Origin of the sequence: Streptomyces agglomeratus (genome assembly GCF_001746415.1) — a bacterium.
GTDB classification, from domain to species: domain Bacteria; phylum Actinomycetota; class Actinomycetes; order Streptomycetales; family Streptomycetaceae; genus Streptomyces; species Streptomyces agglomeratus.
In genome coordinates this window covers 2,315,001-2,372,671 of the sequence record NZ_MEHJ01000001.1, presented here as the reverse complement: position 1 = coordinate 2,372,671, position 57,671 = coordinate 2,315,001, and the positions used below count along the sequence as shown (strand labels likewise).

At 70.4% G+C, this 57,671-nt stretch carries 47 protein-coding genes and 2 pseudogenes (2 of these 49 cut by a window edge); 29 read left to right on the top strand and 20 right to left on the bottom strand.

The features are described from left to right. Together AS594_RS09855 and AS594_RS09850 are read right to left on the bottom strand one after the other, a co-directional pair. Positions 1 to 132, bottom strand: the 5' end (the start) of a protein-coding gene (locus AS594_RS09855) for a ferritin-like domain-containing protein (protein WP_069926615.1). The gene continues 330 nt to the left of window position 1, outside the view; 132 of the gene's 462 nt are visible here — the first part of the coding sequence; it begins with the start codon at positions 130 to 132; its stop codon lies off the left edge, out of view. Further along, complete coding sequence (locus tag AS594_RS09850; RefSeq protein ID WP_069926614.1) at positions 129 to 638, bottom strand: hypothetical protein; 510 nt, start codon at positions 636 to 638, stop codon at positions 129 to 131. Before AS594_RS09850 ends, AS594_RS09855 begins: the two co-directional genes overlap by 4 nt. Positions 639 to 792: 154 nt before the next feature. Here AS594_RS09850 and rimP point away from each other — a divergent pair, with 154 nt between their 5' ends. From rimP to AS594_RS09805, 9 genes and pseudogenes are all read left to right on the top strand, one after another. After that, positions 793 to 1,290, top strand: coding sequence for a ribosome maturation factor RimP (gene rimP, locus AS594_RS09845; protein WP_069926613.1), 498 nt, complete (start codon positions 793 to 795; stop codon positions 1,288 to 1,290). 2 nt (positions 1,291 to 1,292) lie between these two features. Beyond that, positions 1,293 to 2,285, top strand: a complete 993-nt coding sequence (gene nusA, locus AS594_RS09840) for a transcription termination factor NusA (RefSeq protein ID WP_069926612.1) — start codon at positions 1,293 to 1,295, stop codon at positions 2,283 to 2,285. A gap of 75 nt (positions 2,286 to 2,360) precedes the next feature. After that, positions 2,361 to 2,645: a YlxR family protein gene (locus AS594_RS40970; RefSeq protein ID WP_079148240.1), complete on the top strand. Its 285-nt coding sequence runs from the start codon at positions 2,361 to 2,363 to the stop codon at positions 2,643 to 2,645. 147 nt (positions 2,646 to 2,792) lie between these two features. Next, a pseudogene (infB, locus tag AS594_RS45385) lies at positions 2,793 to 5,947 on the top strand (translation initiation factor IF-2). Between the two features lie 182 nt (positions 5,948 to 6,129). Next, a complete protein-coding gene (locus AS594_RS09825; protein ID WP_069926610.1) occupies positions 6,130 to 6,423 on the top strand; it encodes a DUF503 domain-containing protein in 294 nt (97 codons plus the stop codon). 33 nt (positions 6,424 to 6,456) lie between these two features. Further along, positions 6,457 to 6,936, top strand: a complete 480-nt coding sequence (rbfA, locus tag AS594_RS09820; RefSeq protein WP_069926609.1) for a 30S ribosome-binding factor RbfA — start codon at positions 6,457 to 6,459, stop codon at positions 6,934 to 6,936. After that, complete coding sequence (truB, locus tag AS594_RS09815) at positions 6,933 to 7,835, top strand: tRNA pseudouridine(55) synthase TruB (RefSeq protein WP_069926608.1); 903 nt, start codon at positions 6,933 to 6,935, stop codon at positions 7,833 to 7,835. Before rbfA ends, truB begins: the two co-directional genes overlap by 4 nt. A 264-nt stretch (positions 7,836 to 8,099) precedes the next feature. Beyond that, positions 8,100 to 11,835, top strand: a pseudogene (locus tag AS594_RS09810) (trypsin-like peptidase domain-containing protein). 34 nt (positions 11,836 to 11,869) lie between these two features. Beyond that, positions 11,870 to 12,841 carry a bifunctional riboflavin kinase/FAD synthetase gene (locus AS594_RS09805; RefSeq protein ID WP_069933154.1) on the top strand — a complete coding sequence of 324 codons (972 nt, stop codon included), beginning with the start codon at positions 11,870 to 11,872 and terminating at the stop codon, positions 12,839 to 12,841. A gap of 38 nt (positions 12,842 to 12,879) precedes the next feature. Here AS594_RS09805 and AS594_RS09800 read toward each other — a convergent pair whose 3' ends face one another. The 5 genes from AS594_RS09800 to AS594_RS09780 all read right to left on the bottom strand — a co-directional run bounded on the left by AS594_RS09800 (position 12,880) and on the right by AS594_RS09780 (position 18,944). Further along, complete coding sequence (locus tag AS594_RS09800) at positions 12,880 to 13,926, bottom strand: ABC transporter ATP-binding protein (protein WP_069933155.1); 1,047 nt, start codon at positions 13,924 to 13,926, stop codon at positions 12,880 to 12,882. Positions 13,927 to 14,035: 109 nt separating this feature from the next. Further along, positions 14,036 to 15,076 (bottom strand): ABC transporter ATP-binding protein, encoded by a 1,041-nt coding sequence (locus AS594_RS09795; protein ID WP_420877892.1) that lies wholly within the window; start codon positions 15,074 to 15,076, stop codon positions 14,036 to 14,038. A 32-nt stretch (positions 15,077 to 15,108) separates the two neighbouring features. Next, positions 15,109 to 16,026 (bottom strand): ABC transporter permease, encoded by a 918-nt coding sequence (locus AS594_RS09790; protein ID WP_069933156.1) that lies wholly within the window; start codon positions 16,024 to 16,026, stop codon positions 15,109 to 15,111. After that, the gene (locus AS594_RS09785; RefSeq protein WP_069933157.1) at positions 16,023 to 17,093 is read right to left on the bottom strand and encodes an ABC transporter permease; all 1,071 of its coding nucleotides are present in this window, start codon (positions 17,091 to 17,093) and stop codon (positions 16,023 to 16,025) included. The genes AS594_RS09790 and AS594_RS09785 overlap by 4 nt, the downstream gene beginning before the upstream one ends. Before the next feature lie 3 nt (positions 17,094 to 17,096). Beyond that, positions 17,097 to 18,944: an ABC transporter substrate-binding protein gene (locus AS594_RS09780; RefSeq protein WP_069933158.1), complete on the bottom strand. Its 1,848-nt coding sequence runs from the start codon at positions 18,942 to 18,944 to the stop codon at positions 17,097 to 17,099. Positions 18,945 to 19,253: 309 nt separating this feature from the next. Between AS594_RS09780 and AS594_RS09775 the strand changes: the two genes are divergently transcribed. After that, positions 19,254 to 19,871 carry a hypothetical protein gene (locus AS594_RS09775; RefSeq protein WP_069933159.1) on the top strand — a complete coding sequence of 206 codons (618 nt, stop codon included), beginning with the start codon at positions 19,254 to 19,256 and terminating at the stop codon, positions 19,869 to 19,871. Between the two features lie 79 nt (positions 19,872 to 19,950). Here AS594_RS09775 and AS594_RS09770 read toward each other — a convergent pair whose 3' ends face one another. The 4 genes from AS594_RS09770 to eccE form a co-directional block, all read right to left on the bottom strand. Next, the gene (locus tag AS594_RS09770) at positions 19,951 to 20,184 is read right to left on the bottom strand and encodes a DUF397 domain-containing protein (protein ID WP_069926601.1); all 234 of its coding nucleotides are present in this window, start codon (positions 20,182 to 20,184) and stop codon (positions 19,951 to 19,953) included. 123 nt (positions 20,185 to 20,307) lie between these two features. Further along, a complete protein-coding gene (locus tag AS594_RS47225) occupies positions 20,308 to 23,232 on the bottom strand; it encodes an SCO5717 family growth-regulating ATPase (protein WP_069933160.1) in 2,925 nt (974 codons plus the stop codon). Between the two features lie 215 nt (positions 23,233 to 23,447). After that, positions 23,448 to 24,287 carry a hypothetical protein gene (locus AS594_RS09760; protein WP_069933161.1) on the bottom strand — a complete coding sequence of 280 codons (840 nt, stop codon included), beginning with the start codon at positions 24,285 to 24,287 and terminating at the stop codon, positions 23,448 to 23,450. Beyond that, the gene (eccE, locus tag AS594_RS09755) at positions 24,287 to 25,615 is read right to left on the bottom strand and encodes a type VII secretion protein EccE (RefSeq protein ID WP_079148243.1); all 1,329 of its coding nucleotides are present in this window, start codon (positions 25,613 to 25,615) and stop codon (positions 24,287 to 24,289) included. Before eccE ends, AS594_RS09760 begins: the two co-directional genes overlap by 1 nt. Positions 25,616 to 25,945: 330 nt before the next feature. On the opposite strand from eccE, the gene eccB reads away from it, so the two are divergent. From eccB to mycP (AS594_RS09725), 7 genes are all read left to right on the top strand, one after another. Then, entirely contained in the window at positions 25,946 to 27,538 is a 1,593-nt protein-coding gene (gene eccB, locus AS594_RS09750) for a type VII secretion protein EccB (protein WP_069926598.1), read from the top strand. Positions 27,539 to 27,744: 206 nt separating this feature from the next. Next, on the top strand, positions 27,745 to 28,056 hold the full coding sequence (locus tag AS594_RS09745; RefSeq protein WP_069926597.1) for a WXG100 family type VII secretion target: 312 nt from the start codon (positions 27,745 to 27,747) through the stop codon (positions 28,054 to 28,056). Between the two features lie 47 nt (positions 28,057 to 28,103). Next, entirely contained in the window at positions 28,104 to 28,388 is a 285-nt protein-coding gene (locus AS594_RS09740; RefSeq protein WP_069926596.1) for a WXG100 family type VII secretion target, read from the top strand. Positions 28,389 to 28,512: 124 nt separating this feature from the next. Then, positions 28,513 to 29,889: a type VII secretion-associated serine protease mycosin gene (gene mycP, locus AS594_RS09735; RefSeq protein ID WP_069933162.1), complete on the top strand. Its 1,377-nt coding sequence runs from the start codon at positions 28,513 to 28,515 to the stop codon at positions 29,887 to 29,889. Between the two features lie 76 nt (positions 29,890 to 29,965). Beyond that, positions 29,966 to 30,316, top strand: coding sequence for a hypothetical protein (locus AS594_RS09730; RefSeq protein WP_069926595.1), 351 nt, complete (start codon positions 29,966 to 29,968; stop codon positions 30,314 to 30,316). A gap of 38 nt (positions 30,317 to 30,354) precedes the next feature. Next, positions 30,355 to 31,818 (top strand): WXG100 family type VII secretion target, encoded by a 1,464-nt coding sequence (locus tag AS594_RS43885; protein ID WP_141743790.1) that lies wholly within the window; start codon positions 30,355 to 30,357, stop codon positions 31,816 to 31,818. 90 nt (positions 31,819 to 31,908) lie between these two features. After that, positions 31,909 to 33,261 (top strand): type VII secretion-associated serine protease mycosin, encoded by a 1,353-nt coding sequence (mycP, locus tag AS594_RS09725; RefSeq protein ID WP_069933163.1) that lies wholly within the window; start codon positions 31,909 to 31,911, stop codon positions 33,259 to 33,261. A gap of 123 nt (positions 33,262 to 33,384) precedes the next feature. On the opposite strand, the gene AS594_RS46090 is transcribed toward mycP (AS594_RS09725), so the two are convergent. Together AS594_RS46090 and AS594_RS47220 are read right to left on the bottom strand one after the other, a co-directional pair. Next, a complete protein-coding gene (locus tag AS594_RS46090) occupies positions 33,385 to 33,558 on the bottom strand; it encodes a hypothetical protein (protein ID WP_240508977.1) in 174 nt (57 codons plus the stop codon). A 292-nt stretch (positions 33,559 to 33,850) separates the two neighbouring features. Then, on the bottom strand, positions 33,851 to 33,976 hold the full coding sequence (locus AS594_RS47220; protein WP_276207395.1) for a hypothetical protein: 126 nt from the start codon (positions 33,974 to 33,976) through the stop codon (positions 33,851 to 33,853). A 485-nt stretch (positions 33,977 to 34,461) separates the two neighbouring features. Here AS594_RS47220 and AS594_RS09715 point away from each other — a divergent pair, with 485 nt between their 5' ends. The 3 genes from AS594_RS09715 to AS594_RS09705 all read left to right on the top strand — a co-directional run bounded on the left by AS594_RS09715 (position 34,462) and on the right by AS594_RS09705 (position 36,830). Then, entirely contained in the window at positions 34,462 to 34,797 is a 336-nt protein-coding gene (locus AS594_RS09715) for a hypothetical protein (RefSeq protein WP_069933164.1), read from the top strand. Positions 34,798 to 34,811: 14 nt separating this feature from the next. Beyond that, on the top strand, positions 34,812 to 35,972 hold the full coding sequence (locus AS594_RS09710) for a WXG100 family type VII secretion target (RefSeq protein ID WP_478078924.1): 1,161 nt from the start codon (positions 34,812 to 34,814) through the stop codon (positions 35,970 to 35,972). Between the two features lie 405 nt (positions 35,973 to 36,377). Continuing rightward, positions 36,378 to 36,830 (top strand): hypothetical protein, encoded by a 453-nt coding sequence (locus tag AS594_RS09705; protein ID WP_141743791.1) that lies wholly within the window; start codon positions 36,378 to 36,380, stop codon positions 36,828 to 36,830. A gap of 366 nt (positions 36,831 to 37,196) precedes the next feature. On the opposite strand, the gene AS594_RS09700 is transcribed toward AS594_RS09705, so the two are convergent. The 5 genes from AS594_RS09700 to eccCa all read right to left on the bottom strand — a co-directional run bounded on the left by AS594_RS09700 (position 37,197) and on the right by eccCa (position 46,011). Then, complete coding sequence (locus tag AS594_RS09700; RefSeq protein ID WP_069926590.1) at positions 37,197 to 38,540, bottom strand: SUKH-4 family immunity protein; 1,344 nt, start codon at positions 38,538 to 38,540, stop codon at positions 37,197 to 37,199. A 62-nt stretch (positions 38,541 to 38,602) separates the two neighbouring features. Next, positions 38,603 to 40,537, bottom strand: a complete 1,935-nt coding sequence (locus AS594_RS09695) for a hypothetical protein (protein ID WP_069926589.1) — start codon at positions 40,535 to 40,537, stop codon at positions 38,603 to 38,605. A gap of 390 nt (positions 40,538 to 40,927) precedes the next feature. Continuing rightward, positions 40,928 to 41,254, bottom strand: coding sequence for a hypothetical protein (locus tag AS594_RS09690; protein ID WP_069933166.1), 327 nt, complete (start codon positions 41,252 to 41,254; stop codon positions 40,928 to 40,930). A 285-nt stretch (positions 41,255 to 41,539) separates the two neighbouring features. Further along, positions 41,540 to 41,911 carry a hypothetical protein gene (locus tag AS594_RS09685; RefSeq protein WP_141743792.1) on the bottom strand — a complete coding sequence of 124 codons (372 nt, stop codon included), beginning with the start codon at positions 41,909 to 41,911 and terminating at the stop codon, positions 41,540 to 41,542. Between the two features lie 155 nt (positions 41,912 to 42,066). Beyond that, entirely contained in the window at positions 42,067 to 46,011 is a 3,945-nt protein-coding gene (eccCa, locus tag AS594_RS09680; protein ID WP_069933167.1) for a type VII secretion protein EccCa, read from the bottom strand. A 256-nt stretch (positions 46,012 to 46,267) separates the two neighbouring features. Between eccCa and eccD the strand changes: the two genes are divergently transcribed. The 6 genes from eccD (at position 46,268) to AS594_RS09650 (ending at position 53,343) form a co-directional block, all read left to right on the top strand. Then, positions 46,268 to 47,725: a type VII secretion integral membrane protein EccD gene (eccD, locus tag AS594_RS09675; RefSeq protein WP_069926585.1), complete on the top strand. Its 1,458-nt coding sequence runs from the start codon at positions 46,268 to 46,270 to the stop codon at positions 47,723 to 47,725. A gap of 214 nt (positions 47,726 to 47,939) precedes the next feature. After that, on the top strand, positions 47,940 to 48,230 hold the full coding sequence (gene rpsO / locus AS594_RS09670; protein ID WP_018551846.1) for a 30S ribosomal protein S15: 291 nt from the start codon (positions 47,940 to 47,942) through the stop codon (positions 48,228 to 48,230). Positions 48,231 to 48,513: 283 nt separating this feature from the next. Further along, on the top strand, positions 48,514 to 50,736 hold the full coding sequence (locus tag AS594_RS09665) for a polyribonucleotide nucleotidyltransferase (protein WP_069933168.1): 2,223 nt from the start codon (positions 48,514 to 48,516) through the stop codon (positions 50,734 to 50,736). Continuing rightward, positions 50,733 to 52,112 (top strand): M16 family metallopeptidase, encoded by a 1,380-nt coding sequence (locus AS594_RS09660; protein ID WP_069926583.1) that lies wholly within the window; start codon positions 50,733 to 50,735, stop codon positions 52,110 to 52,112. Before AS594_RS09665 ends, AS594_RS09660 begins: the two co-directional genes overlap by 4 nt. A gap of 23 nt (positions 52,113 to 52,135) precedes the next feature. Continuing rightward, positions 52,136 to 52,888: a 4-hydroxy-tetrahydrodipicolinate reductase gene (gene dapB / locus AS594_RS09655; protein ID WP_069926582.1), complete on the top strand. Its 753-nt coding sequence runs from the start codon at positions 52,136 to 52,138 to the stop codon at positions 52,886 to 52,888. Positions 52,889 to 52,902: 14 nt separating this feature from the next. Further along, positions 52,903 to 53,343: a tetratricopeptide repeat protein gene (locus tag AS594_RS09650; protein ID WP_069933169.1), complete on the top strand. Its 441-nt coding sequence runs from the start codon at positions 52,903 to 52,905 to the stop codon at positions 53,341 to 53,343. A 57-nt stretch (positions 53,344 to 53,400) separates the two neighbouring features. On the opposite strand, the gene AS594_RS09645 is transcribed toward AS594_RS09650, so the two are convergent. Continuing rightward, entirely contained in the window at positions 53,401 to 53,958 is a 558-nt protein-coding gene (locus tag AS594_RS09645; RefSeq protein ID WP_069926580.1) for a hypothetical protein, read from the bottom strand. A gap of 95 nt (positions 53,959 to 54,053) precedes the next feature. Further along, the gene (locus AS594_RS09640) at positions 54,054 to 54,293 is read right to left on the bottom strand and encodes a hypothetical protein (RefSeq protein WP_069926579.1); all 240 of its coding nucleotides are present in this window, start codon (positions 54,291 to 54,293) and stop codon (positions 54,054 to 54,056) included. A 205-nt stretch (positions 54,294 to 54,498) separates the two neighbouring features. On the opposite strand from AS594_RS09640, the gene thyX reads away from it, so the two are divergent. From thyX to AS594_RS09625, 3 genes are all read left to right on the top strand, one after another. Further along, positions 54,499 to 55,251, top strand: a complete 753-nt coding sequence (gene thyX, locus AS594_RS09635) for an FAD-dependent thymidylate synthase (RefSeq protein ID WP_069926578.1) — start codon at positions 54,499 to 54,501, stop codon at positions 55,249 to 55,251. 205 nt (positions 55,252 to 55,456) lie between these two features. Further along, a complete protein-coding gene (gene dapA, locus AS594_RS09630) occupies positions 55,457 to 56,356 on the top strand; it encodes a 4-hydroxy-tetrahydrodipicolinate synthase (RefSeq protein WP_069933170.1) in 900 nt (299 codons plus the stop codon). A gap of 112 nt (positions 56,357 to 56,468) precedes the next feature. Beyond that, positions 56,469 to 57,671, top strand: partial view of a ribonuclease J gene (locus AS594_RS09625; protein WP_069926576.1) — the 5' portion only. 483 nt of this gene lie beyond the right edge of the window; the window shows 1,203 of its 1,686 coding nt (coding positions 1-1,203); the start codon lies at positions 56,469 to 56,471; its stop codon lies off the right edge, out of view.

Genomic DNA, 57,671 nt, shown 5'->3' with positions numbered 1-57,671 from the left:
GCGCGCCTCGTCCCGGCGCTCGTCGGCGACCCGGCCGCCGACGACTCCGTACCCGTACACGGCGGCATGTTCGGCGGCCAGCGCGGCCTGCACGGCCTCCACCGCCTGTGTGGTGGTCGGCGTCGCGCTCACCCGTCGCTCCCTTCGGTCAGCAGATACACGTGGGCGGCGCCGGCCGCGGCGACGGACGCCAGCAGCCGCGCCAGCTCCGGGGGTGCGTCCAGGAGTGCCGCGCTGTGCGCGTCGGCGCCGCGCCGCTCCTCGGCGGCGAGCTCCTTCAGCGCGGCCGCGCGCTCCGTGGCGACGGCCGGGGGCACCGGGGCACGCCCCGCGGCGCCTTCTCCCCGCAGCGCGTCCGTCTGCCTGGCCACCGCGTCGCGCAGCGGCTCCAGCCGGCCGGCGGCGGAGGGGTGCGCGGCGATGACGGCGTCGTACCGCGCCAGCAGGGTGCGGCGGGCCCGGGCTGAAGCCCTGCGCAGCGCCGCCTCCGCCCGCGCGGCGGCGGCCACGGTGCCGGCCGTGGATCCTTCCCGGCCGCGCGGCGCCGGATCGCCCGCACATCCGCCGGTCAGCAGCGCGGCGGCGGCGGCCCCGGTCGCCGCGAGCGCACCCCTGCGTGTGGTTTCCGTGCGCCGCACCTGTGTCTCCCTCGGGCCTCTGCGGTGATCACCGCAGGCGAGCGTACCCGCGGCTCCCCGGCAGGCGGACGGCAACACCCCTCGGGACCGGATACCCTTTGATCTGACACGCGACGATCCACACAACAGCACACGCGGCCGAGGAGTCACCCGGATGAGCACCACCCAGAGCGACAGGCTGCGCGCACTCCTGGAGCCACTGGTCAGCGCGGAGGGCCTCGATCTGGAGGACATCGAGGTGTCCCGGGCCGGCAGGCGCCGCCAGCTGAGGATCGTCGTCGACTCCGACGAAGGCGTGGAACTCGACACCTGCGCGGATCTGAGCCGCGCCATCTCCGAGAAGCTCGACGAGACGGACGCGATGGGCGAGGGCGAGTACGTCCTCGAAGTCAGCTCCCCGGGCGCCGACCGCCCGCTGTCCGAGCACCGCCACTACGTACGGGCCACCGGCCGCCTCGCCAAGCTCACGCTGAACGACGCCACCGAGCTGGTCGCACGCATTCTGACCGTGGACGACGAGGGGCTCGACCTCGAAGTGCCGGGCGTGAAGGGCCGCAAGCCCACCGCCCGCCGGGTCGCCTTCGCGGACATCGCCAAGGCCCGGGTGGAGATCGAGTTCAGCCGCAAGGACAAGAAGGAAGAGGAGGCGTAGCCATGGATATCGACGTAAAGCTCCTGAAGGGCTTGGCGAAGGAAAAGGAGATCTCCTTCGACCTGATGGTCGAGGCGATCGAATCGGCCCTCCTCATCGCGTACCACCGCACCGAGGGAAGCCACCGCCGCGCGCGCGTGGAACTGAACCGTGAGAGCGGCCATGTGACGGTCTGGGCGAAGGAAGACCCGGCCGACCTGGAAGAGGGCCAGGAGCCCAAGGAATTCGACGACACCCCGTCCGACTTCGGACGGATCGCGGCCAGTACCGCCAAGCAGGTCATCCTCCAGCGTCTGCGCGACGCCGAGGACGACCGGACCTTCGGTGAGTACGCGGGCCACGAGGGCGATGTCGTCACCGGCGTCGTCCAGCAGGGCAGGGACCCCAAGAACGTCCTCGTCGACATCGGCAAGCTCGAAGCCATCCTGCCGGTGCAGGAGCAGGTGCCGGGCGAGGAGTACACGCACGGTCTGCGTCTGCGGTCGTACGTCGTACGGGTGGCCAAGGGCATGCGCGGCCCGTCCGTGACGCTTTCCCGCACGCACCCGAACCTCGTGAAGAAGCTCTTCGCTCTCGAGGTCCCGGAGATCGCCGACGGTTCAGTCGTCATCGAGGCCATCGCCCGCGAGGCCGGCCACCGCTCCAAGATCGCCGTACGCTCGACCCGCTCGGGTCTGAACCCGAAGGGCGCCTGCATCGGCCCGATGGGCGGCCGTGTGCGCAATGTCATGGCCGAGCTGCACGGCGAGAAGATCGACATCGTGGACTGGTCGGACGACCCGGCCGAGATGGTGGCCAACGCCCTGTCGCCCGCGCGCGTCAGCAAGGTCGAGGTCGTGGACATGGCCGCCCGCTCCGCCCGGGTGACCGTGCCCGACTACCAGCTGTCGCTGGCCATCGGCAAGGAGGGCCAGAACGCCCGCCTCGCCGCCAGGCTGACCGGCTGGCGCATCGATATCCGGTCCGACACCGAGCAGCCCTCGGACCAGGACTGAGACACGTTTTACGACAACAACCGTTCGATTTCTGCCCCCATGGGGCGAGGTCGCCGCGGGGAGGTAGACTTAATAGTGTCTGGCCGGACGCATGCCCGCGTGTGCCCTGAGCGAACCTGTGTGGGATGCCGGGAGCGAGCGGCCAAGCGCGATCTGCTGCGCATCGTGGAGATCGAGGGTGAATGTGTCCCCGATCCTCGCGGTACGCTGCCCGGCCGGGGTGCGTACATTCACCCCGCCCCTGCGTGTCTCGCCCTGGCGGTCCGCCGCCGGGCGTTTCCCCGGGCCTTTCGGGGCCGGGCACCGCTCGGCACAACGGCTCTGAGCCGGTTTGTCGAGCAGGCAACAGCTACACCGTAAGAAGAGAACGGCACGGATAACCGTGCGGTCAGGTACCTCGCGAGTTGGAAGTAGGTCGAGATTGCGATGAGCACTCGATGAGTACGCGATGAGTACGCCCATGAAGTAGCGACGGTCCGGCGGTAACCCGGACCTAAAAGGAGCGAAGTGGCAAAGGTCCGGGTTTACGAACTCGCCAAGGAGTTCGGTGTGGAGAGCAAGGTCGTCATGGCCAAGCTCCAAGAACTTGGCGAATTCGTCCGTTCGGCGTCCTCGACGATCGAGGCGCCGGTTGTACGCAAACTGACTGACGCACTGCAGGGTCCCGGCGGCAACGCCGGCAAGTCCGCAGCAAAGCCGGGCGCGCCGCGTAAGGCGACGCCCGCGAAGCCGTCTCCGGCGGCCCCCTCGTCTGCGCCCTCCCCGGCCCAGGCGGCACGTCCGGGTGCCCCGAAGCCCGGCGCACCGGCCCCCAAGCCGGCTGTCGCTGAGGCCCCCGCGAGCACGCCGCCGGCGTCCGCGCCGTCCGGTGCCCCGCGTCCGGGTCCGAAGCCCGCGCCGGCCAAGCCCGCTCCGGCGGCTCCGGTCCCCGCAGCTGAGTTCTCGGCTCCCGAGCCGGCCCAGCAGGCACAGGCACCGGCTGCCCCCGCGCAGCCCCAGCAGGCCCCGCGTCCCGCGGGTGCCACGCCCGGCCCCCGTCCCGCCCGTCCGGCCCCGGCCGGCCAGCGTGACGCCGGTCAGCGTGACGGCGGCCAGCGTGACGACCGCCGTGGTGGCGAGCGTCCCGCCCGCCCCGGTGGCCAGCAGGCCCCCCGTCCCGGCGGCGCCCGCCCCGCGGGTCCCCGTCCGGGCAACAACCCGTTCACCTCTGGTGGCTCCACCGGCATGGCGCGTCCGCAGACGCCCCGTCCGGGTGGCGCCCCGCGTCCCGGCGGTGCCGGCGCCCCCGGTGGCGCCCCGCGTCCGCAGGGTGCTCCCGGCGGCGCTCCGCGTCCGCAGGGCCAGGGTGGCGGCGCTCGTCCCACCCCCGGTGGCATGCCCCGTCCGCAGGGCGGCGCACGTCCTGGAGGGCCCGGCGGTGCTGCGGGCGGTAACCGTCCGAACCCCGGCATGATGCCGCAGCGTCCCGCGGCCAGCCCCCGTCCCGGTGGCGGTCCTGGCGGCGGTGGCCGTGGCCCCGGCGGCCCCGGTGGCCGTCCGGCAGGCGGCGGCGGTCGTCCCGGTGGCGGCGGCTTCGCCGGCCGTCCGGCCGGTCCCGGCGGTGGCGGCGGCGGCTTCGCCGGCCGTCCCGGTGGTCCCGGTGGCGGTGGCGGCGCGGGTCGTCCCGGCGGTGGCGGCGGCTTCGGCGGTCGTCCCGGCTTCGGTGGACGTCCCGGCGGTCCCGGTGCCCGTGGTGGCACGCAGGGTGCGTTCGGCCGCCCCGGCGGTCCGGCGCGTCGTGGCCGTAAGTCGAAGAGGCAGAGGCGCCAGGAGTACGAGGCCATGCAGGCCCCGTCGGTAGGCGGCGTGATGCTGCCTCGCGGCAACGGACAGACCGTCCGTCTGTCGCGCGGTGCCTCGCTCACCGACTTCGCCGAGAAGATCAACGCCAACCCGGCGTCGCTCGTCGGCGTGATGATGAACCTCGGCGAGATGGTCACTGCCACGCAGTCCGTCTCCGACGAGACGCTCAAGCTCCTCGCCGAAGAGATGAACTTCATCCTGGAGATCGTCAGCCCGGAGGAGGAGGACCGCGAGCTTCTCGAGTCGTTCTCCATCGAGTTCGGTGAGGACGAGGGCGGCGAGGACATGCTCGTCTCCCGTCCGCCGGTCGTGACCGTCATGGGTCACGTCGACCACGGTAAGACCCGACTGCTGGACGCGATCCGCAAGACGAACGTCGTTGCGGGCGAGGCCGGCGGTATTACGCAGCACATCGGTGCGTACCAGGTCGCCACCGAGGTCAACGGTGAAGAGCGCGCCATCACCTTCATCGACACCCCGGTCACGAGGCGTTCACCGCCATGCGTGCCCGTGGTGCGAAGTCCACCGACATCGCGATCCTCGTGGTCGCGGCGAACGACGGTGTGATGCCGCAGACGATCGAGGCGCTGAACCACGCCAAGGCGGCCGGTGTGCCGATCGTGGTCGCGGTCAACAAGATCGACGTCGAGGGTGCCGACCCGACCAAGGTGCGCGGTCAGCTCACCGAGTTCGGTCTGGTGGCCGAGGAGTACGGCGGCGACACGATGTTCGTCGACATCTCCGCGCGCCAGGGTCTCCACATCGAGCAGCTGCTCGAAGCCGTGATCCTCACCGCCGACGCGTCGCTCGACCTCCGGGCGAACGCCGAGATGGACGCGCAGGGTATTGCGATCGAGGCCCACCTCGACAAGGGCCGCGGCGCCGTCGCCACCGTGCTCGTCCAGCGCGGAACGCTCCGCGTCGGTGACACGATGGTCGCCGGTGACGCCTACGGCCGAGTCCGCGCGATGCTCGACGACAACGGCAACAACGTCGAGGAAGCGGGTCCGTCGACCCCCGTCCTGGTCCTGGGTCTCACCAACGTCCCCGGCGCCGGCGACAACTTCCTGGTCGTCGACGAGGACCGTACGGCCCGCCAGATCGCCGAGAAGCGTGCTGCGCGTGAGCGCAACGCCGCCTTCGCCAAGCGCACCCGCCGGGTGTCCCTCGAGGACCTCGACAAGGTGCTCAAGGCCGGTCTGGTCCAGGACCTCAACATCATCATCAAGGGCGACGCGTCCGGTTCGGTGGAGGCTCTCGAGTCCTCGCTGCTCCAGCTCGACGTCGGTGAAGAGGTTGAGATCCGGGTCCTGCACCGCGGTGTGGGTGCGGTCACCGAGTCCGACATCGACCTGGCGATGGGCTCCGACGCCATCGTCATCGGCTTCAACGTCCGAGCTGCCGGCCGCGCCGCGCAGATGGCGGACCGCGAGGGTGTCGACGTCCGGTACTACTCGGTCATCTACCAGGCGATCGAAGAGATCGAAGCGGCCCTCAAGGGCATGCTCAAGCCGGAGTACGAAGAGGTCGAGCTCGGCACGGCGGAGATCCGCGAGATCTTCCGCTCGTCCAAGCTGGGCAACATCGCCGGTGTTCTCGTCCGCTCCGGAGAGGTCAAGCGCAACACCAAGGCGCGCCTCATCCGCGACGGCAAGGTCATCGCCGAGGACCTCAACATCCAGGGTCTGCGCCGCTTCAAGGACGACGTCACCGAGATCCGCGAAGGCTTCGAGGGCGGTATCAACCTCGGAAACTTCAACGACATCAAGATCGACGACGTCATCGCGACGTACGAGATGCGCGAGAAGCCGCGCGGCTGAGCCGTGTAGCCACGCGAGTGCAGTGTCGGGGCCGCTCGGCGGAGATTATTCCGTCGAGCGGCCCCGGCCGTTGCGTGTACGGTTCTTGTGTCCCTGCCGCGTGGCCGGCGGGGCACGGCTGTGCCAGTCCGGGGGACACCCCCGGACCACCGAACCCGTACCGGCGGGACATCCGGACACACATGTATGTGGGGACACTGTCCTTCGACCTTCTCCTCGGCGACGTACGGTCGCTGAAGGAGAAACGCTCTGTGGTACGCCCGATCGTCGCCGAACTCCAGCGGAAATTCGCGGTGAGCGTCGCTGAAGTCGGGGACCAGGATGTCCATCGCAGGGTCGAGATCGGCCTGGCGGTGGTATCAGGGGACACAGGGCACCTCACAGACGTACTGGACCGGTGCGAGCGCATGGTCGCCGCCCGGCCCGAGGTGGAGCTGCTGTCGGTACGACGGCGGCTGCACGGTGACGAAGACTGAAGTTCAGCAGCAGCAGAAAGAGGAGACGGACCGGTGACCGACAAAGCGCGGGCCCGCAAGCTGGCCGATCGCATCCAGGTCGTGGTCGCGGAGACCCTGGACCGGCGAATCAAGGATCCGCGACTGGGGTTCGTGACCATCACGGACGCCCGGGTCACCGGTGACCTGCGGGAGGCCACGGTCTTCTACACGGTCTACGGCGACGACGAAGCGCGCGCCGCCTCGGCCGCCGCCCTGGAGAGCGCCAAGGGTGTCCTGCGCTCCGAGGTCGGCCGGCAGACCGGTGTGCGGCACACGCCGTCGCTGGCCTTCGTCGCCGACGCCCTCCCGGACAACGCGCGCACGATCGAGGACCTCCTCGACAAGGCGCGCGCCAAGGACGCCGAGGTGCGCCAGGTGTCGACGGGCAAGACGTACGCCGGCGAGGCCGACCCGTACCGCAAGCCCGAGGACGACGACGAGGACACTGAGGCCGACGACGAAGCCGAGGACGAGGGCGAAACCGCCGAATGAACAAGCGCACCACCACGACGCCGGACGGCCTTGTCATCGTCGACAAGCCGTCCGGCTTCACTTCGCACGACGTCGTGGCCAAGATGCGGGGGATCGCCAAGACCCGCCGCGTCGGCCACGCCGGCACCCTCGATCCCATGGCGACGGGCGTCCTGGTCCTCGGCGTGGAGAAGGCGACGAAGCTGCTCGGCCATCTCGCCCTGACCGAGAAGGAGTACCTCGGTACGATCCGGCTCGGCCAGACCACGGTCACCGACGACGCGGAGGGCGAGATCACCGCGTCCGCCGACGCCTCGGGCGTGACCAGGGAAGGCATCGACGCGGGTGTCGCCGGGCTGACCGGCGCCATCATGCAGGTGCCGTCCAAGGTCAGCGCCATCAAGATCGACGGCAAGCGGTCGTACTCGCGCGTGCGCGAGGGCGAGGAGTTCGAGATCCCGGCCCGCCCGGTGACCGTCTCGTCCTTCCAGGTGTACGACGTGCGCGAGGCGGTGGCCGAGGACGGGACGCCCGTCGTCGACCTCGTCGTCTCCGTGGTCTGCTCCTCCGGTACGTACATCCGCGCCCTCGCCCGTGACCTCGGTGCCGGCCTCGGCGTCGGCGGTCACCTGACCGCGCTGCGGCGCACCCGGGTCGGCCCGTACGGGCTCGACGCGGCGAAGACGCTGGAGCAGCTCCAGGAGGAGCTCACGGTCATGCCCATCGCCGAAGCGGCCGCGGCGGCCTTCGCGCGCTGGGACGTGGACGAGCGGCGCGCGGGCCTGGTGACCAACGGCGTACGGCTCGACATGCCGGCGTACGACACCACCCCCGTCGCGGTCTTCGGACCCGAGGGGCGGTTCCTGGCACTCGTCGAGGAGAACCGCGGCAAGGCGAAGAGTCTCGCCGTCTTCGGCTGAGGCGTCGTCCGGGCACCACCCGGCCCCGTACGGGCATCGCCGACGCCGGCTGTCCGCCCCCATCGTGGAGCGGACAGCCCGTCGGCTGCCCGCTCCACGATCCCCCTGGGGAAGTCTCTCCACCCCGCACCGCCGATTCACCCCTTCGGGCGGGCGCTCGGAGTGAACCACGGGTGCACTGGGGGGCGCTTTCGCCGTGCGTCCTTCTCCTGCTGATCACCACCGGCCTACGGTCGTGTCACGGGCACGGTGGGAGGTACGGCGATGGCGGTACGCGGGACGCCGTTGCCGCCGTCCCCCGAGGTCACGCTGGTGCGGCTCTGCGATCTGGCGGGGCGCCCGCGCGGGACCGGGTTCGTCGCGGACGACCGGGGCACCGTCGTCACCAGCCACGAGGCCGTCGACGGCCTGACCCGGGTCGTCGTGCACGCGCCGGGCGAGCGGACCTGCCTGGCCGAGGAGGACGCGATCGTCCCCCTGCCGGAAACGGATCTGGCGCTCGTACGGACCGAAGGGCTCGGGGTACGGCCGGCCCCCGTCTCGGCGCGGGACCGGATCGACACGGGCACTTACGTCCGACTCCCGGCCGGCGGCTGGCGCGAGGCGCGGGTCCTCAGACCGGTACCGGTCACCTACACGGCGACCGACCGCTTCCATCTCGTCGACCACGCGGTCGAGTTGGCCATGGGCACGGCAGGCAGCGACGCCCTGCGGCTCGGCGGGCCGGCATCGGGCGGGCCGGTCCTGGACGCGGAGACGGGGGCCGTGCTGGCCGTGCTCGGCACCGCGCTCTGCGCGGAGCGGCGGGCCGCCGGTTTCGCCGTACCCCTGCGGGCGGCGGCCGAGGCGTCACCCGGCGGCCCCCTGGCGGAGCTGCTGCGCCGGAACGCCGCCACGGTGCCGGGCTTCGGGCCGGACCTCAACCTCGCGGGCGCGATGCGGCTGACGGGCACGTGGGGCGGCGCGGGCGCCGGGCCGGAGGGCGGCCCGGGGGCATGGCCGCCGCCGGTGGAACGTCCGGAGGTGGCACAGGAGTTGGCGGCCTTCTCCGCAGCGGGCTGTGCGCCGGTGCTCGCCCTGGTCGGGGATCCGGGGACCGGGCGTACGACGGAACTCGCCGCGCTGGCCCGCCGACGCGGGAGGGCCCGAGCCGGCCCCGACGCTGCGGCTGCGCGGCGCCGACCTGCGGGCCGGGGACGCGTCGGTCGCGGACGTGGCGGGGCGGGCGCTGCGGGAGGCGGGGCGGATCGTCGCGGCGTCGGGGGAGTGGAACGGGGATCCGGGGGCCGCCACGCCGGAGCGCGTCGCGGGGCTGGCTCTCGACGCGGGCAGGCCACTGTTCGTAACTCTGGACGCTCCGGAGGAGATGCCGCCCGCACTGCTGCGCCGACTGCCCGACTGGACGGCGCAGACGGTGAGTTGGCTGTCGGCGACCGGGGCCCGGCTGGTGGTGGCGTGCCGCCCGGAGCACTGGGAGGCGGCGGGGCAGCTCTACCCGCAGGGCGTACTGCACCGCCCGGAGCGGCCCTGGCCGGGCCTGCCCCCCGCCGTACGGATCGGCTGCCTCGGCGAGGCGGAGGCAGTGCGCGCCCGCGAGAACCACGGCATCCCGGACGCGGCGCCGGCCGACCCCGTCGACGCCCGGCACCCGCTGACGCTGAGGCTCCTGGCGGAGGTGCGGGCGGCGCTGCCGGGGGACGTGCCGGGGCAGCCCTCGCGCGAGGACGTGCTCAGCGCGTACCTGGACCTGGTGTGCCTGCGCGTCGCGGTGCGGCTGGCGGCCGCGGCCCGGCCCGTGCCGCGCGGCACGGCGGTGCGGCGGCTGGCGGCGAGGGTCGCGGGGCAGGTGCACCGGGCGGCGCGGCGGTGTCCGGCCGCCGGGGACGGCGGCCTGGACCGCGAGTCGTTCGAGGAGATCTTCCCGTGGCGCACGGGGTGGGCGACGGCGGTACTGACCGAGGGCCTGCTGGTGCCCGCCGGGGACGGTTACCGGTTCGCTCACGAGGAGCTCGCGGACTGGCTCCAGGGGGCGCATCTGGACGTCGACGCCGTGCTGCGCACCCTGGTGCACCGCGAGCGGGAGGACCCCGAGCCGGAACCGGCGCCCGGCCCGCCCGCCGAGGAGCGGCCCGGTGACGCGGGCGGGCCGGAGCCGCTTCCGCGAAGGGCGTACCCCGGGCTTGACCCGCGGGAACCGTCCGGGACCCGGGCGTACGGCGAGGTCCGCCGGTCGCCGGTGCCACGTCATCGCATCGGGCCGGTGGTGCAGGCACTGCTGCGTATGCACCGGGTGCACGGCCCACCCGCGACGGCCGGCCGGCTGATGGCGCTGGTCCACACCCTGGAAGCCGCCCAGGACCCGCCCCTGCCCGGAGCCCGGCCGGGGCCTGCGGACGCTCTGTGGTGGGCGACGCGGTTGCTGCGGGAGGTGCTGTCGCGGGTGGGGGACGCCGGTCCGTACCTGGGCGTGCTGCGCATGCTGGCCGACAGCGTCGGCCGCCGGCCTGCGCGGGGACGCGGGCCGGGGAGCGCCGACGGGGCGGAGGGTGGCGACGGCCTCCGGGGCTTCGGGCCCGGGTTCTGGGAACGCGTCCGCGTCGGGGAGGAGGAGCGGGTCGATCTGCTGCGACGGCTCCTGCCTGCCGACACGCCGCCGGGAAGCGGGCACGTACCCCCGCACGGTCGGCATCTCGACGCCGTGGTCCGCCGGCTCGAAGCCGCGCCGAGGACCGTGCAGCCCATGCTGTGCCGCTGGTTCGACGACGAGCGGCCGCTGCCTGCCGCCGACGACGCCGAAGTGCGCCCCACCGTCGCCGCGGTCGCCCAGGCGCTGCTCTACGCCCGCCGGGAGCTCGCCGTCGACGACCTGACCGAGGCACTCGTCGACCGCGCCGCGCACCCACGCGCCCGCGAGCTGCTCGCCGTCCTCGCCGAGGAAGAGCCGTCGGCGCTCTGCCGCGCCGTCGACCGCTGGGCCCACGACGACGTGCGGCCCGGCCGCCGGGCCGCCGCCGCTGTGTACGGGCTCGCCGCCGCGCCGTACGTCACGACCGGCGCCGACCGCGAGCTGCTGAGGTACGCCGCGCTCGCCCTCCTCGCCCGGCCCGGCGACGCCGCCCGGCACGGCCCTGCCCTCGGCCTGCTCGTCCGGGACCCCGAAACCCGGTCGCGCCACTTGGCGCGGGCCCTCTCGGCGTTCGGCGGCGACGGCTCGCAACCGCCCGCTTCCGCCCTCGCCGCCGCACTCACCACTCATCCCGAGCCCGTCCTCGCCGCTTTCCGGGCCCGCCTGATGGACGGAGGAGGCGGAGGAGGGAGCGCGGTGGACGACGTACTGCGCGCGCTCTCCGACGTCCGGGAGCCGGCCCTCGCCCGCCGCGCCGCCGCTCTCGTCCGTGAGTACGTCGACCGTCACCCCGACGGCGCCGCGCCCGCCGCCGCGTACGTGGACCGCTGCCTCGAACACGGCCCCGGCGCCCGAGCTGCCCTGTTTCCGCTGGTCACGGGGTTGCTGCGGGACCACCCCGGCCAGGTGCGGCGGGCCCTGGCCCCCGTGCTCGCCGCGCCCGGCAGCCGCGCCTCGCGACCGCTGCGGGGCGAGCTGCTCGACGTACTCCTGGAGTACGAGCAGCGGTACGGGCGACCCGGGGAGTACGGGCAGTGCGGAGCGCGGGATCTCGGCGCGCTGGAGGCGGTGCTGCTGGCCGCCGGGACCGGCGCCCGGCGCAGGGGCGAGGCCCGGACCAGGGACCTCGTACACCGCACCGGGACCCTGCTGGCCCGTACGCCCGAGGGCGCGGCCTCCTTCGACCGGCTGCTGGCCGGGCTCGCCCGCGAGGTCCCCGGCTTCGCGGCGCTCGTCGCCGGCTGGCTGGCCGCCGCGCCGCAGGAGTGGGCGGCGCTGGCGGGGCCGGGTGCCCGGCGGGCGGTCGAGAGCCTTGGCATTCCTATGCCGATGCGAGCCGCATCCCGTGGGCATGGCAGTCTTAGACCTGCGTAATCGGGTTCGCATTCGGACGAGGAGAGCGGTCACAGTGCAGCGCTGGCGTGGCTTGGAGGACATCCCCCAGGACTGGGGACGCAGCGTCGTCACCATCGGCTCCTACGACGGCGTGCACCGCGGGCATCAGCTGATCATCGGTCGCGCGGTCGAACGCGCCCGTGAGCTGGGCGTGCCGGCCGTCGTGGTGACGTTCGATCCGCACCCGAGCGAGGTCGTGCGCCCTGGCAGCCACCCCCCGCTGCTCGCCCCGCACCACCGCCGGGCGGAGCTGATGGGTGAGCTGGGCGTGGACGCGCTGCTGATCCTCCCCTTCACCCAGGAGTTCTCGAAGCTCTCACCGGCCGACTTCATCGTGAAGGTGCTGGTCGACAAGTTGCACGCGCGGGCGGTCATCGAGGGCCCCAACTTCCGCTTCGGACACCGGGCGGCCGGCGACGTGGCGTTCCTGGCGGAGCTCGGCGGGACGTACGACTACGAGGTCGAGGTCGTCGACCTGTACGTCCGCGGAGAGGCCGGCGGCGGCGAGCCGTTCTCGTCGACGCTGGTGCGGCGCCTGGTCGCCGAGGGCGACGTCGAGGGCGCCGCGGAGATCCTCGGCCGGCCGCACCGGGTCGAGGGCGTGGTGGTGCGCGGCGCGCAGCGCGGCCGCGAGCTCGGCTACCCGACGGCGAACGTCGAGACGCTTCCGCACACCGCGATCCCCGCCGACGGCGTGTACGCGGGCTGGCTGACCGTGGAGGGCGAGCGGATGCCCGCCGCGATCTCCGTCGGCACGAACCCGCAGTTCGACGGCACGGAGCGGACGGTGGAGGCGTACGCCATCGACCGGGTCGGGCTCGACCTGTACGGCCTGCACGTCGCCGTCGACTTCCTCGCGTACGTACGCGGGCAGGAGAAGTTCGAGTCGATCGACGCGCTGCTGGAAGCGATCGGGGCCGATGTGAAGCGGTCGAGCGAGCTGATCGAGGCCTACGAGACACAGACGCGGGCGCAGGCTCAGTAGCCTCCCGGCCTTCGCGCGGCCTGCCCTCGCCCCCGGCCTCAGACTTCGCCCGCCTCGACCGCGGCCTGCGTCCCGGTAGCCCGGGCCGCCGCCCAGTGGCAGGCGACCTGCGCCTCGTCGGCGCCGGTGAGGACCGGCAGGAGCGTCGTACGGCAGTCGGCGGCCACCCCCGTACGCTCGGCCTCACCCGAGGCGAGCACCTGGCAGCGGGCATGGAAGCGGCAGCCGCCCGGGACCCGGGACGGGTCCGGGGGCTCACCGGTGAGGACGACCGGTGCCTCGCCGGACTCCGGCAGTACGGACAACAGGGCCCGTGTGTACGGATGCTGCGGGTCCGTCAGTACTTTCTCGGCCGGGCCGGTCTCCACGATGCGGCCCAGGTACATGACCGCCACGCGGTCCGCGATGTTCCAGGCGAGGCCGAGGTCGTGGGTCACGACGAGCGCCGACAGCCCCAGTTCGTCGCGCAGCGACAGCAGCAGGGCCAGGATCTCGCCCCGTACGGACGCGTCGAGCGAGGCCACCGGCTCGTCCGCGACGATCAGTTCCGGTTCCAGGACGAGCGCGCCGGCGATGACGACGCGCTGGCGCTGGCCGCCGGACAGCTCGTGCGGGTAGCGCAGGAAGAACCGCTCGGGGGGCCTGAGCCCGGCCCGGGACAGCGCCCCGGCGACGGCCTCGCGCTCGTCACCGGCGTACCCGTGGATCCGCAGACCCTCGGCCACCGCGTCGTACACGGTGTGACGTGGATTCAGCGAGCCGCTGGGGTCCTGGAGTACGAGCTGCACGCGCTTGCGGTACGCCTTGAGGGAGCGCGAGCCGTAGTCGAGGGGGGCGCCGCCGAAGGTGACGTGACCCGAGGTGGGCGGTACGAGGCCCAGGAGGGAGCGGGCGAGCGTGGTCTTGCCGCAGCCGGACTCACCGACCAGCGCGACGATCTCGCCGGGGCGGATGTCGAGGTCGACGCCGTCGACGGCGCGGGCGGTCGGCGCGCCGCGCCGCCCGGGGAAGGCGACGTGGAGTCCGGCGGCGGAGAGAAGGGGGGTGGTGCTGGTGCTGGTGCTGGTGCTGGTGCTGGTGCTCAAGTCTGGCTCCGGGGTCGGCGTTGGGGGACGGGCAGAGTCGGGCAGCGGAGCCCTCCGCAGCAGGGCGGTGCCGGCCTCCGGAACCGCCCGCACCGCGCCGGGCCCCCGCTCACCCCGGCGGCGGTTCCGGCGCCGTCACCTGGGCCGGGACTGCCGCCCCCACCCGTACGCACGCCGCCCGCCGCCCCACCCCGGCCTCCCGCAGGGGCTGGTCCTCCGTACCGCACTCGTCGAGGGCCACCGGGCAGCGCGGGTGGAACGTACAGCCGGGCGGCAGCGCGGACGGGTCCGGGGGATCGCCCGGCAGGCCGCGCGGGGCGCGGCGCGAGGCCGGGTCGCCGATGCGCGGGAACGCCGCCGACAGGGCCAGGCCGTACGGATGCTGCGCGTCGGTGAAGACCTGGTCCGCCGGGCCCTCCTCGACCACCCGCCCGGCGTACATGACCGCGAGCCGGTCGCACGTGTCGGCCAGCACCGACAGGTCGTGGCTGATCATCAGCAGGCTGATGTCCTTGTCCGCGACCAGCTGCTCGATCAGCCGCAGGATCTGCGCCTGGATCATCACGTCCAGCGCCGTCGTCGGCTCGTCCGCGACGATCAGCCTCGGATCGCACGCCAGCGCCATCGCGATCATCACGCGCTGCCGCTGCCCGCCGGACAGTTCGTGCGGATACGCGTCCGCGCGCGCGGACGGCAGACCCACCTGCTCCAGCAGATCCCCGGCCCGGCGCCGCGCGGCCGCCGCGGTGGACTTCTGGTGCAGCAGCACCGGCTCCGCGATCTGCTCCCCGATCCGGTGCACGGCGTTGAGTGAATGCATCGCCCCCTGGAAGACGATCGACGCCCCCGCCCACCGCACGGCCCGCAGCCGCCCCCACTTCATGGTGAGGACGTCCTCGCCGTCCAGCAGGATCTCCCCGCTCAGCCTCGCCGACGCCGGCAGCAGCCGCAGCAGCGCCAGGGCCAGCGTCGACTTGCCGCAGCCGGACTCGCCCGCGACACCGAGCTTCTGACCGGCCGCCAGCGTCAGGTCCACGCCCCGTACGGCCCGGGTGCCGGCGCCGTACGTGACGTGCAGGTCCCTCACTTCCAGCAACGGGCTCCGCGCACTCGTCGGAGTGCTCGTCGGAGCGCTCATCTGGTCGTTCATCGGGTCGTTCATCGGGTTGTCCATCGGCGTGCTCACTTGGCCGACACCCCCAGCTTCGGGTTCAGGACGGACTCCACCGCGCGCCCGCACAGCGTGAACGCCAGCGCCACGACCGCGATGGCGATGCCGGGCGGCGCCAGGTACCACCAGTGTCCGGCGGACACTGCACCCGCCTCCCGCGCGTCCTGGAGCATGCCGCCCCAGGAGACGACGTCCGGGTCCCCGAGCCCCAGGAAGGCGAGCGTCGCCTCGGTCAGGATGGCGTTGGAGATGCCGAGCGTGGTCTGCGCGAGGACCAGCGGCATGACGTTCGGCAGGACGTGACGGCTCATGATGTGCCCGTGGCCGCCGCCGAGCGCCGTAGCCCGTTCGATGTACGGACGCGACTCGACGGCCAGGGTCTGCGCCCGCACGAGGCGCGCCGTCGTCGGCCAGCTCGTGACGCCGATCGCCAGGATCACCGTCCACACGCTGCGCGACATCACCGTGGCCAGCACGATCGCGAGCACCAGGGTCGGCATCACCAGGAACCAGTCCGTGATCCGCATGATCACGGTCGAGAACCAGCCGCCGAAGTGCCCGGCGAGGATCCCCACGAGCGTACCGATGGCCACCGACAGGGCGGCGGCCATCAGCCCCACCGTCAGGGAGATCCGCGCGCCCCAGACCAGCAGTCCGAGCAGCGAGCGCCCGAACTGGTCCGTGCCGAGCGGGAACGCGCGGCTCGGGGCCTCCAGCGCCGCCCCCGGAGCGTTCGTCACACTCTGTACGTCGCTGCCCACCAGCAGCGGCGCGGCCAGCGCCACCAGCGCGATCACGGCCAGGGCGCCGAGTCCGAAGAGGCCCGCCCGGTGCGTACGGTACGAACGCCAGAACCGTGCCACGGAGCCGCGGCGGCGCGCCCACGCGAGGGACGAGGCGCTCTGAGCGGCGGTCGTCGGTGAAGTCATCGGCCCACCCGGGGATCGAGCAGCGGATAGAGGAGGTCGGCGAGGAGGTTCATCACGATCATCGCGCCGGCGAAGACCACGAAGAGCCCTTGCACCAGCGGCAGATCAGGCACGCTCAGCGCCTGGTAGAACAGCCCGCCGAGGCCCGGCCAGGAGAAGACCGTCTCGACGAGGATCGACCCGGCCGCCACATGGCCGAGGTTGATGAACACCATGGTGACGGTGGGCAGCAGGGCGTTCGGTACGGCGTGGTGGCGCCGCACCAGGTCGTCCCGCAGCCCCTTCGCCCGCGCCGTCGTGAGGTAGTCGCTGCCCATCTCGTCGAGCAGTGAGGCGCGCATGACCAGCAGCGTCTGCGCGTACCCGACGGCGACCAGGGTGACGACCGGCAGCGCCATGTGGTGCGCGACATCGGCGACGTACGCGAAACCGGTCTCGCCGCCCGTCTCCATGCCGCCCGTCGGGAACATGCCCGGGATCGGCCCGATGCCCACGGAGAAGGTGATGATCAGCAGCAGCCCCAGCCAGAACGACGGCACCGACCACAGGGTGAGGGCCACGCCGGTGTTCACCTTGTCGCCGAGCCGGCCGTGGTGCCACGCGGAGCGCGTGCCGAGCCACAGGCCGAGGACCGAGTAGATGACGACGGCCACGCCGGTCAGCAGCAGTGTCGCGGGCAGCTTCTCCGCGATCAGAACCCCGACCGGCGCGTGGAACTGGTACGAGATGCCGAGATCGCCGGTCAGCGCCTTCGCGCAGTACTCGGTGAACTGCTGCCACACCGGCAGATCCAGCCCGAACTGGCGGCGCAATGACGCGAGTTGCTCGGCCGACACCTGGCGGCCGTGCGTCATCGTGCGCACCGGATCACCGGGGATGATCCGGAAGAGGAAGAAACTGGTGACGAGTACGGCGAAGAGCGAGACGGCCGCGCCGCCGAGCTTTCCGGCGACGTACAGCAGATAGGCACGGGCGGAGCGGGCGCGGGGGCCGGACGGCCCGGTCTTCACCGGGACCGGGCCGTCGGCCGTACCCTCCGCGAGGGGGGCGGTGCTTGCAGTGCTCATGTACTACTCACGGTCTTCCGCGGTGGAACGGCGGCGCATGGCGACGAAGCCCCCGATCCCGGCGGCGAGGACGACGGCCGCGACGATGCCGACCACCAGGCCGGTGGAGGAGCCGCCCCCGCCCGAGGTGTCGTCGACCTCGGCGGGCACGGCGGACCACCAGCTCCAGTAGCCGTCCTGGCCCCACAGATTGCCGCCGGACTCGGGCATTGTCGTGATCGCCCTGATCTGGTCGGTACGGTACGCCTCGACCGCGTTCGGATACGCCATGACATTCATGTAGCCCGTGTCGTACAGCCGCGACTGCATCTGCTTGACGAGGTCGGCGCGCTTGGCCTGGTCGTACTCCGCCGTCTGCTTCGCGTAGAGCTCGTCGAACTTCTTGTCGCAGATGAAGTTGTCCGTCGCGCCGGTGTCCTTGGGCGTGGACGGCAGCGCGGCGCACGTGTGGATGGAGAGGACGAAGTCGGGATCGGGGTTGACGGACCAGCCGTCGAAGGCCAGGTCGTACTCGCCGGCCAGCCAGGGGTCGGAGACGTTGTCGAGGCAGTCGACCTTGAGCCCGATGCCGAGGTCGCCCCACCACTCCTGCATGTACTTGCCGATGGCCTTGTCGTTGGGGTCGGTGGCGTGGCACAGGATGCGGAAGCCGAGCGGCTTGCCGTCCTTGCCGACGCGCTTGCCCGCGCCGTTCTTCCTGTACCCCGCCTCGTCGAGCAGCGCGGCCGCCTTCGCCGGGTCGTACGCGATCTTCTGACCCTCGGACGGCTTCCAGTGGTACGCCGCGAAGCGCGGCGGGATGTAGCCCTCGCCCTCGACGGCGTGGCCCTGGAACACCTTGTCGATGATGGTCTTGCGGTCGGTGGCGGCGAAGAGCGCCTGGCGCACCTTGGGGTTCAGCAGCGCGGGGTGGCCGTCGCCGAACTTCTTGCCGTCCTTGGACCTGGCACCCGGGTTGGTGGCGAGCGCGTAGAAGCGGCGGCCGGGGGCGTCGTTGACCTTGATGTTCTCCGCCTTGGCGAGGGACGCGGCCTGGGCGGGCGTGAGGTTGGACGCGAAGGAAACCTCGCCCTTACGGAGCGCCGCGACGGCCGCGTCACCGTCCTTGTAGTACTTGAGGACCAGCTCGTCGAACTTCGGCGCGCCGCGCCAGAACTTCTGGTTCGGCTTGAACTTCACGTACTGGTCGACCTTGTAGTCGGTGAGGACGAAGGGCCCGTTGCCGACGACCGGGAACTTCTTGTCGTTGTTGAACTTCGAGTAGTCACCGACCTTCTCCCACTCGTGCCTGGGCAGGATCGGCACGTCGAGCGCGGCCATGGTCGCCTGCGGCTTCTTCAGCTCGATGACCAGCTTCGTGGGGCTGGGGGCGGTGACCTTCTTGAAGTTCGCGACGAAGCTGCCGTTGGCGGTGGCGGCGCCCTCGTCCTTCATCATCGTGTTGAACGTCCAGGCGGCGTCCTCGGCGGTGGCCTGCTTGCCGTCGGACCACTTCGAGTTCTCGCGGACGGTGTACGTCCACGTCAGCTTGTCCGGGGACGGCTCCCACTTGGTGGCGAGGCCCGGGATCGCGTGGTTGTCCTTGACGTCGTAGTTCGTCAGGTTCTCGTAGATCAGCCGGTGGACGGTGGTGGAGACCAGGCGCTGGGCCAGGAACGGGCTGAGGGAATCGACGCTCTGCGAGACCGCGACGGTCAGCGTCCGCGACCCGTCCGCCCGGGCCTGCTGCGGGGCGGGGTTCAGGGGGGTCGCGGCTCCGGCGGCCAGGGCCAGGGCGGTGGCTCCGACGCCGAGCAGCGTTCGGATTCGGGGGGAGGGCCGGGCATTGCGCGAAACTGTGGTGGTGTCCATGGGACGTTCGACCTCGCGTCATCACTCGCACGGAGAAGGCGTGTTGAGCACTGATGTCCAGCTGGTGCAGCGAAGGTCTACCAGCGCCGGTCCAGCCCGTCAACGATGCCTGAAACACCGTGTGTACTGCGGGAATACCGGGGCGGACAGCTCTTTGCGCGTGTCGCGGAGGCCGTACGCGCTCTCATTGGTCTATACCCTTGTCGCCGTACTGGTGAGGGCCTGACGGAGCCCTTCGCGGCTTCGTGGCGGGGGTGACCGGGTTTGGTAATTTGGTCGGTTCCAGCATCGCTTCTCGGGGGAACCGTCATGAGCCAGCCCTGGCAGCCTCAGTACAACCCTGTCCACCGGCCACCCGGACCTCCGCAGCCACCGGGACACCCGCAGGGGTTCGGCGCGCCGCCGCCGGTCGCGCCGGGGCAGTTCCCGATGCAGCCCGGGTACCCGCAGCAGGTGCCCCACGGGCCTCGGCCGAGTTCGGGGAACCCGGTCGGCGCGTTCTTCGTCGGCTTCCTCGCCTCGGTCGTCGTCTCGCTGGTGTACGGCGGCATCGTCTACGCCACCTACCGGGACCAGTCGCAGAACACGGTTCACGCCCTCTACGTGCTCCACGCCCTGCTCAACGGAGCCGTTGTCGGCGCGCTGGTCGGCCTGGTGGCCCACCGCAGGACGGGCGCCCACGTCAGCGGGGCGGTGGTGGCCGTGGTCGGCACCTTCTTCGGCTACACGAACGCGGTGGTGTTCGTGACCCTGGACGCCGGCGGACTGTATGCCTTCCGGGACATGATGCAGGGCGATGCCTTCATCCCGGCCAAGGCGTGGTGGGGCAACGGGGGAGGAGGCCGGCTGGTCAGCCTGGCCGGTCTCGTGGTCGCCGCGGCGACGGCCTGGGGCCTCGCCCACCTGGTCGGCAGGAACCGCCGCTGACACCGTCGGCACGCTCGGCGACGCGCTTCGCCCCGCCGGATTCCTTTCGGCGGGGCGAAGCGCGTCACAGCCACGGTCCTCAGGTCAGGTCGAACTCGCCGTCGCGCGCGCCGAGGACGAACGCCCGCCACTCGGCCTCGGTGTACCTCAGCACGGTGTCCGGGTCCATCGACGACCTCATCGCGACGGCGCCCTCGGGCAGGTACGCGATCTCGACCCGCTCCTCGTTCTCGCTCGTGCCGGGCGCGCTGTGCCACTCGACGCCGGAGATGTCGAGGGCGTACAGCTCTTCCTTCTCCTGTGCGCTCCCCATCAGTCAAACTCCCTTTCGGCAACGGCAGGACGTCGTTTCGGGCATCTTAGGCCGACGCCCCGTGCCTTGCGCATAAGCATCTTGTAGTAACTCACCCGCACGGGGGACGAACGCCCGGTGCCGCTACTGCTGTTGCGTCCAGCCGGGGCCGGGCTGCTGCGGGTTCTGCGGCTGGGCCGGCGGCTGTTGCTGCCAGCCCTGGCCCTGCGGGGGCTGCTGCTGCCCCGGCTGCTGCCAGCCCTGTCCGGGCGGGGGCGCGGCGCCGGGGTGCTGCTGCGGTGCGTAACCCTGCGGCGGTTGCTGGTGCGGGACCTGCTGCTGCGGTGCCTGCTGCTGAGGGGCGAAGCCCTGGCCCTGCTGGGTGCGGGCGATGTCCTCGGCGACGAGGGCCGAGAGGTGGAAGTACGCCTCACGGGTCTTGGGCCGCATCATGTTGAGGTCCACCTCGGCGCCGGCCGCGAGGTGTTCGTCGAACGGCACCACGACGACGCCGCGGCAGCGGGTCTCGAAGTGCGCGACGATGTCGTCCACCTTGATCATCTTGCCGGTCTCGCGGACCCCGGAGATCACGGTGAGCGAGCGCTGCACGAGGTCGGCGAAACCGTTCGCGGAGAGCCAGTCGAGCGTCGTCGACGCGCTGCTCGCACCGTCGACGGACGGGGTCGAGATGATGATCAGCTGATCGGCCAGGTCCAGGACTCCGCGCATCGCGCTGTAGAGCAGACCGGTGCCCGAGTCGGTGAGGATGATCGGGTACTGCCTGCCCAGGACGTCGAGCGCACTGCGGTAGTCCTGGTCGTTGAACGTCGTGGAGACCGCCGGGTCGACGTCGTTGGCGATGATCTCAAGACCGGACGGCGCCTGCGAGGTGAACCGGCGGATGTCCATGTAGCTGTTGAGCTGCGGGATCGCCTGTACGAGGTCGCGGATGGTGGCGCCGGTCTCGCGCCGTACGCGCCGCCCGAGTGTGCCGGCGTCCGGGTTGGCGTCGATCGCCAGGATCTTGTCCTGGCGCTCGGAGGCGAGCGTGGCACCGAGCGACATGGTCGTCGTCGTCTTGCCGACGCCGCCCTTGAGGCTGATCACCGCGATCCGGTAGCACGACATCACGGGCGTACGGATCAGCGCCAGCTTGCGCTGCCGCTCCTCCTCTTCCTTCTTGGCGCCGAGCTTGAAGCGGGACGGACCCGAGTTGTTCTTACGGGCCTTCGGCTGGTTGCGCAGCAGCCGGTCGGAGGACAGCTCGACGGCGGCGTTGTAACCGAGCGGCGTACCGGGCGCGGCCTGCTGCTGCGGGGCGCCGGCCTGCGGGCCCGCCGGAGCGGTCCAGCCCTGGGAACCGTACGCGGGGGGCTGCTGCTGCGGCGCCTGCTGCTGCGGGTGCTGCTGGTACTGCGGAGGCTGCTGGGCCTGCGGCTGCTGCGGCGGCTGTTGCTGAGGCTGCTGCTGGTACTGCGGCTGCTGCTGGGGTACGGGCTGCGGCGCGACCTGCGGGTAGCCGTAGCCCGCCTGCTGCGGCGGGTAGTTGTAGCCCTGCTGCGGGTGCTGCGGGTGCTGCGGGTGCTGCGGGTGCTGCGGGTGCTGCGGGTGCGCGGGCTGGGGCTGGGGCTGGGCCTGCGGCTGCGCGGCCTGCGGTGCCTGCTGCTGGGGCTGCTGCGGGTAGCCGGGTGCGCCCTGGCCGCCCTGCGGGGGGTAACCGGGGTGCTGCTGCTGCGCGGGAGGCTGCTGCTGGGGCAGCGGCTGTGCCGCGCCGAAGGCACCCTGCGGCGGCATCTGGTGCTGCGGCTGCTGCTGGGGGAACGGCTGCGGATAGCCGTAACCGGCCGCCTGCGCGGCCGCGGCCTGCGGATCGGGCTGTCCCCCCTGCTGCGGTACGCCCTGAAGGGGCTGGGCCTGCGGCTGCTGCGCCGGCTGGTAGCCCTGCGGCAGCGGGGGAAGCTCCTGGGAGTTCTGCGGCGCCGGCTCGCTCTGCGGCTGAACCTGCGCCGCCGGCTGGGGTTCTGCGGCGGCGGGCGCCGCCGCGACGGCTGCCTCACCGGGGGTGTCACCGTCACCGCGGGCACCGGTCTCCGCGTCCGCCTCAGCGCGGGCGTCCGTGTCGGCGTCAGAGTCGGAGTCGGTGCCGCCGTGTGCGTCGGTGTCGGCGTCGGTCTCCGGGCCGGCGCCGGACGCGGTCGCGGAGTCACCCGTCACCGCCTCGCCGCCGTGCTCCTCCGCCGCCTCGTCATCGTCCGAACCGCCGAACAGTGCCGCCGCCTCGGCGTCGGCGGCGGCGTAGTCGGGCTCGGGGACCCGCTGCGCGGGAGCCTGCTGCTCCGGGGCGTCAGCCTCCGGGGCGGCGGTCTGCGACGGGTCGGCCTGCGACGCGCCCTCCTCGAGCGGGCGCAGTACGGGGAAGCCGGGTGTCGGTGCCGGTGAAGGGGCCTGCGGCTGGGGCGCGGCCGCCGCGACCGGCTGGGCCGCCGGCTGCTGCTGCGGCGCGGGTTGCTGCGGTGCGGGCTGCTGGGGTGCGGGCTGCTGCGGGTAGCCGTAACCGCCCGACGTGTCCTGGCTCTGCTGCGGTGCGGGCGGCTGGGGGTACCCGTACCCGCCCGACGTGTCCTGGCTCTGCGGGGGCGCGGGCTGCTGCGGGTACGCGTAGCCGCCCGGTGCGGGCTGCTGCGGGTATCCGTACCCGTCGGCCTGCCCGGGCGCCGCCTGCTGGGGCACGCCGGGCTGCTGCTGCTGAGGGAACCCGTAACCACCCGTGCCGTACTGGTTCGCCTGGGGCGCGCCCGGTGCGTACGGCTGCCCCTGTGCCGGGACCTGGGGCGCGGGCGGCCCCTGCTGGGCCGGGCCACCCTGACCCAGCGGCGGACCGGTCGGCGGCGGGGGAGACGCGGGTGCGGCATTCCCCTGTCCGCCCTGCGCGGAACCACCCCGCGTGCTCTGGTCGTACCAGGCAGGGGGCTCGTAGACGATTTCGAACTCGCCGGTGAGATCCAGCTCGCGGTCGTCCCCGTCCGAGGACTGGCCGCCGCCGTCGTACTCGGACCGATCCCTGTTCACTGCGTTGCCTCCTGGTCAGCCACTGCTGCTGAATGCGTCGTCGCGGTCGTGCGGATGGGTGGCGCGTCCTACGCGGCTGCGACGTTCACCGCATCACCAGAAGACTAATCTTTCGACACACGGTACGGAAAAGCACCCTTGCGTGCGGACCGGCTCCGGTGGTCCCCCGGAAGCCGGCCCGGCCGGTGCTCGGTCCGTGACGCTCGCGCGGGACCTCAGTCCAGGCGGCGGGCCATACCGAGCAGACCCGTCTCCGCGTCCGTGGGCTCGGTCATGACGTACTTGCGATGCTTGCGCGTGCACCACAGGGCGACGTTGTCGGACAGCGTCGGGAGCATCTCCAGGTGCTCGGCGGGGATGCCGAGAGTGTCCCGTACGACATCGGTCTCCTGGGGCGAGATGCGCTGGATCCCGACCAACTGCGCCTGCGCCAGCCAGCGCGGCGCGTGTTCGCCGACGAACGGCAGCACGGTCACCACGGCCTGCCACGGCAGCGACGTCACGCGCCCGCGCGGCGGACGCACACCGCAGTCGCGGATCAGCACCACCGGGCTGGAGACCGAAGGCCCCTGCGCGGGCACCCGCCCCACCGGATAGACCGTCATGCACTGCTGACCGCCGCCCGCCGCCTGGGCGAGCTGCTGCCACGCTTGCGGACGGCCGGTCTCGACACCCACGCGCGCCCCCGTCGCGGCCGCGCGCAGCGCCAGTACCTGGGCGATCCACAGACCACCCACGACGACGACGTCGAACGGAGTGGGACGGGCCAGGCCGAGCACCGCCGGCTGGGAGGCGGTATCGGTACCGATGATGACGCCGTCGTCGCCGATCGGCATGCTGATCGCCGCGATCTCGTCGGCGCTGACGACATGACGGTTGCGACGCGGTCCGCGCAGCCCGAACCCCGGGCTGAAGATGCGCCGTTGCTGCTGCGCGGCCTCCGGCCGGATGATCGGGATCAGTCCGGTGTCGGTGGGCGAGGCCACGTGAGCCGGTGTGCGGGCGGGCTCCTGGCCGCGCTGCCCCGGGTTCATGGTCGGTGTGGGGTAGGACATCAGTAGGTACCTCCGAGCGGCAGGGTGGCGAGTGCTCCCGGGACCTGTTCCCGGTCGAGACGCACCAGGCCGACCTTGGACGCGCTCGCGGCGCGCTCCAAGTCCCGCCGCACCTGGCCGAGTTCGTTCTCGCCCCGCCCGGTGATGCGCACATGCCCGGTGACGGAGATCCCGCGGTTGCCGGCCTTGCTCAGGGTCATGCTGAACGTCGTCGCGAGCACGGGCAGCGAAGTGAACTGCGTGATGAGCTGCGGCAGTGCGACACCGCCGTCCCCCAACTGCGGCCAGCGGGAGATCCAGTAGGTGGAGTGCCACCGGTCGTCGACCCGCCAGCTGCGCACCGACTCGACCGTACGCCGCTGAGCGGGCCGCCCGTCCTGACCGCGCTGGGCGTTGGCCCGCGGGTTGAGGCAGCTCGACGTCGCCAGGGCCTGTACGAGTTCGTTCTCGTCCAGGATGGTCGCCTCGAACCCCGCGCCGGCCAGCCGGCTCGCCAACTGGTCCGCCACGCGCAGCAGTGCGCGCTGGGCGCCGGGGACACCGTCACCCCGCGCCTCGACGGCCTCGGGGCACAGTTCGGGGTCGAGCTTGAGGGCGACCCAGGTGAGCCGCAGCGCGGGAGAACCGGCCTGGGCCTGGAGGGGTCCGTACGACCGCGCGGCGACGGACTGCTGGGGCAGATGGGGCGCGGGGGCCGGCTGGGTGTGCTGCACGACCTGCGCGGAGGCGAGGCGGATGCCGTCGACCTCCAGCGCGTCCTGGACCAGCTGGAGCGGCAGTTGCCGGCCGGCGAAACCGGGACGCAGCGGCTCGTCGCCCGGCTGCACGAAGAGCACCGCGGTCAGGAACGACCCGTCACCGATCATGCCGATCGAGCGTTCGTCACGGGAGACGAAGGTGTACGTCCGCAGGGCCGAATCGCACTCCACCGTCGGCGCCAGCAGCGGGTCCGTACCGGGCGGAACGGGCAGCTTGGCCTCGCGCTGGCGGCGCTTGAGGGCGCGGGCCGTGTCGTACCACTCCGGCAGCGGCCGGTGGTGCCTGCGCAGGATCGCCAGGAGCAGCAGCAGCGCAGCCACGGCGCCGGCGGGTGCCAGCACCCAGCGCTCGGAGGTGACCCAGGCGGCCAGCATGACGGCTGCCGCCAGTTCGACCAGGATGAGCTGCTGGAGCCGCAGCGGACCCAGGCCGCCGGGGTGGGGCAGCGTGCGCGGCGCCGCGGAGTTGCCGGCCGCCGGAGCCGGGGCCGGGGCCGGGGCGGCTCTGCGGCCGCGGCCCGGTGGCTGCTGTGCGCGGCGTCCGCGCCGAGTGCTCGTAGCGCTGGTCATCCCCCGGGACATCCCTTTCGCGAAGTGGTGGCCGTCGTCGGCGCGGATCCCTCGACCGGATCTCAGCGACGGGGCCAGGGGCCACAATTGCCCACGTCAGTCGTGCGAGTGGTCACGGTACCCGTTGATGAACACGGGGCGACACAGGTGCCGGGCTACGAACATGGCACAGCCCTGTGAAGATGCGGCGGGGACGCCGCACCTGGTGGATCACGGTCGCGCGGCGCAGTGCATAGTAGGTGGCCTGATCGGCTGAAGCAGCCTTTACGCACGACCAGCCTGATCGGCTGAAGCAGCCTTTACGCACGACCAAACGGGAGAGCCAGGACCATGGCAACGCGTCGGGATGAGCTCGCCGCCTATACGTTCGCTCGCAAGCGCACAGTCGCAGCGTTCCTGGCACCTTCGCCCGGAGGCTCCGACGAGGGCGCACCGCGTCCCATCCGTACCGTGATGCCCAGCCTGGCGGTGGGTGTTGTCCTGGTGATCGGATTCATCGCCTGGGGTGTGATCAAGCCCTCGGCGCCCAAGGGCTGGGACACCCCCGGCGCGCACATCATCGTCGACAGCGATTCCACGACGCGCTACGTCGTCATCAAGGACAAGGCCGAGAACGGCAAGCAGGTCGCGACGCTGCACCCCGTCCTCAACTACGCCTCCGCCAAGCTCCTGCTAGACAAGGGCAAGGGCACCGTCATCGAGGTCCCGGGGAAGGACATCGACAAGAGCGGCATCCCGCACGGCGCGACGCTCGGCATCCCCTACGCCCCGGATCGGCTGCCCACCAAGGAGGACGCCGAGCAGGAGAAGACCTGGGCGGTCTGCGAGCAGCCGGCGCCCGGTTCGAACACCGCGATCGACCGCGCGGTCTTCGTCCTCGACGGTGACGACGCGAAGTCGGTCGGGAACCCGGGGAAGGTGGACGCCCACGAGGCGCTGTACGTCGTCGACACCAGGACCAAGCTGGAGTACCTGATCGACGGCAAGGGCAGCGCGTTCGTACTGGGCGGCACGTCGGGACTCGGCGGCACCCGGACGGAAGACACCAGGATGGAACAGCTGCGCGCCGCCGTCTTCGGCACGAAGGCCGACCCGCAGCCGGTCAGCACCCAGTGGATTCAGACGCTGAACCGGGGCGGTGTCATCGCGTTCCCGACCGTGCCCGGCATCGGCGGCCAGACCCGTGTCGAGGGGCTTCCCTCCGAGGCGCAGACGGTGGGCCGGGTGCTCAAGGCGCAGGACGCCCAGGGTGATCAGTACTACGTCGTACTCGAGGACCGCGTCGCCCCGGTCACGTCGTTCGTCGCCGCACTGCTCACCCAGTCGCCGTCGGCTCCGCAGGCGTACGGAAACGACAAGATCGATTACATCAAGGCCGACACCTCGGCCATCATCGAGGCCAACGGCGGTCAGGCGGACGGCTTCTACCTCGACAAGGGCTGGCCTCAGACCGTCCCGCAGCAGGCCAACTCCGCCGGTACGGCGACCGACGCGGCGCGCACCACCTCGTGCAGTGTCTACAGCGGCACCATCGGGGCGGACCAGCGGCCGAAGCTCGCCGCGTGGGCGGGGAAGACGTACCCCAAGAAGGTCATCGCCGACTCGCTGAGCGCGTACGTGTCCTCGGGGTCGGGGCTGCTCTTCCAGGAAGTGACCGGCGCGGCGCAGGGCGGCGGCGGGACGTACTTGCTGACCGACACGGGCCTGCGCTACTCACTGCCCTCGAACAACGACAGCGCGGCGAACAAGAACGGCGCCGGTTCCGCGTCGGAGGGCGAGCCGAGCGAGACGGACAAGGCACGCACACGGCTGGGATACGAGAAGCTCACGCGCATCGCGGTCGTGCCGAAGTCGTGGGCGGAGTTCATCCCGAAGGGCCCCACGCTGGACACCGGCAGCGCGGCCCAGCCGCAGAGCCAGTGACGTCAAAGTCCCAGCGCACACCAGGACTTGGGTGTTGTTGATCACAACGCAGTCGCGCATGTGTGTGAACTCTGTAACTGATAACTCGCACATGTGGATGTGCGACGGACGGGCGATAGAGTGGTTGCAGCGCTCATTGATGTGACGCTTATCCGGGGAGTGGCACAGGCTTCCCGGACCATCAACGACATGGGGGAAGGTTCACCATGGCCGGGCAGTTTCGGGTAACAGAAGATGAGCTGACCAGGCTCTCGGGCCAGATCGCCACAGTGAATGGTCAGATCCAGGGCGAGATCCGCCGTCTTGACGGAGTGATCAGCCAGATCGCGGGGGGCTGGCAGGGCCAGGCGGCCAAGTCGTACCACGAGCTCCAGAACCGGTGGAACGAGGACGCCAAGAAGATGAGCGACATCCTCAACGACATCAAGGAAGCCGTGGACTCCACGCGGAGCAACTACACCGCGTCGGAAGAGCAGCAGAACGCCGAAGTCAGCAAGATCATGTCCGACTTCGGCTGAGCAACTCTTCCCGTCTTTCCACGACTTCTTCCTGAAAGGGAGCGACGATGTCGATTCTCGTCAATTACGCCACCATCACCAACGCGTCCACGGACGTGAAGAACACCGCGGGTCGCATCAAGCAGCAGCTCGACGACGTCGAGGCCGCTGTCCGCCGTGTCGCCGCCACCTGGGAGGGTGAGGCGCAGGAGGGTTACCAGCGCAAGCAGCGCGACTGGGACAAGACCGCGGCCAACCTGCACGCGACCCTGATGAAGATCGCCGCGGCGCTCCAGAACTCGGCCGAGGCCTACCAGGCCACCGAGAAGAGCAACGCCAACACCTGGGGCTGATCCGACCCGAGGAAAGACGAGTGGGGCCGGCCCGGTTGACGCCATGGCGCGTCCGCTGGGCCGACCCACTTCTGCACCGTCTGAAGCGTCACAACCGAAGCAAGAAAGCCTGGGGAGCCTGAACATGGGGGTCCTGACACCCCGTCCGCGTACGCGCACGAGTGGAACCCGCGCACTGCAGCGGGCATTTGGCGTTCTCGCGGTCACCGGGGTGTGTCTCGCGACCGCCCCGCCGACGGCGACGGTGGGCGAGGCCGCCCCCGTACGCACCTCGACCGCGGCGACGCCTGCGACGGCGCACACGTCCACCCACACGTCCACACCCACGACGGCACGCACGACGGCACCCGTGCCCACTCGGCTGACCGGCGAGGACGAGCCGAACTTCGGACTGTCCTCCAGCTCCGAGTGCACCTTCGGCGGCGACATCATCAAGTCCACGCCGTGGTCGCTCCAGCGCATACTCCTGGACCAGCTGCGTGCGCAGGCGACGGGCAAGGGCGTAACGGTCGCCGTGATCGACACCGGCGTCGACGACAAGAACCCGCAACTGAGCGGCGCGATGGCAGCCGGCGGCAAGGACTACGTCGGCAAGTCCCGTGACGGCACCGAGGACATCGAGGGCCACGGCACCCGGGTCGCCGGCATCATCGCGGCCCGCGAGATCGACGGCACCGGCTTCGCGGGCATCGCGCCGGAAGCCAAGATCCTCTCGCTGCGCTACACCGGCGCCGAGGAGAAGCAGGGCAACTCGGGGACGATGTCCGCCGCGATCAAGGACGCCGTCGCCAAGGGTGCCAAGATCATCAACATTTCGTCGGACACCGCGAACAAGCAGGACAACACGCCGCTGCGGAACACGGTGGCGGCGGCCGTGCGGGCCGGCGCCCTGATCGTCGCGGCGTCCGGCAACGACGGCGCCGACGGCAAGTCCGCCGACACGTACCCGGCTTCGTACCCCGGCGTACTGGCGGTGGCCGCCTCGGACCGCAACGACGAACGCGCCTTCTTCTCGCAGGCGGGCAGCTTCGTGGACGTGGCGGCGCCGGGCGTCGGCATGGTCTCGACCGTCCCGGTGAAGGGCCAGTGCACAGCGGACGGTACGAGCTTTGCGGCGCCGTACGTGGCGGGCGTGGCCGCCCTGCTGAAGGAAAAGCACCCGGAGTGGACGGCGGCCCAGATCACCACCCGCATCCAGGAGTCGGCCCAACGCCCGGGACGCGGCCCGAACCGCTACCTGGGCTGGGGCGTGGTGGACCCGGTGGCCGCCCTCTCGGACGAATCCGCCCCGGGCACCCGCCCGCAGGAGGACCCGCCGGTGACATCGGGCTCTACCGAGGTCATCCCGATGGCGGTAACGATGGGCGAGACGGAAGCGGAACAGGAGCGCCGGGTCGCCATGTACGTGGTGGGGGCGGGCCTGCTGCTGGTGCTTCTGGCAAGCGGCAGCGGGATCGCGGTACGTGACTGGCGGAACAAGCGGGCAAGGCAGTCGGGGTAGTGCGGCGCCGTATTTGCGTTGTGCGAACGGGCGTCGGCGCTGAAAACTTTGGAAAACAGGGGAGAGGACACGGGGTATGAGCGACGGAATGCGGGTGGATCTGAGTGCACTCGATGAAGTGATCAAGAAGCTCTGGACACTGCTGGACGACATGGACAAGGCGGGGGAGACGTCGCGGTACCGGACGGACATCCCGATGGACGCGTTCGGGCAGACGTGCATGTTCTTGGAGGCGGGTGACCTCCAGAAAGCCCACGTGGACACGAAGGGCGACCTGGAAGGCGTGATTAGGGGACTGCACGGGCTGATCGACAAGTTCGGCAAGAGCACCTCCAAGGTCAAGGACAAGTACACCGAGCAGGAGTACGCGAACAAGAACCACATGGGTGGTGACTCGGGGGGCTCGAACGGCAAGTGGGACAAGTAGTCCGATCGAGAAGCACCAACTGAGGGGAAGGGTTCAAAATGGCCGGTGAAAAAGAGCTGCCGAAGCCAGTAATTGAGGCTGAGACCTGCATTGCGGGAAGGCCTCAGACCAAGACTCAATTCATCGAGTACTCGCTCAAAGAACTCAAGCAGATGCTTGAAGGCACCAACCCGGGCACGATCGAGGAGACCGGCCGCAACTGGGGCAAGGTCAAGGACATCCTCGCCGGGGGCAAGGACGGCGAGGGGATTGCTGGCCTGCTCGACAAAGCTGTCGACAACGTGCTGGAGCACTGGCAGGGGGAGGCTGCCGCAGCGTTCGAGAAGAGCGCTCGAAAGCTCGCCCAGAGCATCAGGAATGCCGCTTGGCATGCAGATCTCAACAGCTCCCAGATGGCTGACGCTGCAGCGCAATTGCGTAACTACAAGCAGCAATTGGACGACATCAAGGAACCCAGCGGATGGGCAAAGGCCGGTGACGCTCTCAGCGACTGGTCCTGGGACAACGGCGAATCGACCGCCGAGGACCTCAAGGATCGCAAGCTGACCACGGCGGAAGTCGCTAAGATCAATGAGGGCAAGATCGGTGCCAGCCGAGAAGCGCATCTCAATGGTGTCGCCGTCATGGAGAACCTCGGCGTTCAGTACGCGCGAGTCGCTGGGAACTTGAATAGGAACCGCGCTCGTGTTGACGACGATGGCCACATCAAAGAGCCGACCCGTGACGTAGAGTTCCCGCCGCCCGTCACGCCGGGCGGAACTGGCGGTGCGTCCCGGCCAGGCGTTTCAGGTTCAGCCAATAAGCCCTGGAGTGCCGGTCCGCCCAAGGGTATTGGTGCAGCTCCCGTGGTTCCGCGCCCCAAGGGCATCACGGGAGGCGTTCCTGGAACCCCGCTGCCGCCCACGACGGGCACGAACGTGGACAGCATCAAGCCCGGCCTGACGGGCGGTGGCCCTGGCACTGGGCCCAGCGGTGTCGTGCCTGGCGGTCCCGGTACCGGTCCCGGTGGCGCGCCGAGTGCCGTCGTTCCCGGGGGAGGCGGCCCGGGTCTCAGCCGTGCCGCGACACGCAGCGGCGTCGGCGTGCCCGGCGGCCGTGCGGGTCTTGGCGGTCCGGGCGGCACGGCAGCCGGCCGTGGTGCTGGAGCACGAGCCGGCATGGGCGGCATGGGCGGCGGCGCCGGTGCAGGCGGCGCCGGACGGGCTGGTGCAGGCGCCGGTGGCCGTGGAGCCCTCGCGAAGTCTCGTGGCGGTGTGGTCGGCGCGGCCAAGGGCATCACTGGCAAGGGTGCCGGTGGTGGTGCGGGTCTGCACGGTAGCCGGGGTGGAACTCAGCGCGGCGGTATGCCGGGTGGTATGGCTGGGGGCATGGGCGGTCGCAACGGCCGTCGTTCCGGGGAAGAGAATGAGCGGGGCGAGCGTCCCGACTACCTGGTCGAGGACGAAGAGACCTGGATCTCGGAAGAGGACCGCAACCGGAACGTGCCGCGCAACATCCAGTAGGCACGAACGGGCGAGCCGCACGGAAGGTCCGTGCGGCTCGCCCGTGTTAAGGCTGGCGTAGTCAGTCGTAGTCGAGTGAGGAGCAAGGAAATGGGTGCCAAGCGAGTCTGGTCCACGGCGGGAGTCGTGGCGCTGACAGGAGCCTTGCTCCTCACTTCAGCCCCGACTGCCTCGGCGGACTATGTCAGAGACCAACAGTGGGTGTTGGACGTATTTTCCATGCAAGATACTTGGGCCGAGTCCCAGGGGGAGGGCGTAACTGTTGCGGTCGTCGATTCGGGTGTCGACGCCACTCACCCCGACTTGAGTGGTCAAGTCCTCAAGGGGAAGGACTTTACCGGCGGCGGCAATGCCCACGAGGATACCTTCGGGCATGGGACGGGTATGGCGAGTCTCATCGCCGCTCGCGGCCACAGCGCTAAGAACGCCTCCGGCATGATCGGGCTCGCACCAAAGGCGCAGATTTTGCCACTGCGTACTCTACAAAACAAGGATGACAAGAACCTGGATGAGACATGGGGCGCTGCAGTTCGGTATGCAGTCGACCAGGGCGCGAAGGTTATCAATCTGTCCTTTAGTAGTGACGGCGGTAGTAAGACTCTCAGTGATGGCCGTCAAGCGATTGCATATGCGCAGGAGCACGACGTTGTGGTTGTTGCAGCTGCCGGAAATAGTGGAGCCGTCGCCGTCGATGAGCCAGCTGCGCTGCCCGGCGTTGTTTCTGTCGGTGCGGTAGATAAAGAGGGCAACCGCTGGGAAGGTTCGAACACTGGCAAAGGGCTTACTCTCACGGCGCCCGGTGTCGAGATTCTAGCGGCGAACAAGAATCGATCGCCGGAATACGGTTTGTCTACGGGGACCTCCGGTGCCACCGCCTACGTATCCGCCACCGCCGCCCTGGTCCGTGCGAAGTATCCCGACCTCACCGCCGGACAAGTGATCAACCGGCTCATCAAGTCGGCCTCGTTCCTGGGCCACAAGGGCCTGAAGGCGCCCGACGATGAGTACGGCTACGGGATCATCCGCCCCTACAAGGCCGTCACGATGGACATCCCCAAGGGACCGAAGGAAGGCCCCCTGGGCAAGCTGCAGTTGGCCGGTGCCTCCGCGCAGGCCGGCAGTGCCGCAGGCGACGATGACAGCTCGACCCGGGCCAAGAAGAAGTCGTCTTCGAGCAGCCGACTCTTCCTCATCGGCGGAATCGCGGCCGTCGTAGTCATCGGCGGCATCATCTTCGCCGTGGTGCGCAGCCGCGGAAACCGTGGCAACGGCGGCCCCGGTCCCGGTGGCCCCAACGGTGGAACTCCTCCCCAGGGCATGGGCGGCTACCCCAACCAGCCCCAGTACCCCACGGCCCAGCAGTCGTACCCCACCGCTCCTCCCGGCAGCGCCCCGCAGCACCCCAACCCCTACGCCCAACGCCCGCCGCACCAGGGGCAGTAAGCAAGACGGCGGGGACGGAGTGAGCGATCGGCGTGCCGCCCTCCTGCCTCCGGGCCCCAGACGGGGGCAGGCGGGGGCGGTGTCGCAGAGATCGTCAGTGGGTGACGGTGACGACGATCTCGCTTACCTGGGTGCCCGGCTCGATATAGCGGTGCGCTTCGGCGATCTCCTCCAGCTGAAGGTGCGGTCCACGGCATGTTGGAAGGCGCCGCTGTACAGGCCCGGGGCGACGAACGCCTCGGCCTGGCGCAGCCGTTCCATGTCAGTGGTCGTCTCGAAGAGGGTGCAAGTACGCATGTTCAGTCCGGGCATGTCGAGTTCGAATCCCGGATAGAGAGCCGCCTCGCCGCTCAGGGCCCCGTACGTCGAGCACTCGCTCGACGACGTTCTCCTCGTCGGTGACGAACACTTCGGCCGCCCCGCCTTGAGCAGGGCATTTCTCTTGGTGCCGGTGCCGGTGCCGGTGCCGGTCGGGTAGTAGCGATGGGTACCGACCCGGCGTGGGCGGTGCGGATCGCGGCCAGGACCACGCTGCTTGAGGCGGCGGTCAGTACAACCGTGTCCCCGGCGCGCATTCCGCCGACCTCGATCAGCGCTCCGTACGCCGTCGAGTACGGCATCCACCGCCGGCGCCCTCCAACGCGCTCACGTGCGCGCCGGTGGCCTCGACCACTCCGGCGGCCTCGGTGCCGAGCCGGCCGGGGAACTCCTTCACCGGCTCGATGTACTGGCCCCGCGGAGCATCACCTCGGCGCGGTTGAGGCCGATCGCGTCCACGCGCAACAACAACTCGTCGCACCCGGGTTCGCCGTCCTCACGTCCTCCAGCCGCTATACCTCCCGCCCGCCGCGTCGACAGGGAGAGCGGCCGTCACGGCTACGCCAAGCCGAAAGTACGAAGACTGTCAAAGTATGACGGATGTCGTACTTCTCGGAGCGTTCCAGGGCTGAGTCGGCGAACACTCCCCGGAGTCGGCAGAGCAAGGCCATGTCCTGTGCTACGGGTTGATCGTTGGGCCGTTCGTGGGGTGCGTACGGGAACGTACCGCTCCCGGCAGTCGGTAACACGAGTCAATGCCGCCTGCTGCGGAGCGAGTTGACGCACGCCCTGGGCCGGTCAACCACCGGTCCCGGGAACAGGGGCAACGGGTGGAGCATCCGGGCAACGCCTGTGCGCCGCCGAAATGAATGAGAGTCGCCCATGCCTGACGACGCGCCGTTCTACGCCCCGGACGTGGGCAGGAATCTGGCCCGCAAGTTCGAGCTGCAAGCGTACGACTTACGGGCGCACCAGAAGAAGTTCATGGATGAAACGGGTGAGGAGTCCATCTCGGACGGCTTCGGCTTCCTGACCGAGTCGGACGAGCTGAGAACCGTATACGTCGCGTACTCCACCGACGCCGCCGACGCGATGAACCTCCTGCATCAGTACCTGGACGCTGTCGCTGATTCGCTGCGGAAAGTCAACGGCAACACCGAAGTCACCGATGAGGGTGTCGCAGTGCTGTTCGGGAAGAGCGACGGGGGAAAGAAGTGAGCGGCAGCGAGTCGATGAGGGAGGAGCTCGTAGAGCTTGGAATCGAGCTCGTGAACCCCGGCGGCAGACCCGACGAGCTCAGGCAGGCAGCCAAGGCGTGGCGCCGGCTCCAGTCTGAGGTCACCGGCGCCAACGGCTTGCTCAAGGCCCTCGACAGGAATGTCGAGGACGTGGTGGGGGACACGTGGCGCGGTCCTGCCGCGGAGGCGTTCAAGGCGCATTGGCGCGAGGTGAAGGCGCAGGTCGAGAAGTCGACGGCCGAGTACGACGAAATCGCGGGCAAGCTCGACGAAGCCGCCGATGCCATCGAGCAGGTCAACTCGGAAATCCACGACATCTACATCGAGATCGGCGTCTCGATCGGAGTCGGCGTGGCTCTTTCATTCGTGACGCTCGGCCTGGGAAGCGCCGCCGCGGCGACGAACGTAGCCAGGCTCGCCGGGCAGGCCATCAGCCTCTCCGAGCGCCTCGGCCGGCTGTTGAGCCGCATCGCCTCGGCGATGCGTGCTTACCAGCGGTCGACGAGGACGGCCAAGATGCTGACGGACTTCGGTATCAACTGGGCAGGCAACACCGTCGGTACGACCCTCAGCGCGGCGGCGACGGGCAAGGGTGTCGACGGTGCGGGCCTTTACCAAGCGACCTGGCAGGGCGGCGTGTCATCGCTGGTGGGTACGCCGCTGGGGGTGGTCGGGGCAGGTGGCGCAACGGCCTTGCTGCGAAACCGTGGCACAACGCAGCTCGGCATGCGTGCCGCGGAGAACGCGGCGGGTGGTGTGGTGGGCAATGTCGGGGGCGGTCTCGCCGTCGACGGGGTCTCGCAGGCGACCGGCGCCAACAAGCCGGAGTGGCTGAAGAACGCCGTGGTCAACGCCGCGGGTGGCGGTGTCGGCGGTGTCGGTGGGGTCGGCCTCGGAGCCATGGCGCACCATCGGCAGCAGGCAGTGGGCGCCCCGGTCGTTCCGCCGGCGAGCCCCGACGCTGCGAGGTCGCCCGGGGGCAGCGGCCGCCAGGGAGACGGAACTCAAGGCGCACCGCAAGGCGCACCGCAAGGCGGAACCCAAGACGGAACCCGATCCGCCCCCGCCGGGCAGCCGGGGGACGGAGCCGGCGCGACTCCTCCCGTGAGAGCGCGTACACCTCGACAGCGTGACATCAGGGACGACTTCGGATGAGCACCTGCCCCCGGCCCGGCCAAGCGCGCCCACTTCGCCGGCCGGACGTCGGAGGACACGAGAGACCAGGAAACGGGGGCTGGGGACAGGGGGATCAGGACACGGGAGATGGGGAACGGAGCCCGGTCCGTGCGCGACCTGGCGTTGTGCTCCCCGCGCTGCGCCGCGGTCACGGGTTGATGGTGGACAGGAGTCGGCAGTAACCCGACCGCGCACGCTCTCCGGGGCATTCTCTCCTCCCACAAGCGAAGCTCCTGATGGACGGCCGCCGGCCACGCCGGTCCTGCCGTCAGGAGCCTCGTGTGCTCCGGCCTTCTTGCCCCGGACCATGGAGAGCCAACACAGAGCTGAACTGGGTTGCGGGGAATACTTCGGGTTGGTGACAGAGAAGTGAGGAGAAGTGAGATGGCTCAGCAACCCAGGAATCCCCAGGGTCCGGGATCGGGACCCGGATCGGCATCGGGACCCGACGCCGATCGCGGCGTGTGGGACGAAGCGCTCGAGCCGGAGCAGATGCGCTCGCTGAACGCCGCGTTGCGCAAGCTGGCGGACAACGGCGGCGGGAGCCCGGACCTTCAGGACGCGGCGAAGAAGTTGCTGTCGGGACGCGTCCCGCTGCGCGAGGCCATGGACGACCCCTCGGTGGCGCGAGCTCTGGGCGGTGGCATGGCATCCCTGCGCGGCGAGTGGGAGTCGCTCTCCGAGGAGGAGCGCGAGCAGATCGTACGGGGAGGGACGCCCGCGGCTGACGGACCTTCCTCGGACCCGTCGTCGCAGTCCAGGCGCTCGGACGGGGAGCCTTCGCAGCCCGCGAAGAAGAGCCAGGCGCGCCACAGCGGCGGATTCTCGCTCTACTGAGTACCGGCCCGCTTGCGGTGCGCATGTTCACACCGTGCGCCGACAGGGCTCGGGCTCGGGCAGCGGTTTCCCCGGTGCGTCACCGGTCGTAGGCCCTCGTCCTCCACCCCTGAGGACACGTGTGCGTACGCCGCTGACCCCTGGGTTCACCGGGGCAGCACAGGCTGCCAGCCCTGCCAACCCAGAGGGAGTCCGTCATCTCGTCGAGGGAATCCGTGGTCTCGTCGCCCACGTAGCCGCACACCAGGAAGCCGGCCTCCGCAGGATCGGCCCCGTACTCCTCTGTCGCACAGAAGGCCCCGGAGAGCTGAGCCGCCCGGGGACCAGCCTGTGTGCGGAGGGGGGGCGGTCGCCGGGCTGGGCTGCTCAGAACAGTCCGTGCCACATCTGTTCGACGATCAGTGACCACCAGGTGTCCGGGTCCGTCAGGGCTGAAGCGTCGATGGAGACCAGTTGCTCTTGCAGTTCGGCCACAGCCACACCGGCTGCCGCCGGGTCGAGCCCTCGCATCTGCTCGCGGGTGATGGCGAGCTGGGCGAGGGAGCGGGCGTATGCGGCGAGGGAGATGTTCACGTAGCGGGTGGATGCGGTGACCGGGTCGACTGCCCAGAGTGCGCCGAGCCCGGTGGGCTCGCTCGGGCCGGGCCGGCACTGTACGGCGAGTACGGCGACGCCGTCGAAGCCGATGCGGGTCAGGTGTGCGAGCGCGCCGGTCCTCTCCTGGCCGGCGGGGCTGCGGCGCTCGCGCAGGTTGGTGGCCACGTCGGTGAACAGCCCGCCTGCCGGTGGAGCGTCGGGACGGTCCGCGGTGAAGAACAGGGGCAGGTCGGCGGGGAGCCCCGCCGACGTAAGCAACGACCATGCCACACCCGGCAGTTGGCCGGCGCTGAGGTCGTCGGGTTCGTAGCGGCGTACCCGGTCGGTGCCGAAGACGTCGGTGAGGTGGCGGCCGAGGGCCGCGTCGTGCATCGGCTCGGCGGGGGGCACGTTCGTGGGGACCGGGACGCGGTGGGGGCGGGGCGGGGGCTGCTGCCCGGCGACCTGGTGCATCAACTCGACGTGCTGGATCAGTCCCGCGATGCCCTCGGCCCGGTCCTGGGGGCGGGCGCCGTAGGGCTGGGAACAGGAGAGGGCGGCGTTCTTGTACGTGTTGAGGAGCTCGGCGGTGTAACCGCCGGGCAGCAGGCTGGGGCGCAGGTCGGTGTGGATCGCCAGGACGTCGTCGTGGGGCACACCGATGCGGCGCAGCTCGGCCGCCACCTGGTACTCGGCGGGCGGGAGGCCGGGGCCGGAGTTGCGGAAGAGGGTCGTTTCCTCGCCGGTGGCCGGGTCGGTGTAGGTGAAGACGCAGGTGTTGCCGGGGCCGGTCACCGGGCGGGCGTCCCCGTCCGCTCCGTCCCCGTCCGCTCCGTCGCCGGACGCGCTGCCGCCGCCGTGCTTGTGCCGGTACATCCGTACGACCTCGTCGACCGGAACCGACGGCCACACCGTCAGCTCACCGGTACGCCGGTCCACCACTCCGCACGCGTCGCCGATCTCGGCGGGCGGCCGGCGCTCCCCGGTTTCCGGGTCACGCTCCATCGGGGCGGGCGCGGCCCACACGACCCAGCCCAGGTCGAACTCCCGCGTCCTGACCTCACGGCGCGCCCCCGCACCTTCGGGGTTCAGCCAACGGTCGGCGGTGGCGAGCGCCTGCTCCTGGGTGATCACGCGGGGCTCCTTCGAGGGTGGTGGGGGATGCGGGACGACGTAGGTCTACGACGACGCTACGTCTACGAAGACGTCTCCGCGGCGCGCGGGCGGATCCGCAGGGCCTTGGCTCCGCGCGCGGTGGCGACGACGAGGACACCGTCGGGGGAGAGGTCGGCGGCGGTGAAGGGGGTGTCGGTGATCAGTGCCGCCAAGACCTCCTCACTCGCCCGGTCCCACACCCGCAGATAGTCGGCGCCGCGACTGAGCCCGAGCGGGGCGGCGGCGCGTTCGTCCTCGGAGGGGAGCCGGACCTGCTGCGGGTCGGCTTCGCCGAGAAGTGTCGTCGCCGGTGCTGTGAGGCTGTGGACAAGCACTGCGGACGATCCGCCCGCCTCGCCGGATGCGCCGACGGGACGCGCGCCGGGCGTGTCCGCGGGTACGACGAGCAGGGCTACGGGGGTGGCCGACCCCTCGGGGCCGGGGAGGCTGCCGACGGTCACCGCGCTGATGCCGGTGACCGGCAGGCTCCACAGCGTCCGCCAGGGCAGGTCGAAGCCGAGCCGGTGCACGGCGTCGGCGTACTCGTGCAGACCGTCCTCGACGAAGGCGGTCTCCAGGAGGGCGGCGCGCAGCACCGTGGGCGCCTGGGTGCGGGTCAGCAGCGGGGCGGTACGCAGGTATGTGCGGGCAGGGGCCCCGAGCGCTTCCACGGAGACGGCCTCGACGGCCGCCCGCAGCGGCACAGGGTCGGCGTGCACGAACAGACCTGGATCCGTGAGGAGTTGCGGAAGCAGTCCGGCCTCGAGCGTGTGTGCCGCGATGTGATCGCGTACGTACGGATCGGCCTTGCCCCAGTCCTGCTCCGGCACCGCTTCGAGCAGCGCCATGGCTGTCCGTGACTGAGCGGCGCGTACGTTCGGCAGCCCTGCCCGGACGGCGTCGCCGATGGCGGGATGCCGTAGGCGCAGCAGCGTGGGCCCGCCGTCCCCGTCCGCCTGCCCGGGCTGGACGAACGGTCCGGCGAGCGTCATCGCGCCCGCGACGGTCTCGCTCATGTCCCGCCCCGCGACCGCGCCGACGAGCCGCGCCAGCATCTCCACCGGCAGCCCGTCCCCCTCGGCGAGAGCCAGCGGCGCCAGTATCAGCCGAAGTGTCTGCGGGTCGGCGCCGAGCCGACGGGCGTGCAGGTCGAGGGCCTCGCCCACGGAACCGGGCAGGTACTGCTCGTCGGCGGGGCCGAAGCCCTCCGGGGCCATGAGGATGCTGTCCACGGCGAGTTCCACGACCAGCGGACTGGTCCCCGCCCTGCGCCCGATCGCCGCGGCGAGTGCGTGGCGCGCTGCCGGGTCGACGGTGAATGGCAGGGCCGGCGCTGCGGCCTGCGGGCTCAGCGCAGCCTCGGCGTGCCGTACGAGACCCTCCGGGTCGGCCCACTGCGGTTCGTCGAGATCGATGATCTGCACCGACCCGTACGGCAGACCGTCGGCCAGCTCGACGGCGAGCGGACGCGGTACGTCGACGAGCAGCCGGACGGTCTCGGTGGCGGCGAGCGGCTTGAGCACCTCGCGTACGAGCCGGGCGGCCTCTCCCGCGGCACGCACCGGGCCGGCCCGGTCGACGTCCGGAACGACGATGGTCACCGCCTGATCGAGTGCAGCCAGCTCGGCGTACACATCGTCGACGGCGGTGGCGGCCAGGTTGTAGTGCTCGGCGACCAGCCACAGGACCTGCGCGGCGGTCAGCCCTGCGGTACTCGGCACAGCGGGGGAGGGCAGCTCGGGCGGCACGGTCGAGGGGTCCATGTCGTCCAGCGGCAGCCGCTTGCGGAACTCCGGGTCGCACATCATGAGGAACCCGGTGAGCAGGTGCGAACGCCCGCTGCCCGGGTTGCCGGTGAGGGCGATGACGCGTGGCGCGCCCGGCCACTCCATGCGCCAGGCGGCGAGCGCGCGCAGCGCTGCGGTGCGGCCACCTATGTGCGGATGCTGCGCGTAGCCGTCGGTCGAGCCGGTCATGAGTTCCAGTCCTCCGCTGGTGCGGTCACATGGGCGACACGGTCGACGGGTCGGAACCGCGAGCGGAAGCCACTTGCTGAACGGGTCGTGCGTTCAGCGATTCTTGCGCAACGGCGTGATGGCTTGAGGGGTGGGGTATCGGGGACGGTGACGGCCTCGCCGGGGTCCTTCCGGGCCTCGGTTCCGTCCTCTACGTTGCGAACCTGTTCACCCCGCCACCGTCCAGGAGGGTTTTGGGCAGGTACTCGCCAGGGGCCACGGTGTGGATCGAGGTCGCCGTCACCGGAGGCTGTTGCTGCGGCTGGTTCGGGGTGTCCGACGACGTGCCCGGACTGGTGCTACTCGGTGAACAAGCAGCGCGTACTGCGACCGCGATGGTGTCGGCGGTCCCTACTCGCCCGGCTGGTGCTGCCGCCGGTACAGCGCGATGGCCTTGTCCGTCGGGTAGTTGGGTACGGTCACGGACTCGCCGGTGTCCTTGGCCACCACGATCTTGCTGCCGCCGGGCTGAGCCGGTCGCGGTCGGCCGGCCGCGTCGGTGGTTGGCGGGTAGGTCGCGTACACCAGGTAGCCGATGTCGAATTCGTGGACGTGCATCGGGGCCGGTGTGCCGTCCGCCAGCTTGGGCTGGGCGTACCGGCTGCGGACGATTTCCAGAGCCTGCTCGGGAGTGGTGGGCGGGACCTGAGGCTCGGGGGCGGGGGTCTCCGGGGTCATGGGTGGTGTCCTTGCCTGACTCGCGTTGCCCGGTGCGGTAACTGGCCGACACAGCTGTCGGCCAGAGGGTCCGGGGAATGAACAGATGGATGTGCGGACTCGACGTCGATCGTAAACGGGGGCGGGCGGCATGACAGGAGTCCGCGTGCTGCACGGACCGCCGGCCGCCAGCCGCCGACCGCAAACCGACCACCGACCGCCGATCAGCAACCACCGACCACCGACCGCATGCACGTCCGGCAAGCCCGTCAGCACATCACCAGCGTCACCAGCGTCACCGGCACCTCACACCGACTTGAAGGCATCCACCTTCGCGCCACCATCCGCCTCGTGCTGCGACGTGAGCGCCGCGTACTTCGCGTCTTCCTCGGTCTCGTGCTTCTCGTGCCGCACGCCCATCGCGGTGAACTTGATCCCCATGCCCGCGATCCGCTGCGCCAGGCTGGGCATCGATTCCCTCATGCCGTCGCGCAGACCCTCGTAGACGACGCCGAAGTGCTCGCCCATCTCGTCGTCGCCCCACGGCGGCGTCTTGCCCGACTTGCCCTCGATGCCGTTCAGTCCCTCGAACAGCGCCTTCGCGGCGAGGGCGAAGTCCTGCCCCACCTCGAACATGTGGAAGCCCTCGCCCTTGAGCACCGACGCGTCGGCCCTCATCGTGTCGTCACCCGCCACAACTACCCCCCGGTACTCCGCACGTCTGTCGCAGCGCCAGCCTAACGCCCGGCCCGCACCCCCTCCAAGGCCAAGGCAAGAGGGGTGGCGCCCCCACCGGGCACCACCCCTCAGTCACACACGTACAGCCGAAGACATCAGAACCGCGACGGCAGCCAGCCCGTCTGCACCATCTGCCCACTGCGCCGACGCGTGTGGAAGTACCCGCGCCCCGGCGGCAGTTGCGACGGCGTGATGCTGCCGAGCAGCGCGCCCTCCGACCGGTCGCCGGACATCACCAGACCCTGCGCGCCGAGCTCCCTCAGACGCTGCATCACCGGCTCGTACAGCGACCGGCTCGCGCCGCCCGCCGAGCGCGCGATGATGACGTGCAGGCCCACGTCACGAGCGTACGGCAGGTACTCCACCAGCGGCGACAGCGGGTTCATGCCGGTCGCCACCAGGTCGTAGTCGTCGATGATGACGTACGCGTCCGGGCTGTTGTACCAGCTCCGGTTGCGCAGCTGCTCCGGCGTCACGTCCGGCCCCGGCATACGCCGGCTCAGCGACCCGGCCAGGCCCTCCAGCGTCTCCGTCAGCGCGGGCGCCGAAGCGCAGTAGCGCGACAGGTGAGAGTCCGGTACGGCCTCCAGGTGCGCGCGCCGGTAGTCACCCATGACGATCTTCGCCTGCTCGGGCGTGTAGCGCTCGGTGATCTGCTTGATGAGCAGCCGCAGCACCGACGACTTCCCGGACTCGCTCTCACCGAACACGATGAAGTGCGGATCGGTCTCGAAGTCGATGAACACCGGCGCGAGCGCCGACTCGTCGATACCGAAGGCTATACCGCGCTCCGGGTGCTCGAAGCCCTTCGGCAGCCGGTCCGCCTCCAGGATCCTCGGCAGCAGCCGCACGGCCGGAGCCGGGTTGCCCTGCCAGTTCTCGTTGATGCCCCGGATGAGTACGGCCGTGGCCTCCGCCAGGTCCTCCGTCTCCGAGGAGCCGTCGACCCGCGGCAACGCCGTCATGAAGTGCAGCTTGTCCGTGGTCAGACCGCGACCCGGGACCGACGCCGGAACGTTCTGCGCGACCTTGCGGTCGATCTCCGACTCCGTCGGGTCACCGAGCCGCAGCTCGATGCGGTTCTGGAGCATGTCCTTGAGCGCGGGCCGCACCTCGGTGTAGCGGCTCGCGGTCAGGATCACGTGCACACCGAAGCCGAGACCGCGCATCGCCATGTCCGTGATGCTCGCCTCGAGCATCTCGTAATCGGTCTTGAACGTCGCCCAGCCGTCGATGACCAGGAAGACGTCACCCCAGGGCTGGTCGGGCAGCTGCCCGGCCGCCCGGCGCTGCCGGTACGTCTGGATCGAGTCGACGTTGTTCGCGCGGAAGTACTCCTCGCGCGCGTTGAGGATGCCCTCGACCTCGCTGACCGTACGGCGGACCTTCTCGCCGTCGAGCCGGTTCGCGACTCCACCGACGTGCGCCAGGTCCTCCATGGCGATCAGACCGCCACCGCCGAAGTCCAGGCAGTAGAACTGCACCTCGCTCGGCGTGTGCGTGAAGGCGAACGACGCGATGAGCGTACGCAGCAGAGTCGACTTGCCGGACTGCGGACCGCCCACGAACAGACCGTGGCCCGCCCCGCCCGCGAAGTCCCGGTACAGCACGTCACGCCGCTGCTCGAACGGCTTGTCCACCAGGCCGACCGGTACGTTGAGCCGGCCGAGCGCGGTGTACTCCGGCGCGGTGAGACCGCGCTCCGGTGTGACGGCCAGCGCCGGCAGCAGCTGCTCCAGCGAGGGCGCCTCCTCCAGCGGCGGCAGCCACACCTGGTGCGCCGGCGGCCCCTGGTTCTCCATCTTGGCGACGATGACGTCCAACACCGTGTCGGCCAGCGCGTCGTCCACGCGGGTGTCGGCCTCCGGCTCCTCGACCACCGGCTGCGGCGGCAGCGCCACCTGCTGCGCCGTGAACAGCGCCGGCCGCAGCTGGGTGGAACGGTGCACCCGGGACGGCCCCTCGCCGTGGTAAGCACCCGACACGTACGCCGCCTTGAAGCGGACCATGGTGTCGGTGTCGTACCGCAGGTACCCGGATCCGGGGATCGACGGCAGGTGGTACGCGTCCGGGACGCCGATCGCCGTACGCGACTCGGCGGCGGAGAACGTACGCAGACCGATCCGGTACGACAGGTACGTGTCCAGGCCGCGCAGCTTGCCCTCCTCCAGACGCTGCGAGGCGAGCAGCAGGTGCACACCCAGCGAACGGCCGATACGGCCGATCTGGATGAACATGTCGATGAAGTCCGGCTTGGCGGTGAGGAGTTCGGAGAACTCGTCGAGCACGATCACCAGCGAGGCCAGCGGTTCGAGCGCGGCACCGGCCGCACGCGCCTTCTCGTAGTCGTGGATGTTCGCGTAGTTGCCGGCGGTACGCAGCAGCTCCTGGCGGCGCTGCATCTCACCCATGATCGAGTCGCGCATGCGGTCGACGAGCGTCAGGTCGTCCGCCAGGTTGGTGATGACGGCCGCGGTGTGCGGCATGTCCACCATGCCCGCGAAGGTCGCGCCGCCCTTGAAGTCGGCGAGGATGAAGTTCAGCGTCTCCGAGGAGTGCGTCACCGCGAGACCGAGCACCAGCGTACGCAGCACCTCGGACTTGCCGGAGCCGGTCGCGCCGACGCACAGGCCGTGCGGGCCCATGCCCTCCTGCGAGGCTTCCTTGAGGTCGAGCATGACCGGCTCGCCGTTCTCGCCGACACCGATCGGCACCCGCAGCCGCTCGTGCAGCGTGCGCGGACGCCAGGTGCGCGAGACGTCGACGGAACCGGCGTCGCCGATGCCCATGAGGTCGGTGAAGTCGAGGTTGGAGAGGAGCGGTTCGCCCTCCTCGGCCGTGCCGACCCGGAAGGCGGCGAGCTGCCTCGCCAGCGACTCGGCCTGCTCCGGGCTGAGCACGTCCGGCTTGCCGTTGTACGCCGACTCGTGGCCCACGAACAGCTTCATGCGGTCCGGCTTCAGATACGCCGTCAGGTTGCCCCGGAGTTCGTCCTCCAGCTCCCCGGGGGAGATCTCCAGGAACGTGACGCCCTGAAGCCCCTCCGCGCCGGCGAGTCCGGAGTCCGGCGGTACGGTCCCGCCGTCGAGCACCACGATCAGGTGCGGCTGGTCGTACACCGGGTTCGCGTCCCGGTTCCAGCGCGGCCGGTCGGCAAGCTGGTCCTCCAGCGCCTCCTCCAGCTCACCGAGGTCGTCGAAGAGGAGCCGGGCCGAACCCGCGCCGTCCTTGGCCTTCGGGTGCTGGCTGTGCGGCAGCCACTTGATCCAGTCCCAGTCCGCCGCGGCGGAGGGGTGCGCGACCACGGCGACCATCAGGTCCTCGGGCGAGTGCAGCGTGGTGAGCTGCGCGATAGCCGCACGGGCGTTGCCGTAGACGGTCTCGGTGTCCCCGGCCAGTGCCACGTGGTAGAAGGCGCGCAGCGAAACCGACACCGGCAGATCGGCGAGGCTTCCGTGCGCGTCGAGGAACGCCTTCATGGCCGCCGCCGTCAGCGGCTCCAGCTCCTCCTTCGGCGCGGTCTCCGGAGCGGCGAGCGGAGTCGCCAGCTGCTGGCTGCCGAGCCCTATCCGTACCGACGCGAAGTCGGCGTCGGTCGGGCGCCGTTCCCACAGTCGCTTGCCGTCGGCGGCCAGCGCCCACAACTGGTCCGGGTCGGGGTGCTGGAACAGCTGTGTACGCCGCTGGAGTTCGGCCGTCTTGTGCACGTCCTTGCGGACCTGCTCCAGGTAGCGGAAGTAGTCACGCCGGTCCTGCGCCATCCCCGCGCCGCCGCCCTGACGGGACTTGGCGAACTGGGCGATGGCCATGGCGAGGGTCGATGCCAGCATCAGACCGCCCACCACCCGCATATAGGAAGGCAGGTTGGGCATGAAGAAGAAGCCGACGGAACCCAGCATGCCGAACATCGGCAGCAGGTTCATCAGCACACTGTCGTCGCCCTCCCGCGGAATCTCCGGCGGTGTCTCCAGTTTGACCTCGCCGTCCGGGACAGCAGGCGGCTGGATCCGCGGCTGCCGTTTGATGATGACGACGCTCACCGATGCACTCATCCTTCGCGATTGCTGTGTCTTCCCGGGTGCAACCCCCGGACCCCCGGCCTGAAGAGCAGGCACGCGTAGCCGCTGATCCTACTGTCACGCCAGAGCCCGCCGGGAGGCAGGCGCGTGGAGATGCGGGGGAGTCCGGGGAGGAATGAGGGAGGCGGGACCTGTGCCCGCCGGGGCGAACGATAAGGTGGCGCTCCGCGTCGTACGAGCGGCGTAAAGAAGCTTGTCTAGCAGGGGGAACTACCAGGTGAGCACGGGCACATCGACGGGTTTCTGCCGAGTCACCGTCGCAGCTCCGGACAGTCGTATCGATGTGGCGCTGCCGGAGGACCTGCCGATCCAGGACATCTATCCGGAGATCATCAGGCTTTCGGGCATGGTCCAGTCCGACGGCAGCCTCGCCGGCTACCACCTCGTGCGCCGCGACGGCCATGTGCTGGACGCGAGCCGGTCGTTGCTCGAGCACCGGGTCAGGGACGGCGAGGTGCTGCTGCTGCGCACGTTCGCCGATTCGCTGCCGCCGGCCGTCCACGACGACGTGGTCGACGCGGTCGCCACCGCGGTCAAGCAGGACCTCCGCGGCTGGAACGACAACCTGATGCGGGTCGCGGGGCTCGTCTCCGGCGTACTGCTGCTGGCGATGCTCGGCTTCGTGTTCTGGTTCGCCGACCCGCTGCGGCACGACATGCACGGCCTCCAGGGCATCGTCGCCGGAGTGGTCGCGCTGACGCTGACGGCTCTCGCGGGTGTACGCGGCCGGGTGTACGACGACAGGGCGTCCGCCGTGGCCCTGGGCATCGCCGCCCTGCCGCACGCGCTCATCGCCGGCTCCGGCGTCATCCCGCAGGACGCCGGTGAAGGTCCCGGCCGGCTCCAGTTCCTGGTCGGCTGCGTCGCCGTCCTGATCTTCTCCGTCGTACTGATCATGCTGCTGCCGCAGGGGGACGCCCCGTTCGTCGCCGCCGCGCTGGCCGCCGCGATCGGCACCCTGGCCGCGTTCGGCGGAGTACTCACCGAGGCCCAGCCCCGCGAGATCGCCGCCGTCACCTCCGTCGTGGCACTCGCCGTCGTCGGCTTCCTGCCCGGCTGGTCGGCCCGCTTCGCCAAGCTGCCCATCGGCTTCCGCAACCCCGAGGACCTCGCCAGGGCCCGCCGCGAGGGCCAGGAGGGCAACCTCGAAGCCGTCGACGTACAGCGCATCGTCGCCCAGACCAGCCGAGGCCACGAACTGCTGCTCGGCCTCGTCGGCGGCTGCGCCGTCGTCATCCTCGGTGCGGGCGGCGCCGTCCTCGGCTTCAGCGACAGCGGCTGGGCCCAGCTGATGGCCCTGGTCACCGCGCTGGCCGCGATGCTCCGGGCGCGGCTGTTCCGCTACACCGCGCAGGTCACCTGCCTCCTGGTGGCCGGCGTCCTCACCACCGGCCTGCTGATCCTCGGCCTCGCGATCTCGCCCCCGACCCAGATCCTCGTCGACCTGGCCCAGGGCGACTCCGGAGCCGTCGACGTACGGACCCTGTGGCTCGGCGCCTCGGTCGCTGCGGGCGCGATGCTCCTGATCGCGATCGGACTGATCGTTCCGAAGAAGGGCCTGTCACCCTTCTGGGGGCGCATGCTGGACCTGGCGGACTCGCTGGTCCTGCTCTCCCTGATCCCGATCTGCCTGGCGGTTCTCGACGTCTATGCCAAGGTCCGCGGCGGCGTCTGATCCGCACCCGTACGCCCCCGCCGGTCCGGCCCTCACGGGCCGCCGTCGGGGGCGCTCGCATCTGCTGGTAAGCTGCATGACGGCCGCTTGTGTATGCGCCCCCGGACACCCGGAGGCTGCGCCCAGCGGATCCCCGCCTCCCGAGTAACGGAAGCTCCCCAGAGAATTCGACCTGGGGCACTCGATGGCAATACGAAGACCAAGAGGAGTACGCGTGCCGCTCGACGCCGCTACGAAGAAGCAGATCATGACCGAGTTCGCTCAGAAGGAAGGCGACACCGGCTCCCCCGAGGTCCAGGTCGCCATGCTTTCGCGCCGGATCTCGGACCTGACCGAGCACCTGAAGACGCACAAGCACGACCACCACTCCCGCCGTGGTCTGCTCATCCTGGTCGGCCAGCGCCGCCGCCTGCTGCAGTACCTGGCCAAGAAGGACATCCAGCGCTTCCGTGCCCTGGTCGACCGCCTCGGCATCCGCCGTGGCGCGGCCGGCGGCGCCAAGTAAGACGGACGTCGTGAAGGGAGCGGTACCCCACTTCCAGGGGACCGCTCCCTTTGCTGTACGTGCGTGACGGACCGGACGCTCAGTAGTCTGGTCGTACAACGGAACACAGAACGAGCGAGAAGCGGCTTCCCCGCCGCCGGTCCTCGGTAGTGGCCCCCGGAGCACAGCGACACCGGGGTCTTCGATCGAAGACCGGCCCCGCAGCAGAAGCGCTTCTCCACCACCGTCCCCGTGCCACACGGGCGAGGGGACGAAAGACGCTAAGTATCAGGAGATAACGCTAGTGGAGAACGAGACCCACTACGCCGAGGCCGTCATTGACAACGGTTCCTTCGGCACCCGCACCATCCGCTTCGAGACGGGCCGCCTGGCCAAGCAGGCCGCCGGCTCCGCCGTGGCGTACCTGGACGACGACACCATGGTGCTGTCGGCCACCACCGCTTCGAAGAAGCCCAAGGACCAGCTCGACTTCTTCCCCCTCACGGTGGACGTCGAGGAGCGGATGTACGCAGCCGGCAAGATCCCCGGCTCCTTCTTCCGTCGTGAGGGCCGGCCCTCCGAGGACGCGATCCTCACCTGCCGCCTGATCGACCGCCCGCTGCGCCCCTCCTTCAAGAAGGGCCTGCGCAACGAGATCCAGATCGTCGAGACGATCATGGCGCTCAACCCCGACCACCTGTACGACGTGGTCGCGATCAACGCCGCCTCCTGCTCCACGATCCTGGCGGGCCTGCCCTTCTCCGGCCCGATCGGCGCCACCCGCGTCGCCCTGATCAAGGGCCAGTGGGTCGCCTTCCCGACGCACACCGAGCTCGAGGACGCCGTCTTCGACATGGTCGTCGCGGGCCGCGTCCTGGAGGACGGCGACGTCGCGATCATGATGGTCGAGGCCGAGGCCACCGAGAAGACGATCCAGCTCGTCGCGGACGGTGCCGAGGCGCCGACCGAGGAGATCGTCGCGGCCGGCCTCGAGGCCGCCAAGCCGTTCGTCAAGGTTCTCTGCAAGGCCCAGTCGGACCTCGCCGCCAAGGCCGCCAAGCCCACCGGCGACTTCCCGGTCTTCCTCGAGTACCAGGACGACGTGCTGGAGGCGCTGACCGCCGCCGTCAAGTCGGAGCTCACGCAGGCGCTCACCATCGTCGGCAAGCTGGACCGCGAGGCCGAGCTGGACCGCATCAAGGAGATCGCGGCGGGGAAGCTGCTCCCGGCCTTCGAGGGCCGCGAGAAGGAGATCTCCGGTGCGTACCGCGCGCTGACCAAGCACCTGGTCCGTGAGCGCGTCATCAAGGACAAGGTCCGCATCGACGGCCGCGGCGTCACGGACATCCGTACGCTCGCCGCCGAGGTCGAGGCCATCCCGCGCGTGCACGGTTCGGCGCTGTTCGAGCGTGGGGAGACCCAGATCCTGGGCGTCACCACCCTCAACATGCTCCGGATGGAGCAGCAGCTGGACACTCTTTCCCCGGTGACCCGCAAGCGCTACATGCACAACTACAACTTCCCGCCGTACTCCGTCGGTGAGACCGGCCGCGTGGGCTCGCCCAAGCGCCGCGAGATCGGCCACGGCGCGCTCGCCGAGCGCGCCATCGTGCCGGTGCTGCCGACGCGCGAGGAGTTCCCGTACGCGATCCGCCAGGTGTCCGAGGCTCTCGGCTCCAACGGCTCGACGTCCATGGGCTCCGTCTGCGCCTCCACCATGTCGCTGCTGAACGCCGGTGTGCCCCTCAAGGCCCCCGTCGCCGGTATCGCCATGGGCCTGATCTCGCAGGAGATCGACGGCAAGACGCACTACGTCGCCCTCACCGACATCCTCGGTGCCGAGGACGCGTTCGGTGACATGGACTTCAAGGTCGCCGGTACGAAGGAATTCGTCACCGCCCTCCAGCTCGACACCAAGCTGGACGGCATTCCGGCCTCCGTCCTGGCCGCGGCCCTCAAGCAGGCCCGCGACGCCCGCCTCCACATCCTCGACGTGATGATGGAAGCGATCGACACGCCGGACGAGATGTCCCCCAACGCCCCGCGGATCATCACCGTCAAGATCCCCGTGGACAAGATCGGTGAGGTCATCGGCCCCAAGGGCAAGATGATCAACCAGATCCAGGAGGACACCGGCGCGGACATCACGATCGAGGACGACGGCACCATCTACATCGGTGCCCAGGTCGGCTCGCAGGCCGAGGCGGCCCGCGCGACGATCAACGCGATCGCGAACCCGACCATGCCGGAGGTCGGCGAGCGCTACCTGGGTACGGTCGTCAAGACCACCACCTTCGGTGCCTTCGTCTCCCTGATGCCCGGCAAGGACGGTCTGCTGCACATCTCGCAGATCCGCAAGCTCGCCGGTGGCAAGCGCGTGGAGAACGTCGAGGACGTCCTCGGCGTGGGCCAGAAGGTCCAGGTCGAGATCGCCGAGATCGACTCCCGCGGCAAGCTCTCCCTCGTCCCCGTGATCGAGGGCGAAGAGGGCACCGACGCCGACCAGAAGGCCGACGCCGACCAGTGACATCCCGTAGTTCCGTGACGACGGCCCGCACCTCTTCGGAGGGGCGGGCCGTCGCCCGTACCCAAACACTGCTCAAGGGCCAGAACGGCATCGGCACCGTCCGCAGGACCACCCTCCCCGGCGGCCTGCGGATCGTCACCGAGACCCTGCCCTCCGTACGCTCCGCCACCTTCGGCATCTGGGCGCACGTCGGCTCGCGCGACGAGACCCCGGCGCTGAACGGCGCGACGCACTACCTGGAGCACCTCCTCTTCAAGGGCACCGAGAAGCGCAGTGCCCTCGACATCTCGTCCGCGATCGACGCGGTCGGCGGCGAGATGAACGCCTTCACGGCGAAGGAGTACACGTGCTACTACGCACGTGTCCTGGACACCAACCTCCCCCTCGCCATCGACATCGTCTGCGACATGCTGACGGGCTCCCTGATCAGGGCCGAGGACGTCGACGCCGAGCGCGGCGTCATCCTCGAAGAGATCGCGATGACCGAGGACGACCCGGGCGACGTGGTCCACGACCTGTTCGCCAAAACGATGTTCGGCGACACCCCGCTGGGCCGCCCGGTCCTCGGCACCGTCGACACCGTCGAGGCGCTCTCCGCGGACCGCATCCGCCGCTTCTACAAGAAGCACTACGACCCGACGCACCTCGTCGTCGCGGCCGCCGGCAACGTCGACCACGCCACCGTCGTACGCCAGGTCCGCAGGGCCTTCGAGCGCGCCGGCGCCCTGTCCCGCACGGACGCGGTCCCGCTCGACCCGCGCGACGGCTCCCGCGTCATCCGCACCGCCGGCCGCGTCGAGCACCTCAACCGCAAGACCGAGCAGGCGCACGTCGTCCTCGGCATGCCGGGCCTGTCCCGCACCGACGACCGCCGCTGGGCGCTCGGTGTACTGAACACGGCCCTCGGCGGCGGCATGTCGTCCCGCCTCTTCCAGGAGGTACGGGAGAAGCGCGGCCTGGCCTACAGCGTGTACTCGTACACCTCCAGCTTCGCCGACTGCGGCCTGTTCGGCGTGTACGCCGGCTGCCGCCCCGGCCAGGTCCACGACGTACTCAAGATCTGCCGCGACGAGCTGGAGAAGGTCGCCGCGAACGGTCTGCCCGACGAGGAGATCGACCGCGCCGTCGGCCAGCTCTCCGGCTCCACCGTCCTCGGCCTGGAGGACACCGGCGCGCTCATGAACCGCATCGGCAAGAGCGAGCTGGCCTGGGGCGAGCACATCTCCGTCGACGACATGCTCGCCCGGATGGCGGCAGTGACACCCGACGAGGTACGGGAAGTCGCCGCCGACGTCCTGGGCCACCGGCCGTCCCTGTCGGTCATCGGCCCGCTGAAGGACAAGCAGGCCGACCGCCTGCACGAATCAGTCGCCTAGAGCCCTCCAGAAAGAAGCAAGCAATGAGCAAGCTGCGCGTGGCCGTTCTCGGAGCCAAGGGCCGTATCGGCTCCGAGGCCGTACGGGCCATCGAGGCCGCGGAAGACATGGAACTCGTGGCGGCGCTGAGCCGGGGCGACAAGCTCGAAGCCCTCGTCGAAGCGGACGCCCAGGTCGTCGTCGAGCTCACCACCCCCGCGTCGGTGATGGGCAACCTCGACTTCTGCGTACGCCACGGCATCCACGCCGTCGTCGGCACCACCGGCTGGACCGACGAACGCCTCGCGCAGCTCCGCTCCTGGCTGGAGACCTTCCCGGAGACCGGCGTGCTCATCGCGCCGAACTTCTCCATCGGCGCCGTCCTGACCATGAAGTTCGCCCAGCAGGCGGCCCCGTACTTCGAGTCCGTCGAGGTCGTCGAGCTGCACCACCCGAACAAGGCCGACGCCCCCTCCGGCACCGCGACCCGCACCGCCCAGCTCATCGCGGCGGCGCGCGCCGAGGCCGGCAGCGCCCCCCAGCCCGACGCCACCACCACGGCGCTCGACGGCGCCCGGGGCGCGGACGTGGACGGCGTACCCGTGCACGCCATCCGGCTGCGCGGTCTCCTCGCCCACCAGGAAGTACTCCTCGGCGGCGAGGGCGAGACGCTGACGATCCGCCACGACTCCCTGCACCACAGCAGCTTCATGCCGGGCATCCTGCTCGGCGCGCGCCGCGTGGTGACCACTCCCGGCCTCACCTTCGGCCTGGAAAACTTCCTCGACCTGAACTGACGGCAGCTGCACCCATGCGCGCAAAGATCACGTACTTCGTCCTCGCCGCCGTCCTGGTCGTCTACTTCGTCCTGGCCGGCAGCAGGGGGTACTTCCTCATCCGGGAAGGCACCGCCCTCACCGTCACCTTCGGCGTCGCGGTGCTGGTCCTCCCGGCCATCGGCACCTGGTTCCTCTGGCACACGACACAGTTCGCCCGCAAGGCGGACGCGCTGTCCGCGAAGCTGGAGGCGGAGGGCGGCCTGCCCGTCGACGAGCTGGTACGTACGCCCGGTGGGCGCATCGACCGCGACTCGGCCGACGAGGTCTTCGCCCGCCGCCGCGCGGAGACCGAGGACGCCCCGGACGACTGGCGCTCCTGGTTCCGTCTCGCCGTCGCCTACCACGACGCGCGGGACACCCCGCGGGCGCGCAAGGCGATGCAGCGGGCGATCGCGCTCCACGAAGGCAAGTAGACCCATGCGAAAGGGGGCGTCCGGCCGGACGCCCCCTTTCGCATGCCTTGCCGGGACTCACCCGGGCCGGTACTCGTCGCCCCAGGCTTCCACCGTGTCGGCGGCCCGGTCGAACGCTTCCACCCGCGACAGGAAGTCCGCGTTGTGATCGGTGAGCAGCTGAAGCCGCTCACCGCTCGAACGGAACAGTACGAGCGCCTGCCCCTGCACCGTGCGCGGCAGCCCCAGCCACCGCACCGGCTGCTGGACCGTACGTACGGTCGTCGCCCGGGCCCACGGCACCGTGGTCGTCGAGAAGAACCCCACGCGCCGCAGACCGTGCCGGCTGACCCACGCACCGACACGCAGCAGCCGCAGCGCGCAGGCGATCATGACCACGGCGAGGCCCAGACAGGCCCCGGCGCCCGGCATCGCCCCCGTGAAGGCGATGATCATCGCAGCCAGCAGGACGAAGGACGCGAGGAGCAGCAGCAGGGCTGCCGCTCCGACGCGCCAGGGTCCCGGACGGTAGGGTCGGCGCCATTGATCGTGGTCGTCGAAGGGCAGTGCGACATCGTCGGACGTCTCACCGGTCACATCGAAAGCACGGTCGGCCGTCAGGAAAGGCAGGGGCACGACTGATCCTCACTCACCAGCACGCTCGATTGGGCTGTGCCCGGTGAGGCTACCGAGGAGGTCTTCGCCGGGCCACCTCAGGGGGCCCGGACGAGTCAGCGCCCATCAGCGGCTTCGGACTTCTGCGTCGCGGCCGGAGCCTGCGCCGGATCGAGCGCGGGAACGCCGAAGAGCAGCGATCCCACCAGTCCGGCGACGACGGTGAGACCGATGAGCGTACGTCCCACGACCTGGGACACGCTCGGACGTTCGGGGGGCGGAGGGGTGACGTTACTGCGGAATCGGTCGGCCTCGGCAACGAATGCGAAGGGGACGGACTCTCGCCGGCGCAACATGGGGCGCTCACTCCTTTAAGTTTTTGATCTGGTACCAGGGCTTCTACAGGGACAGACGCACAAAGCTGTCGCTTGGTGCCCGATTTCCCTGAATCGGCCGAACAATGTCCCCCCGGTGCCGCCCGGCACCCGACCGGCCGTCACTGTCGGTCCCGGCCCGTAGAGTGTGGGGCGCCCGAGCGATGTACATGGAAGGACCCCGCCGGTGACTGTTACCCCTGATGGCACCCCCACCGAGACCGCCGAGCCCACGTTCCGCAGCGAGGTGACCGTCGAACTGGTGAAGCACACCGCCAGTGACTCCGACGTGCTGTGGGCCGCCCGTGTCTCGACCGCCGGCGAGCAGTCCCTGGAGGAGCTGAGCAAGGACCCGGAGCGCTCCAAGGGCCTCATCAACTACCTGATGCGGGACCGCCACGGCAGCCCCTTCGAGCACAACTCGATGACCTTCTTCATCAGTGCCCCGATCTTCGTCTTCCGCGAGTTCATGCGCCACCGCGTCGGATGGTCGTACAACGAGGAATCCGGTCGCTACAGGGAGCTGGAGCCGGTCTTCTACGTCCCCGGTGAGTCCCGCAAGCTCGTCCAGCAGGGCCGCCCGGGCAAGTACGAGTTCGTCGAGGGCACCCCGGAGCAGCAGAAGCTCACGACCCGCGCCATGGAGGACTCCTACCGCCAGGCGTACGAGGCGTACCAGGAGATGCTGGCCGCCGGAGTGGCCCGAGAGGTCGCCCGCGCGGTCCTCCCCGTCGGTCTGTACTCCTCGATGTACGCCACCTGTAATGCCCGGTCCCTCATGCACTTCCTCGGCCTGCGCACCCAGCACGAGCTGGCCAGGGTGCCGTCCTTCCCGCAGCGCGAGATCGAGATGGTGGGAGAGCAGATGGAGGCCCACTGGGCCGGGCTCATGCCCCTCACCTACGCGGCCTTCAACGCCAACGGACGGGTCGCGCCGTAGGGCCCGCGCACCGGCCCGAGGACTGATGTACGGATCCACCGTCCGAAGTGTCCGTATTGCCGCAGTTCGAGAATTTCATCTAGGCTGATCAAACGGACCCGGCACTGCTTGAACCCCCGAGCAGGCAGTGTCGGGTTCCACTTCCCCCATGTCTGACCTCCCCCGAGGGGACACCACGCGTTGAGCAGCGAGTAGCGTGTTACCCATGGCTCCGATCTCCACTTCGCAGACCCCCTTCGGGCGGGTCCTCACCGCCATGGTCACGCCCTTCACGGCTGACGGCGCACTCGACCTCGACGGCGCCCAGCGCCTCGCCGCCCACCTCGTGGACGCCGGCAACGACGGGCTGATCGTCAACGGCACCACCGGCGAGTCCCCGACCACCAGCGACGCGGAGAAAAACGACCTCGTACGTGCCGTACTGGAGGCCGTAGGAGACCGGGCCCACGTCGTCGCCGGTGTCGGTACGAACGACACCCGCCACAGCCTCGAGCTGGCCCGCGCCGCCGAGCGCACCGGCGCGCACGGCCTGCTCGCGGTGACGCCGTACTACAACAAGCCCCCGCAAGAGGGCCTGCTCCGCCACTTCACGGCCATCGCCGACGCCACCGGGCTCCCCGTGATGCTTTACGACATCCCGGGCCGCAGCGGTGTGCCCATCAACACCGAGACGCTCGTCCGCCTGGCCGAGCACCCGCGGATCGTCGCCAACAAGGACGCCAAGGGCGACCTCGGCCGCGCCAGCTGGGCCATCGCCCAGAGCGGCCTCGCCTGGTACTCCGGCGACGACATGCTGAACCTCCCGCTGCTGTCCGTCGGCGCCGTCGGCTTCGTCTCGGTCGTCGGCCACGTGGTCACCCCCGAGCTGCGCGCGCTCCTCGAAGCACACCTCGCCGGCGACGTCCGCAAGGCGACGGAGATCCACCAGCGGCTGCTCCCGGTCTACACCGGCATGTTCCGCACCCAGGGCGTCATGACCACCAAGGCCGCGCTCGCCCTCCAGGGCCTGCCCGCCGGCCTCCTGCGCCTGCCCATGGTGGAGCTGACGCCGGACGAAGAGGCACAGCTCAAGCGCGATCTCGCGGCCGGTGGCGTAGAGCTCTGACAAAGACTTCACAACTGAATACGCAGGAATCCCACACACAACAGCAAGTGCACGAATGTCACGCGCGCCACGTGCCTCAGCGGTACGTGGCGTGTGTGGTGAGGAGAGTCTTTTGAGTCATCCGCATCCCGAACTCGGTACCCCGCCGAAGCTCCCCAAGGGCGGTCTGCGCGTCACCCCGCTCGGCGGTCTCGGCGAGATCGGCCGCAACATGACGGTCTTCGAGTACGGCGGCCGCCTGCTCATCGTCGACTGCGGTGTCCTCTTCCCCGAGGAGGAGCAGCCCGGCATCGACCTGATCCTGCCGGACTTCACGTCCATCAAGGACCGCCTCGACGACATCGAGGGCATCGTGCTCACGCACGGCCACGAGGACCACATCGGCGGCGTCCCCTTCCTGCTCCGCCTGAAGCAGGACATCCCGCTGATCGGCTCCAAGCTGACGCTCGCCCTCATCGAGGCGAAGCTCCAGGAGCACCGCATCCGCCCGTACACCCTCGAGGTCACCGAGGGGCACCGCGAGCGCGTCGGTCCCTTCGACTGCGAGTTCGTGGCGGTCAACCACTCCATCCCGGACGCGCTGGCCGTCGCCATCCGCACCCCGGCGGGCATGGTCGTCCACACCGGCGACTTCAAGATGGACCAGCTGCCCCTGGACCGCCGCCTCACCGACCTCCCGAAGTTCGCCAAGCTCGGCGAGGAGGGCATCGACCTCCTCCTCTCCGACTCGACGAACGCCGAGGTTCCGGGCTTCGTCCCGCCCGAGCGCGACATCTCGAACGTCCTGCGCACGGTCTTCGCGAACGCCCAGAAGCGCATCATCGTGGCGAGCTTCGCCAGTCACGTGCACCGCATCCAGCAGATCCTCGACGCGGCCCACGAGTACGGCAGGCGCGTCGCCTTCGTCGGCCGCTCGATGGTCAGAAACATGGGCATCGCCCGCGACCTGGGCTACCTGAGGGTCCCGGCCGGCCTGGTCGTCGACGTGAAGACCCTCGACGACCTCCCCGACCACGAAGTGGTCCTCGTGTGCACCGGCTCCCAGGGCGAGCCGATGGCCGCCCTCTCGCGCATGGCCAACCGCGACCACCAGATCCGCATCGTCCAGGGCGACACCGTCATCCTGGCCTCGTCGCTGATCCCGGGCAACGAGAACGCGGTCTACCGCGTGATCAACGGCCTGACCCGCTGGGGCGCCAACGTCATCCACAAGGGCAACGCCAAGGTCCACGTCTCGGGCCACGCCTCGGCCGGCGAGCTGCTGTACTTCTACAACATCTGCAAGCCGAAGAACCTGATGCCGGTCCACGGCGAA

Bases quoted from the DNA above. Each gene is read 5' to 3' on its own strand.
- AS594_RS09715 (WP_069933164.1), top strand. From the start codon at position 34,462: ATGCCTGACGACGCGCCGTTCTACGCCCCGGACGTGGGCAGGAATCTG.
- rimP (WP_069926613.1), top strand. From the start codon at position 793: ATGAGCACCACCCAGAGCGACAGGCTGCGCGCACTCCTGGAGCCACTG.
- AS594_RS09705 (WP_141743791.1), top strand. From the start codon at position 36,378: ATGGCTCAGCAACCCAGGAATCCCCAGGGTCCGGGATCGGGACCCGGA.
- eccE (WP_079148243.1), bottom strand. From the start codon at position 25,615: ATGACCAGCGCTACGAGCACTCGGCGCGGACGCCGCGCACAGCAGCCA.
- AS594_RS09685 (WP_141743792.1), bottom strand. From the start codon at position 41,911: ATGAGGGCCGACGCGTCGGTGCTCAAGGGCGAGGGCTTCCACATGTTC.
- AS594_RS09770 (WP_069926601.1), bottom strand. From the start codon at position 20,184: ATGGGGAGCGCACAGGAGAAGGAAGAGCTGTACGCCCTCGACATCTCC.
- AS594_RS09780 (WP_069933158.1), bottom strand. From the start codon at position 18,944: ATGGACACCACCACAGTTTCGCGCAATGCCCGGCCCTCCCCCCGAATC.
- AS594_RS09640 (WP_069926579.1), bottom strand. From the start codon at position 54,293: ATGTTGCGCCGGCGAGAGTCCGTCCCCTTCGCATTCGTTGCCGAGGCC.
- mycP (WP_069933163.1), top strand. From the start codon at position 31,909: ATGGGTGCCAAGCGAGTCTGGTCCACGGCGGGAGTCGTGGCGCTGACA.
- AS594_RS09695 (WP_069926589.1), bottom strand. From the start codon at position 40,537: ATGACCGGCTCGACCGACGGCTACGCGCAGCATCCGCACATAGGTGGC.
- AS594_RS09825 (WP_069926610.1), top strand. From the start codon at position 6,130: ATGTATGTGGGGACACTGTCCTTCGACCTTCTCCTCGGCGACGTACGG.
- AS594_RS09650 (WP_069933169.1), top strand. From the start codon at position 52,903: ATGCGCGCAAAGATCACGTACTTCGTCCTCGCCGCCGTCCTGGTCGTC.
- AS594_RS09775 (WP_069933159.1), top strand. From the start codon at position 19,254: ATGAGCCAGCCCTGGCAGCCTCAGTACAACCCTGTCCACCGGCCACCC.
- dapA (WP_069933170.1), top strand. From the start codon at position 55,457: ATGGCTCCGATCTCCACTTCGCAGACCCCCTTCGGGCGGGTCCTCACC.
- AS594_RS43885 (WP_141743790.1), top strand. From the start codon at position 30,355: ATGGCCGGTGAAAAAGAGCTGCCGAAGCCAGTAATTGAGGCTGAGACC.
- AS594_RS09785 (WP_069933157.1), bottom strand. From the start codon at position 17,093: ATGAGCACTGCAAGCACCGCCCCCCTCGCGGAGGGTACGGCCGACGGC.
- nusA (WP_069926612.1), top strand. From the start codon at position 1,293: ATGGATATCGACGTAAAGCTCCTGAAGGGCTTGGCGAAGGAAAAGGAG.
- AS594_RS09710 (WP_478078924.1), top strand. From the start codon at position 34,812: ATGAGGGAGGAGCTCGTAGAGCTTGGAATCGAGCTCGTGAACCCCGGC.
- dapB (WP_069926582.1), top strand. From the start codon at position 52,136: ATGAGCAAGCTGCGCGTGGCCGTTCTCGGAGCCAAGGGCCGTATCGGC.
- AS594_RS46090 (WP_240508977.1), bottom strand. From the start codon at position 33,558: ATGCGTACTTGCACCCTCTTCGAGACGACCACTGACATGGAACGGCTG.
- AS594_RS09760 (WP_069933161.1), bottom strand. From the start codon at position 24,287: ATGTCCTACCCCACACCGACCATGAACCCGGGGCAGCGCGGCCAGGAG.
- AS594_RS09795 (WP_420877892.1), bottom strand. From the start codon at position 15,076: ATGAACGACCAGATGAGCGCTCCGACGAGCACTCCGACGAGTGCGCGG.
- truB (WP_069926608.1), top strand. From the start codon at position 6,933: ATGAACAAGCGCACCACCACGACGCCGGACGGCCTTGTCATCGTCGAC.
- AS594_RS09690 (WP_069933166.1), bottom strand. From the start codon at position 41,254: ATGACCCCGGAGACCCCCGCCCCCGAGCCTCAGGTCCCGCCCACCACT.
- AS594_RS09790 (WP_069933156.1), bottom strand. From the start codon at position 16,026: ATGACTTCACCGACGACCGCCGCTCAGAGCGCCTCGTCCCTCGCGTGG.
- AS594_RS09745 (WP_069926597.1), top strand. From the start codon at position 27,745: ATGGCCGGGCAGTTTCGGGTAACAGAAGATGAGCTGACCAGGCTCTCG.
- mycP (WP_069933162.1), top strand. From the start codon at position 28,513: ATGGGGGTCCTGACACCCCGTCCGCGTACGCGCACGAGTGGAACCCGC.
- AS594_RS09740 (WP_069926596.1), top strand. From the start codon at position 28,104: ATGTCGATTCTCGTCAATTACGCCACCATCACCAACGCGTCCACGGAC.
- AS594_RS09730 (WP_069926595.1), top strand. From the start codon at position 29,966: ATGAGCGACGGAATGCGGGTGGATCTGAGTGCACTCGATGAAGTGATC.
- eccB (WP_069926598.1), top strand. From the start codon at position 25,946: ATGGCAACGCGTCGGGATGAGCTCGCCGCCTATACGTTCGCTCGCAAG.